Origin of the sequence: Rhizobium anhuiense bv. trifolii (genome assembly GCF_024346605.1) — a bacterium.
Lineage (GTDB): Bacteria > Pseudomonadota > Alphaproteobacteria > Rhizobiales > Rhizobiaceae > Rhizobium > Rhizobium anhuiense.
Genome location: NZ_CP098804.1, coordinates 632,158 through 689,828, shown reverse-complemented (window position 1 = coordinate 689,828; position 57,671 = coordinate 632,158). Strand labels below are relative to the sequence as shown.

Sequence of the window (57,671 nt, the reverse complement as noted above, 5' to 3'; positions counted from 1 at the left end):
CCAACCTCGATCAGTCCCGTGGCCGTTCCTCCCGCATTGCCGCCGTCACGCTCTTGAGTAGCGGGCTCGACATCAGATCCCCGAGCAAAAACGATAGCTTCGGCTTCCAGTTCGGATAGCTGTCACTGGTGCCGGGAACATTGGTCGGTCTCTTCTCGTCGGTAAGGTCGGCGAGACGGACCACGGCGAGAAGCGAGGGTGTCCTGGCGATGAAGCGATAGGCGCTCACGGTCAATTCTCTCAGCGTCCGCTCGCTTGCTTTCGCGCGCGCGAGGCGGGCCGGCAGATCGAGGCCGGCGAGCTTGAAGGCGGCCTTCAGGTTTCTCCGTTCTCGCTTGCGGTATTCGCGATGTTTTTCGGTGAGATCGGCCGGCACGATGCCGTGGTCGGAGCGGGCCTGAATGTCGGCGCCACGCCACCAGCCGGCAAGCGTCTGATGGTCGTGGGTCGAAATGCAGGCCAAAGCGAGGACGGGATAGACGTCCGCCGGCTTGAAACCCTGTTCGTCCTGTTCATAGGAAAGAATGCGATAGGAGAGAATGTGGGCCGCCGCCAGATCCTCCTGCAATCCCTTGGGGATCAGCCCCAAATCTTCTCCAATGACCAGGCAGCGATGTTCTGCGGATAGCTCGGCGAGGATCTGCAAAAGCCGATCCTCGGGATAGCGGACAAAGGCGCCTTTGTCCGGCCTGCTGCCTAATGGCACCAGGAAGAGGCGGCGAAGCGCTGCGGCGTGGTCGATGCGAATGGCGCCCGCATATCGCATGGCAGCGCTCACCATCCGCCGGTAAGGCGACATTTCTCCTGAAGCGATTGCCGAAGGCAGGTATCCGGCGAGGTGCCAGTCCTGCCCGTCCACGGCGAAGGGATCGGGCGGGCTGCCAATTGTGGCCTTCGAGACATAGATGTCAGGCTCGCTCCATGTCGCCGAACCGTCGACCGCCTCGCCGACGGCCAGATCGAGATAGAGCCCGATCCGCAGGCCGGCCTTCCCAGCCCGGTCCGCCGCCTGCGTTAGCTGCCGATGGGCGAGCCATTGCAGCCACATGTGGAAGCGGACATCGTCCGCATGCCCACGCTCGAATTCGGCGACAGCGGCGCTGTCGAAGTGCTGGAAGTCTGCCGGCCAGCTTTGCCAGCCGGCGCCCGAGCCGCGCTCGACCATGGAAAAGGAGAGGCATTCGAAAAGCGCGTGAAGGCGCAGGCTGTCGCCGCCTTGCGCAACAAAAGCGTCGAAATCGGCCGGGTCGTATGTTTTGTCACTGACGCGGCGCTGTCGCCAGGCCGGCCAGAGATTGCGAAGGGCCTCGAGCTTGATCTCTGCTACTCCGACGTAATCGACGAGATCGGTTTGGCGAAGGCTTGCCAATTGCCGTTCGAGTTCCGGACTACAGACAAAACCCGGCAATCGGTCGACCGCGATATAGAGCGGGTTGAGATGCTGGCGGCTCGAGGGCTCATAGGGGCTGCAACGCTCGGGATCCGCGAGAAACGGCGCGTGAAGCGGGGTGAGGCCGATGAAATCGGCGCCCAGCGATCCCATGAGATCCGCCATATCGGCCAGATCCTCGAAGTCTCCTATGCCCCAGTTGCGTGCCGAACGGAGCTCGTAAAGCTGCAGGCTCACACCCCAGACCCGCGTAGCGGAAAGGAAATCCGGCAGAAATGACGTGGGAATCTTCCTGCGTGCCGGCCTAGGCTCCCGCCGCGGCGCGCCGGCCTCGTGATCGACTGCTCCCGTCACGTCGATCTTCAATGCCGAGAGGATCTTCCGCTTGGTCTCGCCCGATACCGTCACCTCCCGGTTGTCCGGACTGGGCCTGGTCGGGCTGATGCCGTGCCGGCGAGCGAGCTTGTCGAGCTCAGCGGATTTCATCGTTCGATCGCCTTCCTGTCAGCCCGCCCTCACGCTTCGCTGATGCTCCACATCACCGTCCAAGGCGCGAGATTATCGCCGTCGCTGCCGCCGAGACGGAAGATCGTCTCAGCGTCGTCCTGCTGCAAGGAGAGCGGCACCGCCTCGTTGCCGAGATTGGCGCGCAGATGAAGACGCCGGTTTTGCGCCAGGGTCCAATCCACCGCGAGCGCGCTTCCGGCTGAGCGATAGACCGCCTTTCCGGCGCCGGCGCCTTTCAGCAAGGGCACGATCCTTCGGTGCCGGAGCCCGAGAAGCGTCCTGTAAAAATCAAGAACATCGGAGGAAGCGCATTTCGACCAATCCAGCTTGGCGGCGGCAAAGGTCGATGGCGCCGTCGGGTCGAGAAGATCGTCTGCGTCGAAGCCCGGCAGACGCGACAGCTCCTCGCGGCGGCCTCTTCTGACCTTCTCGTTCAGATGCTCGTCGAAATCGCAGAAGAAGGGGAAAGGCTCTCTGGCGCCCCATTCCTCGCCCATGAACAGCATCGGGATCTCGGGCGCCAGCAGGTAGATTGAAGTAACGGCCTTGACGGCATCCGCCGGGCTCGAAGCCAGAATCCGGTCCCCCAGCGCCCTGTTGCCGATCTGGTCGTGGTTCTGGATGAAGGAGATGAAAGCGGTGGGCGGCAGGTGACCGCTCGGCCTGCCGCGGCTTCCGCCGCGATAGGGCATATGCTCTCCCTGAAACACGAAGCCTTCCGCCAGCGCCCGGCCGAGCTTGCCGGGGTCTTCGGCATAATCGGCATAATAGCCGAAGGTTTCGCCCGTGGCGGTGATGTGCAGCACATGGTGCACGTCGTCGTTCCATTGTGCGGTGAAGAGGCTCGCCTCGCCGTTTTCGTCACGCGACAACAACTCGCTGTCGTTTTCCTCGTTTTCGACGATCAGGTGAATATGCCGACCGACCGCCGCCGCCCTGACGCGGCGGGCAAGCGCGTGAAGCAGATGCTCGGCGCTGTCGTCCTTGATGGCATGGACGGCATCGAAGCGGAAACCATCGAGCCTGAATTCGGTGATCCAGTAGAGGGCATTCTGAATGATGAATTCACGGATCATCGCCGATCCGTCGCCGTCGTAATTGACGCCGTGGCCCCAGGGCGTCTTGTGGTGGTCGGTAAAGAGCGGCGCGTAGGAAGGGATAAAATTGCCGTCCGGTCCGAAGTGATTGTAGACCACATCCAGGAAAACCGAGATGCCGCGCGCATGCGCTGCGTCCACCAGCGCCATGAAATCTTCCGGACGGCCATAACTGTTGTCCGGAGCGTAAGGAAGCACGCCGTCATAGCCCCAGCCGTAGCGGCCCGGGAATTCGCCGACCGGCATGATTTGCAACGCCGTGACGCCCAATTGTTGCAGATGGTCGAGACGCTCGATCGCCGTCCTGAAACTGCCCCCAGGCGTGAAGCAGCCTATATGCATCTCATAGATGACCATCTCCTCCCAGGGGCGGCCCGCCCAGGCATCCGTCTTCCAGCGATAGGTGGCAAGGTCGATCACTTCGCTCGGACCGTGCGCATCCTGCGGCTGAAACCGCGAGGCGGGGTCCGGAACTTCGGAGCCGTCCGGCAGGACAAAGCGATAAAGCGTACCGGCATGGGCTTGCGCGACGGTGCAGCGGTGCCAGCCATCCTCAGCTGCCTGCATTGGGCGCAGGCCAGCGCCTTCGAGTTTCAGCGACACGCTTTCATGCAAGGGAGCCCAGAGGCGAAACAGAATGCCCTCTTCGGTGAATGCGGGGCCGAACGTCATTTTGGTCAAGGGAAAGCCTTCGATGAAATTGGGATGGGATTTGGGTAACTTTTGCCGGAGCAAAAAGTTTCGTCCGCAAGCGGACGCACGAAAGCGGCCGCTGTCACCAGGATGGCCGGGCCGGTCGCCTTACGCTTGGATCGTCAGGCCGCCGCGACTTTGCCTGAGAGCGCCTGGTCCATGGCCGCCTGGAGTTGCTCCTGCGTGAATGGCTTCTTCATCCGCAGCATCCGGCCGAGGCCATGGTCTTCGGAAAACTCGGCATAGCCAGAGGCAAGGATGATCGGCAGGCCTGGAAAGGAAGAGCGAAGGTGACGCGCAAGCTCCGCGCCCGTCATACCCGGCATGGCATGATCGGTGATGACGAGATCGCAATCCTGTCCGCCGGCAAAGAATTCCAAAGCCTGGGACGCGGAAGACGCTTCCTGCGGCAGGTGCCCGAGATCCTCCAGCATCGCTACGGTTCCCGTCCTGACCAGCGCGTCGTCGTCGACGACGAGAATGGCAAGCGGCCGAGACGAGGGTTTCAACGGCTCCGTCGCCGGAGGCTCGACGGCAGGCAACACCTTGACGAAGGTTTCGGCGACGGGCAGCCACAGGCATATGGTCGTGCCCTTGCCCCTTACGCTCGATATCTGGATCGAGCCGCCGGATTGCGCCGCCAGGCCATGAACCATCGACAGGCCGAGACCAGTGCCCTTGCCGACTCCTTTGGTGGTGAAAAACGGTTCGGCAGCACGCGAGACCGTTGCCTCGTCCATTCCCTCGCCATCATCCGACACCGATATCCTGATGTAATTCCCGCCCGCGAGGCTGGCCGGCCGGCTCTCTTCGGCCGCCGCGGCAACCGTCACGGCGCCGCCACTTTCGAGTGCGTCCCGGGCATTGACGAACAGATTGAGCAGCGCCAGTTCCAGCTGGTTGCTGTCGACCAGCAGGGGCGCGAGATCCGCCGGGATGCTTTTGCGGATTTCGATGCGCGGCCCCACCGCCTTGGCGAGGAGATCCTCGACGTTTTCGAATAGCCTGAGGAAATCCACCGCCTGCGGCTTGAGCTCCTGGCGGCGCGCGAAGGCAAGCAGGCGCTGGGTCAGTGCCGTGCCGCGCTCGGCCGCCTGGATCGCGTTCGTCACCAAGCGTTCGCTGCGTTCATCCGGCGGAAGCCGTTTCTTCAGAAGATTGAGGCTGCCGAGAACCGCCATCAGGAGGTTGTTGAAGTCGTGGGCGACGCCACCCGTGAGGTGACCGATCGTGTCGAGCTTCTGCGCCTCGAACAGCTGTGCGAGCGCCTCCTCGCGCTCCCGTGTCCGTTGATCGATCCGATGTTCGAGCTCTTCGTTGAGTTCACGCAACTGCGCTGCCGAAGCCTCGAGCTCGGCGGTACGCTGATGAACGCGGGCCTCCAGCTCGGCGTTCAGGCGTTCGAGCTCCCGCGTCTTCCTGTAGAGATCGGCAAAGACCCGCACCTTGGCTCTCAGCACCTCCGGGACGATCGGGACGGAGACGTAGTCGACCGCGCCCACCGCATAGCCACGCAGCCGATCCGGTTCGGCGAGCATGACGGCGGAGACGAAGATGATCGGCGTGTTCTGATAGCGCGGATGCTGCCGGATCATGCTAACGAGCTCGAACCCGTCCTGTTCAGGCATGCAGACATCGACGAGGATCACCGCGATTTCGGTGCGCAACAGGTGCTCGAAGGCCTCGCGGGCGGATTGCGCCTTTATGAGGTTTTCTTCGAGTTCTTCGAGAATGACCTCGTAACTCAGGAGCTTGGCCGGCTGGTCGTCGACGAGGAGGATGTTGACGGGGTTCATGGCCAGATCCTCAACGATGCAGCCACATACGAAGAGCCGACAGAAGCTGTTCGGTATTGACCGGCTTCGCCAGGTAGTCCGAGGCGCCCGCTTCCAGGCATTTCTCGCGGTCGCCCTTCATCGCCTTGGCCGTCAGCGCCAGGATCGGCAGCCGCCGGAACCGGGGTTCCGAACGGATGACCTGCATCGTCTCATAGCCGTCCATTCCAGGCATCATGATGTCCATCAGCACGATCGCGACAGAGGGTTCGTTGTTGATGACGTCGATGGCTTCGCTGCCGGTCGTCGCGGTCAGCACCTTCATTCCCCGGCGTTCGAGGACACTGCTCAAGGCGAAGATGTTGCGGGCATCGTCATCGACGAGCAGGACGGTTTCACCGACCAGATCCTCATCCGAGCTGTGCAAATCCCGCAGAGTTGCCTGCTTTGCGGCCGGCAGGTCGGCGACGACCCGGTGCAGGAACAAGGCCGTCTCATCCAGAAGGCGCTCAGGCGACTCGACGCCCTTGACCACGACGCTGCGGGCCATGCTGTGCAGCGTCGCGTCTTCCTCGGCGGAAAGCTCCCGGCCGGTGAACACGACCACCGGCACCTCGCCGATCTCGGCGTCGTCGCGAATCTGCTCCAGCACGTCGAAGCCGGACATGTCGGGAAGGGAAAGGTCGAGCACCACGCAGTCGGCGGCATTATGCCGAAGGACGGCGAGAGCCTCCGATCCGGAGCCGACGCTGGTGATATCGATGTCGTCATGTCCGAGAAGGGCGGTGACGCTCAGACGCTCGGCCTCGTTGTCTTCCACGAGCAGCAGATGCTTGCGGCGCGGCTGCGCATAGGCCTTCAATCGCGACAGCGCCTTGCCAAGCCCTTCCGGCGTCGTCGGCTTGCTCATGAACGCGAAGGCGCCGCGGGTCAGACCATGCTGGCGATCCTCGTCGAGGCTGATGATCTGGACTGGAATATGCCGCGTCTGCGGATTCTGCTTGAGCTGGCTGAGTACGGTCCAGCCAAGCATGTCGGGCAGGAAGATGTCGAGCGAGATCGCCGCCGGCCTGTAGTCCTGGGCGAGTGCGAGCGCATCGCTGCCGCGCATCGCCACCAGAACCTTGAAGCCGTTGTCGCGGGCGAGATCCACCAGGACGCGAGCATAATGCGCATCGTCCTCGACGACGAGCAGCACCGAGTCGCCGGCTGCTATCTGGTGGCGATCGTCTTCGACATGTTCGGCAGGTTTTTCGGCCCGGCGGCTGGCGGCCGCTTCGGCGAATTCCACGACATTTGCCGGCGGAACGGACTTCGGCGCAACCGCGCCGGCGCCGACATAGGTGAGCGGCAAGTAAAGGACGAAGGTGCTGCCAACCCCGGGCGTGCTGCGCAGCTGGATCTCACCGCCGAGGAGGTTTGCCAGTTCGCGGCTGATCGCCAGGCCGAGGCCCGTGCCGCCATATTTGCGGCTCGTCGAAGCATCCGCCTGCTGGAAGGCCTCGAAAATGATGCGCTGCTTTTCAGGCGGTATGCCGATGCCGGTATCGACGACTTCGAAGGCGATCACCGAAGGCGCGTGCTTGAGCGAGGGATGATCGGACGACCAGCCGCTCGTTGCCGCAGCGACGCGAAGCGTCACGCCGCCCTGCGCGGTGAACTTGAAGGCATTCGACAGCAGGTTCTTGAGGATCTGCTGCAACCGCTTCGAATCCGTGATGAGGCTCTTTGCGACATCGGCGCCGACATCGACTGCGAAAGACAGGTTGCGGTTTTCGGCCTCGTGCCGGAATGGCCGCGCCATCATCTCGAGCAGATTGCTGACGAAGATCTCCTCGGCATCGACCGAGACCGTTCCGGACTCGATCTTCGACAGGTCGAGAATGTCGCTGATGAGGTTCAGCAGATCGGTGCCCGCGCCGTGGATCGTCTTGGCGAACTCGACCTGTTTTCCCGACAGGTTGCCATCCGGATTTTCTCCCAGCTGCTGGCCGAGGATGAGGATCGAATTCAAAGGTGTGCGCAGCTCATGCGACATGTTGGCGAGGAATTCGGATTTGTACTTCGACGTCAGTGCGAGCTCGGTTGCCTTTTCCTCCAGCGCGCGCCTGGCCTGCTCGATTTCCTGGTTCTTCGCCTCGACTTCGACGTTGCGTTCCTCCAGCTGCTGCGCCTTCTGCCCGAGTTGCTCGTTGGTCTGCTGCAACTCGCGCTGCTGCGTCTGAAGCTCGGCGGCAAGCTGCTGGGACTGCTTGAGCAGGCCTTCGGTCTGCATGGTCGCTTCGATGGAATTGAGGACGATGCCGATTGATGTCGTCAGCTGATCGAGGAAGGACAGCTGCAGCTCGGTGAATTCGCCGGCGGAGGCAAGCTCGATGACCGCCTTCACCTGGCCCTCGAAATGCACCGGCAGCACGATGGCGCTTCTCGGCAGGGTGGTGAACACCCCGGAACTGATTGGAACGACGTTATCGGGAAGGTCGGTGACCAGGATGCGGCGGGCGTCGCTGGCGCATTGCCCGACAAGTCCCTGGCCGAATTCGAGCCGGGCCGGATGCGCCGCCTCAACCCCTTGCGCATAGACGGAGAGCAGCGACAAGACCGGCTGCCGCTCGTCGGCATCCACCTGGTAGATGACCCCCTGATGGGCGCCGACCAGAGGTGCTAGCTCCGAAAGCAGCATCTTGCCGACCAGCGTCAGGTCGCGCTGGCCCTGCAGCATATTGGTGAAGCGCGCCAAATTGGTCTTCAGCCAGTCCTGCTCGGTGTTGCGCTCTGTGGTCAGGCGCAAATTGTCGATCATCGTGTTGATGTTGTCCTTGAGTTCGGCCACTTCGCCACGCGCGTCGACCTTGATCGAGCGCGTCAGGTCGCCCTTGGTGACGGCGGTCGCCACTTCGGCAATGGCGCGCACCTGCGTCGTCAGGTTGGCGGCCAGCAGGTTGACGTTGCCGGTCAAGTCCTTCCAGGTGCCTGCTGTGCCCGGAACATTCGCCTGACCGCCGAGGCGGCCTTCCACGCCGACCTCACGCGCCACCGTGGTCACCTGATCGGCAAAGGTCGCAAGCGTGTTGGTCATGTTGTTGATGGTTTCGGCAAGGGCGGCCACCTCGCCCTTGGATGCGACGGTGAGATTCTGCTTGAGGTCGCCGTTCGCCACCGCCGTCACCACCTTGACGATGCCGCGGACCTGCTCGGTCAGGTTGGCGGCCATGACGTTGACGGTGTCGGTCAGGTCCTTCCAGGTGCCGGCGACACCCGGCACCTGCGCCTGGCCGCCAAGCTTGCCTTCGGTGCCAACCTCGCGGGCAACACGCGTCACTTCGCCGGCGAAAGCATTGAGCTGGTCCACCATCGTATTGATGGTGTTCTTCAGTTCGAGAATTTCCCCCTTCACGTCGACGGTGATCTTGCGCGACAGGTCGCCGCGCGCCACGGCCGTCGTCACTTCGGCGATGTTTCGAACCTGGGTCGTCAGATTGGCGGCAAGCAGGTTGACGTTGTCGGTGAGGTCCTTCCAGGTGCCGGCGACGCCGGGAACGACGGCCTGGCCGCCGAGCCTGCCATCGGTACCGACTTCGCGGGCGACACGCGTCACTTCGCCGGCAAAGGAGCGAAGCTGATCGACCATGGTATTCAAAGTATCCTTCAGGAGCAGGATTTCGCCGCGCACGTCGACGGTGATCTTGCGCGACAGGTCGCCATTGGCGATCGCGGTCGCGACCTCGGCGATGTTGCGCACCTGCGCCGTCAGGTTGCCGGCCATCGAGTTGACGCTGTCGGTCAAGTCTTTCCAGGTGCCGGCGACACCGGAGACCTGCGCCTGGCCGCCAAGCTTGCCTTCGGTGCCGACTTCGCGCGCCACACGCGTCACTTCGCCGGCGAAGGCGTTCAGCTGATCGACCATCGTGTTGATGGTATTCTTCAGTTCGAGGATTTCCCCTTTCACGTCGACGGTGATCTTGCGCGACAGGTCGCCGCGCGCCACGGCGGTCGTGACTTCGGCGATGTTGCGCACCTGGCCGGTGAGGTTGGAGGCCATGGAATTGACGTTTTCGGTGAGGTCCTTCCAGGTGCCGGCGACGCCCGGCACCTGCGCCTGACCGCCGAGCTTGCCTTCGGTGCCGACCTCGCGCGCGACGCGCGTGACTTCGGAGGCAAACCGGTTCAGCTGATCGACCATGGTGTTCAGCGTTTCCTTGAGCTCGAGGATTTCCCCCGAGACCGACACCGTGATTTTCTTCGACAGGTCGCCATTGGCGATCGCGGTCGAGACTTCGGCAATGTTGCGCACCTGTGCCGTCAGATTGCCCGCCATGGAATTGACGCTGTCGGTCAGGTCTTTCCAGGTGCCGGCGACGCCAAGCACGTTCGCCTGGCCGCCAAGCCGCCCTTCCGTGCCGACTTCGCGCGCCACGCGCGTCACCTCGCCGGCAAAGCCGTTGAGCTGGTCGACCATGGTGTTGATGGTCTCCTTCAGTTCGAGGATTTCCCCCGACACGGTGACGGTGATCTTCTTGGAAAGGTCTCCCTGGGCGACGGCGGTCGCGACTTCGGCGATGTTGCGCACCTGTCCCGTCAGGTTGGAGGCCATGGAATTGACGCTGTCGGTCAGATCCTTCCAGGTGCCGGCGACGCCGCGCACATTGGCCTGGCCGCCAAGTCGCCCTTCCGTTCCCACTTCGCGGGCCACACGTGTCACTTCCGAAGCGAAGGCGTTCAGCTGGTCGACCATCGTATTGATGGTTTCCTTCAATTCGAGAATCTCGCCCTTCACGTCGACGGTGATCTTCTTCGACAGATCGCCATTGGCGATCGCGGTCGAGACCTCGGCGATGTTGCGGACCTGCGCCGTCAGGTTGCCGCCCATCGAGTTGACGTTTTCGGTCAGATCCTTCCAGGTGCCGGCGACGCCGCGCACATTGGCCTGGCCGCCGAGCCGGCCTTCCGTACCCACTTCGCGGGCCACGCGGGTCACTTCCGAAGCGAAGGCGTTCAGCTGATCGACCATCGTGTTGATGGTCTCCTTCAGCTCGAGAATTTCGCCTGACACCGTCACGGTGATCTTCTTCGACAGGTCGCCATTGGCGATCGCGGTCGAGACCTCAGCAATGTTGCGCACCTGTGCCGTCAGGTTCGAGGCCATGGAATTGACGTTGTCGGTCAAGTCCTTCCAGGTGCCGGCCACGCCCGGCACCTGCGCCTGGCCGCCGAGTCGCCCCTCGGTGCCGACTTCACGCGCCACACGCGTCACTTCGCCGGCAAAGCCGTTGAGCTGGTCGACCATCGTGTTGATGGTTTCCTTCAGTTCCAGGATTTCACCCGAGACGTCGACGGTGATCTTGCGCGACAGGTCGCCGCGCGCCACGGCAGTGGTCACCTGGGCGATGTTGCGCACCTGGGCCGTGAGGTTGCCGCACATGGCGTTGACGCTGTCGGTCAGATCCTTCCAGGTGCCGGCCACACCCGGCACCAGCGCCTGTCCGCCAAGCTTGCCTTCGGTGCCGACTTCGCGGGCGACGCGCGTCACCTCCGAGGCGAAGGACCTGAGCTGGTCGACCATCGTGTTGATCGCTTCTTTCAGTTGCAGGATTTCGCCGCGCACGTCGACGGTGATCTTCTTGGAGAGGTCGCCATTGGCAACGGCGATCGTCACCTCAGCGATGTTGCGCACCTGCGCCGTCAGGTTCGACGCCATCGAGTTCACGCTTTCGGTGAGGTCCTTCCAGACACCCGTCACTTCGGGCACCTGCGCCTGTCCGCCGAGCTTTCCGTCCGTGCCGACCTCACGGGCAACGCGCGTCACTTCCGATGTGAAGACGCTCAGCTGCTTGATCATCGTGTTGACGATATCGGCCGAGCGCAGGAATTCGCCTTTGAGCGCCCGCCCGTCGACATCAAGCGGCACGGTCTGCAACAGGTCGCCCTTGGCAACGGCCGTGATCGTCCGGGTCACGGCCGTCGTCGGCCACAGGAGATCGTCGATCAGGCCGTTGATCGATCCTTCCATCTCTGACCAGGAACCATCAGACAGGCCGAAGCGCACGCGCGTGCTCGTTCGCCCGTCCCGGCCGACGACCTGACCCACATGTTCGAGCTGCTGGGCCATGCGTTGATTGGCGGCAATGATGTCGTTGAGAGCGTCGGCGACCTTGCCGGTGACGCCTGTGAGATCCGACCGCATCCGCACGGAAAAATCGCCGCGCCTGACTGCGACAAGGACCTCCAGAAGCGCGCTGGCGTCGTCGAACGCCATCGTCTTGTGGTCGTGCCCATTGATGCTGTCCGGCGTGACGCTATCCCGCGAAAATTCACTGGCTTGATTACTCACGAAAATCCCCCCTGTTCGACTGGAGATAATTTAGTGCTCGAGTGGAAAAAGGGTATGGCCGGACCGCGCGGTTGTACAGACCGATATGTCCTGCCGTCAGCCGTAAACTTCGCCTGCGCGGGAACAGTTTCCCGCCGGCCGTCGTTTCCACCCCGAATGGAGAGCGACATGTCGAACGTCTCGAGAACAGGCAAGGAAGAGATCAACAACGCGACCAACCCGAACACGTTTGGAAAGTCGGTCGAGAGCCAGGCGCAAATCGAGGACGCGGCTGCGCAGGCGGCGTCCGGCGCTGGCGGCGAAATGCTCAACATCTACCGATTGGAGCCCATCGCGGCGCCTGACGATCCGCGATGGGACAATTCCCCGGGGCACGGTATTGTCATCGTCGCCGCCAGGACGGCGGGCGACGCCAGGATCGTCGCTGCGGCTCGTGAGCTCGACTTCATGGAAGTGGATGCGGCGCCCGCCGAGGATGTCACAACGGCCAATGCGAGCGCCTTTCGGGACGACAAGCTCTACACCGTCATCGAGATCGATCGGAACCGGCGCGATGTCACGCGCGGGATCGTCGACGGTGAAGTTACCGTCGACACGATCCGGCCGGTTCAACCGGACTGACGTAGCAATGTCCCGGCGCAATCGGCGATGCGCCGGAGCGTCATCAAGTGGCCCCTCGTTTCCTCGGAGCTCTTATGAACACGGCCAACCTTCAGCTCAAGGGCCTGATCATGGCAATGGCGTCGATATGCGACGCAATCGTCGAGAAGGACCTGCTCACCCGTCAGGAACTCAATGCCGCGCTCTCGAAAGCCAAGAAGGCCATCGAGGAGGACGACGACCATGAGCTCTCGGATGCCAACCGCGCCGCGATCCTGTTTCCCATACGAGTGCTGCTACTCGCCGAGGAGGCAAGCGGGAGAGGCGAACAGTTGACGTTTTCGGATTATGCCAAGCTCGTGGGAAAGATGAGCTGATGACCATGTTCGAGTCGCGGTCCCCGCTCCGCGCCTCAGTGGCAGGCTTAGATGGTCTGAAATCAGTCGAGCGGTTGCAACCGGCTCGGTCTGTTCCTCTGTAGATCCGCGATAGAAACCAACGCGTTGTTCGACGCGTGTCGGCGGGAACAATTCTCGTTCCGCACCTTTCTCGAAAATCCTTGTTGCAAATCAGTCGCAATTGCAGAATAGATAGGGGCAGACTTATCAGCAGCAATTGCCAATGCGTCGCATTTGCATCAGCGGACTGATTGCGGTCGACGCTGCGCCAAGGCGAGATCGGGAAACGATGGATGACGCAAAGAGAGAGGAAAGTTCATGCTTAGTCGAATGAGACGCCGGGTCGTAACCGGGCTGGCGGCCATCGCCGCACTCGGCGTGATGGCTGGCAGTGCCGCCGCGCAGGAGAAGTTCAAAGCTGTGACCACCTTCACCGTTATTGCCGACATGGCCAAGAACGTGGCCGGTGATGCGGCGATCGTGGAATCGATCACCAAGCCGGGCGCCGAGATCCATGAGTATCAGCCGACGCCCGGCGATATCCAGCGGGCGCAGGGCGCGCAGATCCTCCTGTCGAACGGGCTCAACCTCGAGCTATGGTTCCAGAAATTCTATCGGAATCTCAAGGATGTTCCCGACGTCGTGGTCTCGACCGGCGTCGAGCCGATGGGCATCAGCGAAGGTCCCTATAGCGGCAAACCCAATCCGCATGCCTGGATGTCGCCGAAGAATGCGATCATCTATGTCGACAACATCCGCGACGCCTTCGTCAAATACGACCCGAAGAACGCCGCGATCTACAAGGCCAATGCCGAGGCCTACAAGAAGGAGATCGAGGCGACCATCGCGCCGATCCGCGAGAAGCTCGATACCATTCCCGAGGACAAGCGCTGGCTGGTGTCGAGCGAAGGCGCATTCTCTTATCTCGCCCGCGACTTCGGCTTGAAGGAGCTCTATCTGTGGCCGATCAATGCCGATCAGCAGGGCACGCCACAACAGGTCCGCAAAGTCGTCGATGCCGTCAGGGCCAATAAGATCCCTGCCGTGTTCAGCGAGAGCACGGTGTCGGACAAGCCGGCCCGCCAGGTCGCCCGCGAGACCGGCGCCCGTTATGGCGGTGTTCTCTATGTCGACTCCTTAAGCGACGCTGACGGTCCCACGCCGACCTATATCGACCTGTTGCGCGTGACCTCCGACACTGTCGTCAAGGGCCTAGCCGAAGGCCTGTCGCAATGAATGCGATCGTCTCCCCGGTTTCCCCCGCATCTTCGGATGTGGGCGCCGGCATTTCCGTGAGGGATGCCACGGTCACCTATCGCAACGGCCACACGGCGCTGCGCGACGCCAGCTTCCAGACACCTACTGGCACCATCACCGCGCTCGTCGGTGTCAACGGTTCCGGCAAGTCGACCCTGTTCAAGGCGATCATGGGCTTCGTGCGTCTGGCCAGGGGGGAGATTTCGGTGCTCGGCATGCCGGTCGAACAAGCGCTGCGGAAAAATCTCGTCGCCTATGTACCGCAATCGGAAGAAGTCGACTGGAATTTTCCGGTGCTGGTCGAGGACGTCGTCATGATGGGGCGCTACGGCCACATGGGGATGATGCGAATACCGAAGGCGGCCGACCACGAAGCCGTGTCCAAGGCGCTCGCCCGCGTCAACATGAGCGAATACCGCAAGCGTCAGATCGGCGAGCTGTCCGGCGGCCAGAAGAAGCGCGTCTTCCTTGCTCGGGCGCTGGCGCAGGACGGTCGCGTCATCCTGCTCGACGAGCCTTTCACCGGTGTCGATGTCAAGACCGAAGAGGCCATCGTCAAGTTGCTCCGCTCGCTGCGCGATGAAGGCCGGGTGATGCTGGTCTCGACCCACAATCTCGGCAGCGTGCCGGAATTCTGCGACCGCACGGTGCTGATCAAAGGCACCGTATTGTCCTACGGACCGACAGACGAGACCTTTACGCAGGAAAATCTCGAAAGAACCTTCGGCGGCGTGCTTCGCCATCTCGTGTTGAATGGCTCCGGCGGCAAGCCATATCCCGTCGGCATCCTCACTGACGACGAGCGGCCGCTGGTCCTGCGGGAGGGCAAGCTGCTCGCGCCGGCCCCGGCGAACAAAAGCGATGGACAAGCCTGATGGCCGGCATTCTCGAACCCTTCACCTATGACTATATGCTGAACGCCATGTGGGTATCGGCTCTTGTCGGTGGTGTCTGCGCCTTCCTGTCCTGTTACCTGATGCTCAAGGGCTGGTCGCTGATCGGCGACGCACTTTCCCATTCCATCGTGCCGGGTGTCGCTGGCGCCTACATGATCGGACTTCCCTTCTCGATCGGCGCCTTCTTCTCCGGCGGCCTGGCTGCCGCAGCGATGCTCTTCCTCAACCAGCGCACCAAGCTGAAGGAGGACGCCATCATCGGCCTGATCTTCTCCTCATTCTTCGGGCTTGGCCTGTTCATGGTATCGCTCAGGCCGACTGCAGTGAACATCCAGACGATCGTGCTCGGCAATATCCTCGCGATCACGCCCGAAGACACGCTCCAGCTTGCCATCATCGGTTTCGTTTCGCTCGCCATCCTGCTGGTGAAATGGAAGGACCTGATGGTCGTTTTCTTCGACGAGACCCATGCCCGTTCAATCGGACTTAACCCGACGCGGCTCAAGATCATGTTCTTCACGCTGCTGTCGGCATCGACGGTCGCGGCACTCCAGACCGTCGGCGCCTTTCTCGTCATCTGCATGGTGGTGACGCCGGGCGCGACGGCTTACCTGCTGACGGATCGCTTCCCGCGGCTGCTCGTCATCGCCGTGGCGATCGGGGCAGCGACCAGCTTCATCGGCGCCTATGTGAGCTATTTCCTCGACGGCGCGACCGGCGGCATCATCATCGTCCTCCAGACGCTGATCTTCCTTGTCGCCTTCTTCCTGGCGCCCAAGCACGGAATGCTGGCAAGCCGGCGCAGAGCCGCACAAGCTCTGGAGGTATCCCCATGAATGGTCTCACCGCCCTGCTGGCGCCGTTCCAGTTCGATTTCATGATCAACGCCCTGATCATCTCGGTGCTGATCGCCATCCCGACCGCGCTGCTCTCCTGCTTCCTTGTGCTCAAGGGCTGGGCGCTCATGGGAGACGCCATGAGCCATGCCGTATTCCCAGGCGTGGTCATCGCCTATATCGCGGGCTTTCCCTTCGCCATCGGCGCCTTTGCAGCCGGGATGGTCTGTGCGCTTGCCACCGGTTTCCTCAAGGATAACAGCCGCATCAAGCAGGACACGGTGATGGGCATCGTGTTTTCGGGCATGTTCGGGTTCGGCCTGGTTCTCTATGTGAAGATCCAGTCCGAGGTGCATCTCGACCACATCCTCTTCGGGGACATGCTCGGCATCGGGTTTCCCGACATCGTGGAGACGGGAGCCGTTGCGATGCTGACGGCCACCATCATCGCCGTCAAGTGGCGTGACCTGCTGCTGCATGCGTTCGATCCGGCGCAGGCCAGAGCGGTCGGACTGAGGGTGAATCTCCTTCACTATGGCCTGCTCTGCCTGCTCTCCTTGACGATCGTGGCAGCACTCCGGTCGGTCGGGATTATTCTCGCCATTTCGCTGCTGATCGCACCAGGCTCCATCGCTTATCTGCTGACGCGCCGCTTCAGTGCGATGCTCGCTCTGTCGGTCGCAATCGCGGTGGTCATGGCCTTTGCCGGCGTCTATCTTTCCTTCTTCATCGATAGCGCACCCGCTCCGACCATCGTTCTTCTGTTCGCGATCGCCTTCGTTGGAGCCTTCCTCCACGCCACCCGCAAGACCGCGCGCATCGAAACGAGCGAGGCAACCTGAGGAGCCGGCGTTGCCCGGCGCATGTGCTCTGCTCTCGAATTTTGCGATAAGTTGATTTATTCTGTCTTGTTTTCTGGCTACTCCCAAGGCTATACCCCGGCCGCATACACTCACGCACCGGGGATTTCTTCGTGACCAGCCTCAAATCAATTCTGGCCGCCTGCGGCCTTGCCGCCCTGATCGGCTTTGCCGCAAATCCATCTTTGGCCGGTTCGACGACCTACCCGTTGACGCTGGACAACTGCGGTGCTGAGGTAACTTTCAAGAAGGCGCCCGAGCGGGCGATCGGCCTCGGCCAGAACAGCGCGGAAATCCTGCTGTTGCTCGGCCTCCAGGACAAGATGGTCGGCACCGCCTTCTGGCCGAGCAAGGTCCTGCCGCAGCTCGCCGAGGCCAATGCCAAGGTCAAGCTCCTGACCGTCGAAATGCCGACCTTCGAGTCGATCCTCGCCGAAAATCCCGACTTCGTGGCGGTGGCCTTGCCGAGCCTGGTCGGGCCGAACAGCAAGGTCGCCAAGCGCGACGATTTCGACAAGGTCGGTGTCGCCACCTATCTCTCGCCCAGCACCTGCCTCAGCACCAAGGACGTCAAGGACCAGTACGGCAGCCGCGGCGAGCTGTGGAACATGGATCTTCTCTACAAGGAGATCGACGAACTCTCTGAGATTTTCGACGTCGCCGACCGCGGCCAGGCGCTGATCGCCGACTTCAAGGCGCGTGAGGCCAAGCTTCGCTCCGGCGTTTCCAAGGACGGCGTGAACCTGTCCTATGTCTTCTGGTTCTCCAGTCCCAGCCCGTCGGCCGATGCCTATGTCGGCGGCAAGAACAGCGCCTCCGGCTTCATCGCCGACCTGCTCGGCGGGCATAATGCGATATCAGCGGAAGCCGAATGGCCGACGATCGGTTGGGAAGGCATCATCGCCGCCAATCCTGACGTGATCGTCGTGGCCAGCCTCGACCGTAACCGTTGGGAACTCGACAAGCCGGAGGCCAAGATCAAGTTCCTGAACACCGACCCGGCCGTCAGCCAGACCCCAGCCGTCAAGAACAAGGCGATCGTCGTCATGGACGGCCAGGCGATGAACCCGACCATCCGCACGATCTACGGCGCCGAGCAGGTGGCCGAGCAGCTGAAGGCTCTCGGTCTGCTGAAGTGACGGAAGCGGGCAGTCTCTTCCGGCAGCTGGGAGCGGCCACCGCACTGCTGCTCGCCTCCCTCTGCCTCATCGCTGTCGCCGTCGGCGTCAGCGTCGGCATCGGCGACCTGCCGATCCCGCTGGCGACCACTTTTTCGGCCGTCACCAACCGGCTCGGATGGACCGCGGTCGAACTGAACCGCATCCACGAGACCGTCATCTGGGATTATCGCCTGAGCCGCGCGCTCGTCGCCGCCTTCTGCGGCGCGGGCCTTGCGCTGTCGGGCGCGATCATGCAGTCGCTGCTGCGCAATCCGCTTGCCGAACCCTATGTGCTCGGCATCTCCGCCGGCGCCTCCACCGGCGCCGTCGCGATCGTCATCTTGGGCGTCGGCTCGGGCGCGGTATCGCTATCGGCCGGCGCCTTTGCAGGGGCCTTCGCGGCCTTCTTCTTCGTCGCACTGTTGTCGAACGGCACGCGCGGCGGCGCGGACCGCACCATTCTCGCTGGCGTGGCCGCATCGCAGCTCTTCAACGCCTCGACCTCCTATATCGTCACCACCTCGGCCAATGCGCAGCAGGCCCGCGACGTCATGTTTTGGCTGCTCGGCAGTTTTGGCGGCGTGCGCTGGCCGGAATTCGCGCTGGTTTCGATCGTCGTCGGGTTCGGCCTCGCCGCCTGTCTGTTCTATGCGCGCGTGCTCGACGCCTTCGCTTTCGGCGACGAGGCGGCATCCTCGCTCGGCGTCAATGTCGGCCGCGCCCGCATGGTGCTCTTCGCGCTGACCGCAATGATGACGGCGACGATCGTCAGTATGGTTGGCTCCATCGGCTTCGTCGGCCTCGTCGTGCCGCATGTCGCCCGCTTTGTCGTCGGACCGCTCCATATCCGGCTGCTGCCGGCCTGCGCCATAACAGGGGCGATTTTCATGGTGCTCGCCGACATCGCCGCGCGCGCCCTCATTCCCAACCAGATCCTGCCGATCGGCGTCGTCACGGCCCTGGTCGGCGTTCCCTTCTTCTCCCTCATCCTCTACCGGTTCCAGCGCGCGACATGAGCATCAAGGCCGACAACCTCACCTGGAAAATTGGCAGGAAGACCATTCTGGACGGCGTCTCCCTGGAGGCGCAGCCCGGCCGGATGCTCGGCCTGCTCGGGCCGAACGGCTCGGGCAAGACCTCGCTGCTCAGGCTTCTCGCCGGCCTGAAGCGGCCGCATGCCGGCCGCGTCACGCTCGACCGCAGCGATATCGGCACGATCAACCGCCGCTCGATCGCCCGGCGCATCGCCTTTGTCGAGCAGCATGCCACGACGAATGCCAATCTGAAGGTGGTCGACGTCGTCAAGCTCGGAAGGTTCCCGCACCGGTCGATGTTCTCGGGCTGGACCAAGGCCGACGAAGAGGCGGTCGAAAGTGCGCTCGCGCGCGCCGGCATGGCGGAGAAACGCGACGATCGCTGGCAGAATCTCTCGGGCGGCGAAAAGCAGCGCACCCATATCGCAAGGGCACTCGCTCAGTCGCCGCAGGAGCTGATCCTCGACGAGCCGACGAACCATCTCGACATCCAGCACCAGATCGGCCTGATGCGGCTCGTCTCCGGCCTGCCGATCACCAGCATCGTCGCTTTGCACGATCTCAACCATGCCGCCATGTTCTGCGACCAGCTGATCATCATGCAGCAGGGCAGGATCGTCGCCACCGGCGCACCGCAGGACGTATTGAGCGAGGCCCTTCTGCGCGACGTCTTCTCCGTCGAAGCCCGCATCGAAGCCTCACCCTATCACTCGCGCCCGCATATCCATTATCTCAGGTGAGAGCGTCTCAGGTCACGATCTGCAGCGGCAAAGCGGTCGTCTTTTTCAGTGTCTTGAGGACGATGCTTGACTTGACCGACGCCAGATTGTCGGTGACCCGGATCATTCTTTCGAGAAACTGGCTGAGATGTTCGAGGTCGCGCGTCATGACCTTCATCAGAAAGTCGGCGTCGCCGGTCTGCGAATAACACTCCAGGATCTCCGGCGCGGTCTCGATGAAGCGATGAAGCCGCTCGTTGCCGCCTTCCGTATGTGCTCTCAAGCTGACGAGCGTATGGGCAACGACGGTAAAACCCAGTTTCACGGGATTGAGGATGGCGACGACACTCTGGATATATTGCTCGTTGCGCAGCCTTTCCAAACGGCGAGCGCATTGGGTCGCAGAGAGATTGACCTTCTGAGACAGCTCGCTCTGCGTCACCTCGCTGTTTTGCTGGAGGGCGGCAAGCAATTTGATATCGAATGGGTCAAGCATGACCGCCCTCCTCGAACGGTGAATTTCTGCACATCATAGCCATATCGCGCCGATTGTCTGCATGATGGCGCGGTTTCAGGGAGATAATCGCAGAAATTCGTCGTGAAAGTTCAGCTAGTCTGCGAGCCAGAATTCAAGAAACGAGGTGGACTTGTGTTTGACGAACTGAACAGTCGGCCGGCCGACAGCCTGCTTGCACTCATCAAGGCCTTCCAGGCCGACGATCGCCCCGGAAAAATCGACCTTGGCGTCGGCGTCTATCGTGACGCCATGAGACGCACGCCGGTGATGCGTGCCGTCAAAGCGGCGGAACAGTTTCTCCTGGAGACCCAGGACAGCAAGAAATATCTCGGGCCGGAAGGCGACCTGCAATTCGTGCGCCTGCTGCAGCCCATCATCTTCGGAAAATCGCCAACGTTTACGCAACGCCTCGTCGGCATTCAGACACCCGGTGGAAGCGGCGCCTTGCGTCTCGGGGCCGAGCTTATCCAGGCGGCAAATCCATCGGCGAAGGTTCTGCTCGGGACGCCAAGCTGGCCAAATCATGCGCCGATCTTCAGCTCGGCGCGCTTGCCGGTAAAGGAGTACGCCTTCGTCGACCTGGCGTCGCAGCAGGTGATATTCGAAAGCGTGATCGACGCCTTGTCTTCCGCTCGGGAAGGCGACGTCGTTCTCCTTCACGGTTGCTGCCATAATCCGACCGGTATCGACTTCACCATGGAACAGTGGCTAGAGATTACCGAGCTCCTTGTCGCGCATCGGCTGGTGCCGTTCATCGATCTCGCCTATCAGGGGCTTGGCGACGGCCTCGAACAGGATGCTGCGCCAGCACGCATGGTCCTCGACGCAGTCGATGAGGCGCTGATCGCCTATTCCTGCGACAAGAATTTCGGTCTCTATCGCGAGCGTGTCGGCGCGCTCTATGTCATGGCCCGCAATGGAGATGACCTGAGGAAAGCCGAAAGCAACATGGCGGCACTTGCCCGTGTGAACTGGTCCATGCCGCCCGACCATGGCGCCGCCATCGTCAGGACCATTCTCGAGAGCGCCGAGATGACGGCCATGTGGTGCGCCGAGCTCGAAGAGATGTGCCAGCGTGTCAACGGCAACCGGGCAGCGCTCGCCGCCGCCTCCCCTGATCTGGCCTTCATCGCCCGGCAGCGCGGTCTGTTCTCCAATCTCGCCATGTCGAAGGATACGGCCGTAGCGCTCAGAGCGAGCCACGGTATCTACATGGCGGATTCCGGGCGCATGAACCTTGCCGGCATGCAGCCGGCCGACGCCGGCGCCATTGTCGCGGCGCTTCGAGCCGAAGGCTGCCTGAAATCATCGGCAGTCGCCTAGCCGAACGCCCGCATTGGAGTCTTCAGATGAGCAGGAAAGAAACGACCGGTCAGGCGATGACCCGTTCCCTCGTCGCCCATGGGATCGACACGGTCTTCGGCATCCCCGGCGCCCACATGTATGATTTCAACGATGCCCTTTACGGCGCCGGCGATAAGGTTCGGTTCATTCACACCCGGCACGAGCAGGGCGCCGGCTACATGGCTTACGGCTATGCCAAGTCCACCGGCCGGATCGGCGCCTATACCGTCGTGCCTGGGCCGGGCGTCCTCAATTCCGGCGCAGCTCTCTGCACCGCTTATGGCGCCAACGCGCCAGTGCTTTGCATTACCGGCAACATCATGTCCCATTTGATCGGTCAAGGCAGAGGGCAGTTGCACGAATTGCCGGATCAGCTCGCCACGATGCGCGGAATCACCAAGACGGCGGAACGCATCAATCACCTGTCCGAAACCGGTCCCGTCATGGCCGGGGTCGTCAGTAAAATGCTCTCGGGCCGCCAAGGTCCGGGAGCGGTCGAAGCGCCATGGGACGTGTTTGGACAATCCGGCCCTGAAATCGACCTTCCCGTCGGTTCGAGAGCGCTTTCTCCGGTCGTGAACCCCGATGCGATCGCCGCCGCAGCGGCACTGATTTCAGGTGCCAAGAACCCGATGATCATGGTCGGCGGCGGTGCGGCAGATGCCGGCGCCGAGATCGCAGCACTTGCAGAACTGCTGCAGGCCCCCGTCACCGCCCATCGCTCCGGCAAGGGCATCGTCGCTGACGACCATCCGAACTATCTGAATTTCGTCGCCGCCTATGAATACTGGAAGAAGGTGGACGTCCTGATCGGCATCGGCAGCCGGCTCGAATTGCAGTTCATGCGATGGAAGTGGCTGCCCAAAGGTCTCAAGGTCATCCGCATCGATATCGATCCGACCGAAATGGTCCGCCTCAAGCCCGATGTGGGCATCGTCTCCGATGCCAAGGCGGGAGCACAGGCTCTGCTCGATGCCGTGGCAGGTTCCAGCCGCGAGGATCGCACACGCGAATTTGCCGAACTCAACGCAGAGGCCAGGTCTCGCTTCTCGGCAGTGCAGCCGCAGCTCGCCTATCTCGATGCCATCCGCGAAGCTCTGCCAAGGGACGGCTTCTTCGTCGAGGAAATCTGCCAGATGGGCTTTACCGCCCGATTTGCATTCCCGGTCTATGGCCCTCGCCAATACGTCACATGCGGTTATCAGGACAATCTGGGTTTCGGCTTCAACACGGCCTTGGGCGTCAAGGTCGCTCATCCCGACAAAGCCGTTATTTCCATTTCCGGCGATGGCGGCTTCCTGTTCGGCGTTCAGGAACTTGCCACAGCCGTCCAGCACAAGATCAATGTCATCGCTGTCGTCTTCAACAATTCTGCCTTTGGCAACGTGCTGCGCGACCAGAAGCAGGCGTATAAGGGCCGCTATCTTGGCTCGGACCTCACCAATCCGGATTTCGTCGCCCTTGGCGAGAGCTTCGGCATTCGCGCGTTCAGGGTGACGAGCCCCGGCGCATTGAAAGACGCGCTCGAGAAAGCCCTATCACTCGACGAACCCGTTCTCATCGAGGTTCCGGTCGAGAAGGGATCCGAGGCGAGCCCCTGGCCTTTCATTCATGCGGCTCCACATGCCGAATGATGCCAAACGACCGCGAAGCCGCAAGGGACTGAGACCTCGTCAAGGCGACGGCCCCTGCAGAAACATCGTCGACAGCGGCGGCAGCGTCAGCGACAGGGAGACGGGCCTGCCGTGGGCCGCCACGGGTTCAGTCGACACCGCGCCATTGACCAGACCCGAGCCGCCATATTCCCGTGCATCGGTCGTTATCCGTTCGATCCACACACCGTCGCTCGGCACACCGATCCTGTAACCGTAGCGCGGCACCGGCGTGAAATTCGACACGACCAGGAACGACGAAGCACGGGCGGGCGCGTAACGGAGCATCCCGAGAACGGAATTGACGGCGTCGTCGGCTGCCGCCCATTCGAAGCCCTCCGGGTGAAAGTCGCCGAACTGCAATGCCGGCTCTTGCCCGTAAAGCCTGTTCAGATCCCGCACCAGCCGCTGGATCCCGACATGCTGGGGCCGGTCCAGCACATCCCAGGTCACCGAACCGTCATGGTTCCACTCGCCCGGCTGGGCGATTTCGCTGCCCATGAACAGAAGCTTTTTGCCGGGATGGCCCCACATGAAGGCAAGATAGCTGCGCAGATTGGCGAATTTCTGCCATTCGTCGCCCGGCATCTTGGTCAGCAGCGAGCCCTTTCCGTAGACGACCTCGTCATGGGAAATCGGCAGCATGAAGCGCTCGGAATAGGCATAGATCATCCCGAAAGTCATCGTACCGTGGTGATAGCTCCGGTAGACCGGATCCTTCTCGATGTAGCTCAGGCTGTCATGCATCCAGCCCATGTTCCATTTAATGTCGAATCCGAGTCCTCCCTGCTCCGGCGGTTTCGTCACTCCGGGCCAGGCCGTCGATTCCTCGGCGATCATCATCGCGTGCGGGCAGCGCTCGTGAATGATGCTATTCAGGTGCTTGAAGAATTCGACCGCTTCCAGGTTTTCGCGACCGCCATATTGGTTGGGAATCCACTCGCCCTCGTTGCGGCTGTAGTCGCGGTAAAGCATCGAGGCAACCGCATCGACCCGCAAACCGTCGATATGGTAACGCTCGAGCCATTCGAGCGCGCTGGCGATCAGGAACCCTTTCACCTCGTTGCGGCCGAGATTGTAGATCAGCGTGTTCCAGTCGCGGTGAAAGCCTTCGCGCGGATCTTCGTGCTCGTAGAGTGCGCTGCCGTCGAAGCGAGCAAGCCCCCAGACGTCTGTGGGAAAATGGGCCGGCACCCAGTCGAGGATGACGCCGAGCCCGGCGCCATGGCACCGGTCGACGAAATAGGCGAGATCCTCAGGCGTTCCGTATCGGCCGGTGGGCGCAAACAGGCCGAGCGGCTGATAACCCCAGGAGCCGCCGAAGGGATGCTCCATGATCGGGAGGAGCTCGATATGGGTAAAACCCATGTCGCGGGCATAGGGAACGAGCCGCTGGCTGAGCTCGACCCAGTCGAGTGACCTGTTGCCATCCTTTTGATCGCGAAGCCAGGAGCCGGCGTGCACCTCGTAGACGGAGAATGCGCCCTCCAGTCTGTCTTGCAGGGATCGGCCCTTCATCCAGCCGTCATCGCTCCATCGAAACGGCGTCGACGATGCGACGATGGATGCGGTCGACGGGGCGGCCTCGCTCGCCCTTGCCACCGGATCGGCCTTCTGCGGCAGGCAGGTCCCCTGCGCGTCGACGATCTCGAACTTGTATCTTTCGCCGGGGGCGAGGCGCGGAACGAACAGTTCCCAGACGCCCGCCGACGGTCTCAGCCGCATCGGGTTTCGCCGCCCGTCCCAGGCATTGAAGTCGCCGACGACCGAGACACGGCGCGCATTCGGAGCCCACACGGCAAAGCGGACCCCTGATATGCCGTCGATCGACATCGCCATAGCGCCGAGCGTCCGGCTCAGGCTGTAGTGGGTGCCTTCCGATATCAAATGGAGGTCGAGTTCTCCCAGCAGCAGGCCGAAACTGTAGGGATCCTCGGTGATCTGGACGGCATCCGGCCAGGTGATCCGCAGCCGATATCCCGTCCTCGACGCGGCCACTGCCGCAAACAGGCCGGACGGATGGCCGATGCTGAAAGGCGTCACCACCCGACCGCTCGCCGCCTCGATGAGATCGACCGCTTCGGCGCCGGGCAGGTAGACCCGCACGATCGTCATGCCACCGCTTTCGTGGGGACCGAGGATCGAAAACGGATCGCCATGATGTCCCTCGATCAGGGCCCATAACGCATCCTGTCCGATGCCTGATAGAAGTTCCGAACGTTCAACATTCATGCCTTCACCCCCGCCAGACGCGATACGATTTCGGTAAAGCCGGATAATGGGATCGGAAGCCATTTCGGCCTGTTGCGGGCTTCATAGGCGATCTCGTAGGCGGCCTTTTCGAGAAGAAAGGCATCGAGAACCCTCCGTCTTTGATTGGCTGGCATGTCAAGCTCCTTCGATACGGAGACCGCCTGCGAATAGGCATCGAGAAAGGCCTCCTCGGCATGGCGCCCGAAGCGGGCGATCGCCTCGCGCCGGACTTCGTTCTCGTGTTCGATGACTGCGTCGTTATCGAGTTGGGCGGTGGCCACGAGATAGCTCAGCGATCTCAAAAGCCCGGCGACATCGCGCAGCGGGTTGGTCTTGGCGCGGCGCTCGGTCAGGTTTTTCGCGGGTTCCCCCTCGAAGTCGATGATGACGGCATCGCCCTCGCTGACGAGGATCTGGCCAAGATGGAAATCGCCATGCGTGCGCGTCATCAGCGTATGCCGGGCGCTCGCCGCCAGCGTCGCGGCGAGCTCGGCGAGTTCGGAACGGCGCTTGAGAAGCGGTGCTGCGAGCAGGTCGATCGCCGGATCGGCGTTCTCCTCGCGTTCGGCAAGTTTCGACAGGGCATAGGCAACCTCGTCGGCAACGGCGTTCTTCATCGCCTCGACCTCGCTGTTGCCTGCGACCACCGGACTGAAGGCTTCGTCATCGGTCTCCCCGGCGAGTACGACATGCAGTTCGCCGAGCCGGAGGCCGACCATCGCGACGAAACTGATCAGCGACCGGAAGACGTCGTCGCCGGGCTGGACGGCCGGGTCGTTCAGCACGAGTTCGTCCGCCCCACGGCGCAGATTGTTCAACATCCAGTTCCAGGCGTCGCCTTGATTGCGGATCGCGCCCTGGACGATGATCAAGGTCGAACGGCGTCCGCTGGAATCGGTGTGCGCGACCTCGCCGAGCAGGGGCGCCGTGTGGTCATAGCCGGCGCGGGTGAGATAGCGCGTCATCTCGACCTCCGGATGGATACCCGGAAAGATGTGCCTGATCAGCTTGATCATCGCGAGGTCGCCGACGATCAGCGAACTGTTGGACTGCTCGGCCGAAAGCCAATGGACCGCAAGGTCGTCAGTGACTTCAAGGCGATCGAGCCGCTCCGTGCCGAGAAATTCGAGGGTGCCGGTGCGGCCGGTGATGCGGGAGCGGTCGCGAAGTCCGCGCAGGATGCCGCGCGCCATCGCCTCCACGGCAAATCCATCCGTGAGGAAGCCAACGCGCCTGCCCTGGCGAATCCGTCCGAGCGCCAGTTGCTGGGTCAGCGCGGAGGGTTGCGCATCGTCCCAGGCGACCGCCAGCGGCAGTTGATAGGATTCGCTATGGTTCGGCAGTACGGCTTCCAATTCACCGAGAACGATACCGTCGGCGAATGGGATCGGCGTCGCGGAGATCAGACGCGCTGCCTGAAGCGCCTGGTCCTTCGCCCCGAACCACCGCCGTTTCGCGAGATAGGCAGGCAGGATTTCAGTGCTGAGGGCGCGCGCAAGCTTGGGTTCATCGACAAGATCGAGCAGGCCGCGGCGGATGACCATCGTCACCAGATCTGGAAGCTGCTCCGGCGGCGCGGTGCGCCATGCCGGCGGGTCGGCATCGGCCTCCAATTGGAACCAGAAGAAGCCGTAGGGCGGCAGCGTCAGCAGATAGGTCAGTTGACCGATCGGCGGAAAGGGTGACATGCCGGTCAGTTCGATGGGCACGCGGCCCTCGAAGCTCGACAGGTCGAGTTCGACGGCCTGTGGCAGCCGCGAGAGGTTTGCGACGCAAAGCAGGGTCTCGTCTTCATATTCCCGGAGATAGGCAAGGATCTTGCGGTTCTCCGGTGAGAGGAACCGCAGCGAACCACGTCCGAAAGCCGGATGCCTGCCGCGCAGCGCCAGCATTTTGCGCGTCCAGTTCAGCAGCGAATGCGCGTCCGTGCTCTGCGCCTCGACGTTGACGGCCTCGAAACCGTAGAGCGGATCGGCGACCGGCGGCAGGACGAGACGCGCCGGGTCTACCCTGGAGAAGCCGCCATTGCGGTCCGGAGACCATTGCATCGGCGTCCTCACCCCATCCCGGTCGCCGAGATAGATATTGTCCCCCATGCCGATCTCGTCGCCATAATAGATCACCGGCGTTCCCGGCATCGACAGAAGCAACGCGTTCATCAGTTCGATCCGCCGGCGGTCGCGTTCCATCAGCGGCGCTAGGCGCCGCCTTATGCCGAGATTGATGCGGGCGCGCTTGTCGGATGCATAGGTCTCCCAAAGATAGTCCCGCTCGGCGTCGGTCACCATTTCGAGCGTCAACTCGTCGTGATTGCGAAGGAAGATCGCCCATTGGCAGTTGTCGGGAATCTCCGGCGTCTGACGCAGGATGTCGGTGATCGGGAACCGGTCCTCCTTGGCGATCGCCATATACATCCGTGGCATCAGCGGGAAGTGGAAGGCCATGTGGCATTCGTCGCCGTCCCCGAAATATTCGCGCGTGTCCTCCGGCCACTGATTGGCCTCGGCAAGCAGCATCACGCCGGGATGGGTGGCGTCGAGAGCGGCGCGAATGCGTCTGAGGATTGCATGGGTTTCCGGCAAGTTTTCGTTGATCGTTCCCTCGCGCTCGACGAGGTAGGGGATCGCGTCGAGACGAAATCCGTCTATGCCGGTTTCCAGCCAGAAGCGCATCACCCTCAGCAATTCCTCCATGACGAGGGGGCTGTCGAAATTCAGGTCGGGTTGATGGGAATAGAAGCGGTGCCAGTAATAGGCGCCGGCAACGGCGTCCCATGTCCAGTTGGATTTTTCCGTGTCGATGAAAATAATCCGCGTTTCCGGAAATTTCTGATCGGTATCCGACCAAACGTAGAAGTCGCGCTCCGGTGATCCCGCTGGCGCCTGGCGGGCGCGCTGGAACCAAGGATGCTGATCGGAGGTGTGGTTGATGACGAGCTCGATGATGACGCGGATATTGCGCTGGTGAGCAGCATCGACGAAGGCGCGGAAATCCTCCACCGTCCCGTAATCGGAGCTGACATTGCCATAATCGGCAATGTCATAGCCGTCGTCGCGGCGCGGAGAGGGAAAGAACGGCAGCAGCCAGATGGCGTTGACGCCGAGGGCCGCGATGTGATCGAGCTTCTGGTGCAGGCCGGCAAAATCGCCGACCCCGTCGCCATTGGCGTCGTAGAACGACTTGATGTGCAGCTGGTAGATGATCGCATCCTTGTACCACAGCGGCTGGTGTGAGCCATCGGCATTCATCGCGTCCATTCATGCCTCCCTTGAGCGAATACGCCAGATCGCATAGGGCAGGACCTCGGGGTTGAACCCGATGCTCTGCCATTTCCCGGTCCACTTGAAACGATGCCCGACGATCAGATCTTCGGCATCCAGCGTGCCGCCGTCTCCGAGCGACCAGTGCCAGAGCGGCAGTTCGACGTCGCTTTGCTGGAAATTGTAGGGGTCGAGGCTGATGGCGATCAGCAGGACATTGTCGCGGGCACGGCTTGCCTTCTCGAAAAACAGGATATTGTCATTTCGCGCATTCAGCAGCGTCAGCCCGAGATGCGAATGCAGCGCGGTGTTTTCGGTCCGGATGCGGTTGAGCGTCCTGATTTCGGCAATGATATTGCCCGGCCGGTCATAGTCCCAGGCACGGATCTCGTACTTCTCGCTGTCGGCATATTCCTTGCGTTTAGCGTCAGGACGCCCCTCGCAAAGTTCGAAACCGTTATAGACGCCCCACAAACCCGACAGGGTGGCGGCAAGGGCTGCGCGGATCAGGAAGGCCGGACGTGGCGCATTCTGCAGGAAATCCGGATTGATATCATGGGTGTTGACGAAGAAATGCGGGCGGAAGAACTCCTTCGCCGGCGTCTCGGTCAGCTCTCGCATATATTGCTCGAGCTCCCATTTGGCATTGCGCCAGGTGAAGTAGGTGTAGGACTGGGAGAAGCCGATCTTTGCCAGCCGGTACATGACCTTCGGCTTGGTGAAGGCCTCCGACAGGAAGACGACATCGGGGTGACGCGCCCTGATATCGCCGATCAGCCATTCCCAGAACGGAAAGGGTTTGGTGTGCGGATTGTCGACGCGAAACAGCTTGACGCCCTGATCCACCCAAAGCTGGACGACATCCCTGAGCTCCACCCATAACGAAGGCAGCGCGTCTTTCGTGTAGAAATCGACGTTGACGATATCCTCGTATTTCTTCGGCGGGTTTTCGGCATATTTGATCGTGCCGTCGGGACGCCAGTCGAACCAGCCGGGATGCTCCTTCAGCCAGGGGTGATCCGGCGACGCCTGGATCGCGAGGTCGAGAGCGATCTCGAGACCATGCCGGCTTGCCGCCTCGACCAGCCGGCGGAAATCCTCGAACTCGCCGAGCTCGGGATGGATGGCATCGTGGCCGCCGTCCTCCGAGCCGATGGCATAGGGGCTTCCGGGATCGCCCGGCGCGGCTTTCAAACTGTTGTTACGGCCTTTCCGGTTGGTCGAACCGATCGGATGAATCGGCGGGAAATAGAGCACGTCGAAGCCCATATCGCGGATGGCGGGCAATCTGGGGATGACGTCGTCGAAAGTGCCGTGCCGGTCCGGATCGCCGCTCTGCGAGCGCGGGAAGATCTGATACCAGCTGGCAAAGGCGGCCGCCTTCCGTTCGGCATCGACGGTGCTTGCCTCTGAGCGAAGCCGAAACGGCCGGCTGTCCGCCCTGTCCATCAATCCGGATGTCCCGGCATCGAGCAGGATCGCCGTGCGCTCGACATCGGACGCCCTTTCGAGACTGTCGGCGAGGGCCTTCAATTCGGTGCGGAGCGCAGCAGCCGCATGCGTCTCAGCCGAGCGGACGAGGTTCAGCCCCTCCTGCAGTTCGAGCTTCAGGTCCAGCCTGGCATCGTTCTTCTTCGTCAGTTCGTAACGAAAGATCGCAAACGGGTTTTTCCATGCCTCGATGGCAAATTCGTAGCGTCCGGTGCGCTCCAGCAGGAATTCGGCGCGCCAGCGGTCGTTTTCGACCAGTTGCATCTCCGTCTCGTTCCAGTCCGCAGCATCGACCGGCCGCCAGAGCAGGACTGCGACGAGCGGGTCGTGGCCGTCGGCAATTATATCCGCCTCGACGGCCACGATGTCGCCGACCACCCGCTTGACCGGAAAGCGTCCGTCGTCGACCCTCGGCATGATGTTTTCGATGGCGAGCCGCGCCGACGCGACCGCCTGCTCGATCTCGAGGATCGGCTGGGATGTGATCGGCGACGGCGCCTTACATTCAACCACCCGGGCCTCCCCTGCCCGCAGCCGCAGCGGCGCGCCGTCGGCCGCGACGGGAAGAAAACCGGAAGCCGCTTCGCGAAGGGCCGTCACCGGCGCGGGTGCGCTCTTCCGAAGATCCCTATTGAGCAGGATGAAGCGTACATTCTCGGCGCTGCGCAGGTCTTCCGCCTCGGACTGCAGAAGTGCCGAGACCGGGCCATTGGCGTTGCGGATCAGCCGCAGCGATGCGGCACGCGCATGAGGGTTCTTGCCGATCTCATTGTTTGCAAGGCGAATTTCGGAGGAAAGATCAAAAGCGAGGTCATGGCGCATCCCTCGCAAGCCGGCTCCATTCCCATGGGTCGGATCGAGTGGCGTGGTTGCACCATATTCGAAGCCCATCGGAACCATCAGGCCGCCGCCGAGCGAGGCAGCAAGACGCAGCGCCCTGACCGCGCGCCGTTCGAGGACTTCGCGGCTCTCGGTTCCGTGCGCGATCCGCCGGGCGAATGGCGGCTCCGGAAAAGCGATCTGCCAGCCGAGCGGTGCCTGGACGCGGTATTCTTCGATGAACCATCTCTCGTCGAGATCCCACCAGGCCATCGATGAAAAACATCCATCGAAGCCTGTATCCCTGACCGCGTCCCTCACGCCAAAATCAGTACCGGGCGTCCAGGCGAGAAATTGCGCGTCCGCCTTCTCCTGGACTGCCGAAATCAGCGATCTGAAAATCGCCGGCGCGACGCGATCAATCCCGAGCGTCCGGTAACCGGCGAGGCCGAGCTCGGTCAGCAACCGCAGCCGTTCAGTCCATTCCGCCAACAGCTGCGATTGGCGCTCTGCGCCCATCGCGGATATCGGGTCCTCGGGGTCTAACGGCGAGCGCCGGGGGTCGACGGGATGAAAGCCCGCTTGGGAAGCCCGGACTTTGCCGTCGAGCATCAAGTCCATCATCAAGGCGACACCGCTCTTGCGGGCAGCCTCCGCCAGAAGCCCCACTCCATCCTCGACCTCGCGTCCGAGCGACAGTTGAGGATCGAGGCAATCCAGATCTTGGGAGGCGAAGACGCTGCGCTTCCCGCCCCGGTCGAAGAGAGGTGCGGTCAGCACACGGTCGAAGCCCATCTCCGCCGCATGGTCGAAAACCTCGCGCCACGCATCGACACCCTGAAGAAGGAGTGGATTGACATAATAAATCCGGGGTGGGGTGCTCAACACACCCTGGTTCGCAGAGAATAACATCGTCCGCCGCCTCGAGTTGGTTTAGAGGCAAACTTTTTTTGGCGGCGGTTGTTCCACTAAAACTGGCAATTCGCGATGCGCCAGATACCGTCGGCCGCGTTGGCGCGGGATCGATGGGGCGCGTTCCAAGGCGCTCGCACTGCGGCGAAGCCTTGAAGGTTCGTGCCGTTTTTGGGTAGTCTTCTGCCTCCCGGGAGGATGACCCATTTGGCTGCTGACGACGTACCATTGCTTCGATCGATACAACTTGGCGCAGCCCTGTCGGCTTGCGCCTTGGGTCTGGCTTCCTGGAGCATCGAGACCGATCACTCCACGGAGCACACGCATGGCCTGTTCGAAATCCGCGAGGAGGCCAGGCGCTTCATTTCGCACGAGAACGCCAGGGGGGATCAGCAATGGGAAGTGCTGGAGCCCAATCTGAAGACGCTGGTTCCCCGATGTGCGGTCCCACTGGAAACACAGTGGACGCCGAAGAGTCTTGGCCGCTCGAAACCGAGCGTCATGGTGATATGCACGATCGCCGTGCCGAACTCTGTGATGAAACGCTGGGACGTACACGTCCCCGTGAAGCAGGAACCAAATCAGACGAAAGCCGCCACAGATCCCGCCTCCCCCTGAAAGAGCAGGCGTCCGAACGTGATTTGATATATCCGGATGAGATCACTGCGATTGCAACAGAGGCGACCAGACGTGAATGCATCGGTGGAATTGCGCTCCTACCCCGGACTCGACGATCGCATCGTGATCGTCCGGGTCGGCGACGAAGTGGATGCCGTGTTCGTCCGGACCGAGAGATTCAACGTCCTGATCGATACGCTCGGCACGCCCGAGCTGTGCCGGATGGCGCTGGATCTGCTCGAGGAAAGGGCCGAGGCTCGTCCGCTGGTCGTCGTCAATTCGCATATGGATTGGGATCATTTCTGGGGAAATGCCGCCATTGCCGGGCGCGCGCCGATTATCGCGCATGCCGCCGCGCTCGACCGTTTGCGCGACCCTTCCACACGAGAAGTCCTCAGCGACAAGGCGAGCCAGGAATCGCGATTTCGGAACGTCGACCTCATCGGTCCCGCTATTACCTTCTCAGGCTCGATGACCCTCAACGGCGGCGATCTGACGCTGGAGCTCATTCATACGCCAGGAAATACGCCCGACCATATCGTCATATGGATTCCCGAACTTCGCACCTGCCTGGCCGTCGACGCGGTGGAATACCCCATTCCCGAAGTCTGGAGCAGAACTGCTGGCGACCTTCGCCTGATCCGTTCCTCGCTCGAGCGCATACGCGACCTCAAAGCCAGACTGGTCATCCCTGCGCACGGCCACACGTACTCTCCTTCGGCAGTCGATGAGAACCTGGCCTATTTCCAGGCCCTGGCCGATCGTGTCGGCAGTTTGAGCGAAAGCCGGCTGGCGGATCAGCAACTCGGCAGCTCAAGCGGCCTGCGGCTGGAAGACTTCGTCCCCATCCCCGACGGAATGCCTTCCGACACGGTGACGTTCTACCGGAGCTGTCATGAGACAAACCTCGGCGCGACGGTCCAGGCCCATATCGAAAGACTGAAATCCGCGTAAAATATCTTTGGAGATCGCGAAGTGAAGCCATTGGAGGGCGGGCGAACCGCGCAGATCTGGCGTGACGGCGATACCGTCATCCGACCATCGGGCGCATGGACGCCGACGGTGCATCGGTTTTTACGCCATCTGAGGAGCAGAGGCTTTGCGGGAGCACCTGATCCCATTGAGATAACCGGCGAAAATCAGGAAGTCGTCAGCTATGTCGCCGGGCGTGTCTGCGAAGACTTGAACGATCCGTTTGTCGGATCGGAGCGCATGCTGGTTTCCGCAGCCCGGCTCCTGCGCGATTTTCATTCGGCATCTCAAGGGTTTCTGCAGAGGGATCGCGAGGTCCAGACATGGATGCTGCCGCCGCAAGAGCGGTGCGAGATCATATGCCACGGAGATTATGCGCCCTATAATGTCGCCACGGCAGAGCATGAGGCTGTCGGGATCATCGATTTCGACGCCGCCCATCCCGCGCCGCGCCTATGGGACCTGGCCTATTCGGTTTATCGCTGGGCGCCGCTCTCCGATCCCGCCAATCCGCATGTGCCATTCGACCTCGACGAACAACTGCGGCGGGCGGACATCTTCTGCATGGCCTATGGGGCGACGGCGGAGGAACGGCTCCAGCTCCCCGAAACGATCTGCCGGCGCCTTCAGGCGCTCGTCGATTTCATGCTGGCGAGCGCCTCAACCGGAGATGAGACATTCGTCGAGGACGTGAATGCAGGAGACGCCCGGCTTTATCTCAGCGATATCGACTATATCGGAAACCATCGGGATCGACTGCTGAAGGCGCTGTGCTGACGCGCCTCGCCAATGCAGACGTCCCGTCTGCCGCGTGTCCGCAGCGCCCACATATCTAGAGCCATTTCCTCCGACGGAAGAAAGTGAAGAGGAACAGACACAAGAAGGCGATGACGGCTAGCACGACGAAATAGCCATACTGGAATTTCAGTTCCGGCATATCGCTGAAATTCATCCCGTAGATGCCGGCGATTGCGGTGGGGACGGCGAGAATCGCCGCCCAGGCGGCGAGCTGGCGGGCAATCGCCGTCTGCTCCGTCTGGCCAATCATCACGCTGGCCTCGAAGGCGAAAGCGAGGACCTCGCGCAGCGCGTCGATATCCTCCTGGACCCGGCGCACGTGATCCGTTACATCGCGAAACAGCGACTGGAGCGTCGGATCCATGCCGGGAAGATCGATATGCTCGTAGCGCCGACAGACGTCTACCAGCGGGACCACGGCGTTGCGCAGCCGCAGCAGCTTACGCCGCAACAGGTAAAGCCGCTCGATGTCGGATTTTGCCAGCTGTTCGCGTAGCACCAGATCCTCGAGCTTCTCAACCTCCTCCTGCACGACCTCGATCACCGGCATGTAATTGTCGACGATGAAATCGAGGATGGAATAGAGAATGTAATTTTCGCCGTGGGCAAGCGCCGTGGGCGTGGCCTCGCATCGCTGCCGCACCGCAAGGTACGAGGACGAGTCTCCGTGGCGAACGGAGACGACATAGCCGCGACCGACGAACAGATGCGTTTCGCCGAAGACGATTTCGTCATCCTTCATATGCGCAGTCCGGGCGACGATGAACATCGCGTCCCCATAGATCTCCAGTTTCGGGCGCTGGTGGGGCTGTGCTGCGTCCTCGATCGCCAGCGGATGGAGATTGAACTCGGCCTGAACCTGGTGCAGCAGCACTTCATCCGGCTCGTGCAGGCCGATCCAGACGATGGCATTCTCCCGGCCTCGCCATTCGCCGGCCTCTTCGATCCTGATGTCCCGAATGCGTTGCCCATGCTGGTAAACGGCGGCAGCCACGACACCGGGCCGTTCAAACGGCGGCGATGCCGAACCGCTCCCTCCCCGCTTGGGAATACTGTCCAGATCCTTCAGCTGTTCCAATCCTGCCACCCTCCCATCCCTACGCATCACATATCCGCGGCCAACTCGTCCGCCGGCCGGGCGCGCAGCCGATCATAATGCTATTTGGCAAAACATGCATCATCTGCCTCGGTGGGGGCCTGACTTGGCGCTTTTCGTGACCGGACCCGGGCCGCGTCATGTGTCCGTGGATATATCGTCCCAGTCCTGATCCATGTAACCGGTCAGCCAGTTGAGGGCGTAATGCCGTTCGTAAACCACGCCCTTATCCAATCCGGCGGGTGGCTCTTCGCCCTTCAGCCGCGCGTTCACGGCGGCCCAATCGTAGCGGTAGACAAGGTCGGCGGCGTCGAGCAGCTCTTTCTGCGGGCGCAGCCTGGCACGCCGCATGAGCCCTTCCGTCCCCAGTTCGCGAAGCGTGTTCGCAATGAATGGCACATCGCAAATATGGTCGGGTCGCTCGAGGTCCGGCGAGATTCCGAGCGCCCACAGCATGACGTGGACACCCTCGTACCGCCAGGCGAAATTCGTCCGCTCCTGATCCGAAGGATCCGGATCGTCCATGAACGCCCGTTCCTTCGGGGTGAAAAAACTTGCGGCGTTAAACTGGCGGATGAGAGCCTGACCCATTGCGTGGTCGCCGGTCTCGCCTTTGACGGCAACGATTGCAAGGGCGATCGTGCGCTGAACGACAGCCTTGGTATTGCGGCGGGTGCTCTCGTTTTCGGGCTCGATGGTCGGCAGATGATCGATGGTCGGAACGCCTTCCGATCGAAGCTGGGCGATAGACCGGGCTTTACGCGCTCCCGCCTCGTCAGCGGGTTGCGAAACGGCTGCCTGCACCGGCAGGATCAGTGCGAGAAAGGCGGAAAAAATGCGCTTCATCATTATCTGGCTCCCAGCATCGCCGACGACGAATGGATAGCCATTTTCCAGTCTGAGCGGGATCCCGAGACCGAAGGCAGCGGCGATATTCCGGAAAACTGGTAAACGGCTTTTTTACATCCCGGAACAAATCGTTAAATTTTTTTCGATACAAAAGTTGTCAGCCAAACCGGTATGAGGCCGGACCTTCGATGGGGACTTTCAATGCGTCGTCCAAACATAAAATCGAGTTTGCTGTTGATTTTCAGCGGCATAGCTCTTCTTTTCGGCCTTGTCGCCTATCTCGCGGTCGACGGCCTTCGAAAGACGAACGGCTCCACTGAAGAAATTGCTGCCCATTGGCTGCCGAGCGTGCAGGCTTCGCAGGCGATCAATCTCGCCATGACCAATTTGCGCCTTGCCTATCGTGATCACATCATCGCGCAATCGGATGCGGAAAAGAAAACCCGCGAAGAGGCCATCAAAGTCGCCGAGGATACCGTCGGCAAATCGGTGGACGCCTATCTTTCGCTGGCTTCATCCGAGCACGAGCGCGACCTGATCAAGACGATCAAAGAGAGCGTTGGAGGCTACATCGCCAGCAGCTCGCAGTTGCTCGCCCTTTCCCGCGCCAACAAGACCGAAGAAGCCGGGCAATATCTGGGCGGGGAGATGCGCTCCTATTCGGACAAGCTCAAGGAAGCCACCACGACCCTGGTCGAATTGGACGTCAGCGGCAGCAACAAGGCTGCCGAACTCAGCGAGGAAACCTTCGACTCCATAGAATTCTACCTGCTTGCCACAATCGGCGTTGCAGGACTGCTCGTTCTCGGCGCCGTCGCCTTCGTGCTGACCGGCATCGCCAACCCGATTACCGGCATCACCGCCGCGATGCGGCGGCTGGCCGAGGGAGACACCGCTTCGAAGATTCCGTTTGCCGACCGCGCCGACGAAATCGGATCGATGGCGGGCGCGGTGGAGATCTTCCGCCAGGCCGCGATCACGAACAAGCGCATGGAAACGGAAGCCGAGGAAAGCCGCAACAGGGCGGAAGGCGATCGCATTGCCGCTCAGCAGCAGGCGGAAGCCGACGCCTCGGAGCGGCTGCGCATCGCCACCTCGGGTCTCGCCGCCGGTTTGAAGCGACTGGCCGCAGGCGACCTCGCCTTCCAGCTCAACGAGGCCTTCGCCCCCGACTTCGAGGCGCTGCGCCATGACTTCAACCAGTCCGTCAACCAGCTTGGCGCGACGCTGAGAGCAATTTCCGAAAGCATCGGCACGATCGACGAAGGCACGCGGGAAATCTCCTCAGGGGCGAGCGATCTTTCGAAGCGTACGGAACAGCAGGCGGCCTCGCTCGAAGAGACGGCGGCAGCGCTGGAAGAGATCACGGCAAACGTATCGAACTCCAGCAAGCGAACCGAGGAGACGCGTACGGTCGCCACGGAGGCAAATCGCAGTGCCGGGGTCTCCGCGGAAGTGGTCTCCCACGCCGAAGAGGCGATGGAGCGGATCGAGACCTCGTCGCAGCAGATTTCCAACATCATCAGCGTCATCGACGAAATCGCCTTCCAAACCAACCTTCTGGCGCTCAATGCCGGCGTCGAAGCGGCAAGAGCCGGCGAGGCCGGTAAGGGCTTTGCCGTGGTCGCCCAGGAAGTGCGCGAACTCGCACAGCGCTCGGCAAGCGCTGCCAAGGAAATCAAGGGCCTGATCCAGAACTCCTCGAAGGAAGTGGAAAGCGGCGTCAAGCTGGTGCGCGATACCGGCCAGGCCCTGAAGACCATTGGCGGCTTCATCACCCAGATCAATCACCATATGGATTCGATCGCCACCTCTGCGAAAGAGCAGTCCATCGGGCTGAGCGAAGTCAATGTTGCGGTCAACCGGATGGACCAGACGACGCAACAGAATGCGACCATGGTGCAACAGTCGACGGCGGCATCCGATTCGCTGGCGCAGCAAGCCCAGAAGCTTCGCGAACTTATCGCCCAGTTCAGGCTCGACGATGGGGCCTCCAGCCAGTCCGCAGCCCTTCGCTCGACGGCCAGAACGATGGGGCAGCCCTCTGCCCGTTCAACCATGCATGCGGTCGCCGCACGCCGCTAAAACACATGGCGGCAGGAAATCGGATATGAAAGGCGCCCGGCAATTGCCGGGCGCCTTTTCATTCGGTCATGACGCGAAGGCGGGATTGCGGCGCGCGCCCATTCTCAACACGAAATAGATCGCCCCGCCGATGGCGACGCCGAAGAACCAGCCGTAGGTGCCCCACCAGTCCGGAAGGATGGACGTGAAGGTCGGCAGGATCGAGGAGAACAGCGCCCCCACGGCAAATGCGACGAAGGCGCTGCCGTGCCATCCGCTCTGGAACCGGAACTCGCCATTCTCATGGTAGAGCGCCTCAACATTCAGCTGGCTTTTCCGGATAAGGTAATAGTCCACCATCATGATGCCGAAGATCGGCCCCATCGTCGATCCGATGAAATTGACGAAATGCGCCGCACCCGTCTCCCAGGGAGCAAACGGGTAAAGCACGAGAGCGATCAGGGCGGCGATATATCCCCCGCGTTTGAAGTTGATCTGCCGCGGGAAGACATTGGCGAAGTCGAAGGCCGGCGACACGAAGTTCGCGACGACGTTGATGCCGAGCGTTGCGATCGCAAATGTCAGCGCCGCAAGCAGCGCCAGGAACCAGCTGTCGAATTTCGCCGATATCATTTCGGGATGTAGCAAGACCTCGCCATAGACTGTGAAGGCGGCCGTGGTCGTAACACCCGCGACGAGGCAGAACGCCAGGAGATTGATCGGCAGCCCCCAGAGGTTGCCTTTCCGCAGCGCCTTTTCGCTCGTGGCATAGCGCGAGAAATCGCAGAAGTTCAGGTAGAGCGCCGCGAAATAGGTGATCCAGGTGGCCGCCACGGCGGCAAGCGCCGCGATCGAGCCGGGTTCACCCGGCACGCCGGCATCCTTGGTCTTCTCGATCAGCACTTCGCGCGGGATTTCGGAACCGAAAGAGAAGGTGCCGGATTTGACGACCAGATAGACTGCGAGGATCAGCATCATGATCCAGACGGCGGGACCGGCCCAATCCTGGAATTTGCGAACCGTTTCCATCCCCCGCTGGATGATCAGTAATTGCAAACCCCAGACGATGACGTAGCAGATGACTTCGAGGGTCGAGTGGCCGAGCAGGTGGCTGTTCTGATGGAAGGCGAGCAGGCTTTCGTTGCGGATCAGCAAGGCGACGATAGCGCCGGACGCGGCCGCGGTTTGCGCCCCATACCAGAAGCAGGCGACCACCGCGCGGACCAGTGCCGGAACATTCGCCCCGAATGTGCCGAAGGAGGCGCGCGCCAGAACCGGAAAGGGTACGCCGGTACGCACGCCGGCATTGCCGACCAGGCTCATCAGAAAGAAGATGACGAGGGATCCGATGCCGATGGCGATGACGAAATTGACGAAGCTGCCGCACAGCAGGAACAGGCTCGCCGCCAGATAATAGCCCCACAGGCTGTGGACATCAGATGTCCAGACATTGAAGATGCTGAATGCACCCCATTTGCGCTCCTCGGCGGGTGCAAGATCCTCGTTATACAACGAGGGAGACGGATTTCGTACGCTCATGAATGCCCTCCCATATCCTCGAGGTCAATTTGACCACAGGCGGAAGTCTGCTCTTCATTTGGGCATCTGACAATTTGATAGTCACATTGTACACATCTCTTGGCGATGCCTGAGGATTAGCCATCGCCGCCGGCTCTTGCTTCAGTCCATTCATTGCGCGCCGACGACACGTCCGGCCAGGCGAAACGGACTTGCCACCGCGGCGCCGGCGGCATCGAAGACATAGGCACCAACATCACCGGCGGTCGAACGCCGCCCGCTTTCGAAGGAGGCGAGCTGCGCGCCGAACTTGGCGAGCGATGCATAGCGATCATGCCCCAGCCCGTCGGAGGCCTGGATCGAAGTGATGTCGATGACCCGAAGCCTTTCCTTCAAGGCAGCCTCCTCGATGACGGGATCGTCGATATCGAGGCGCCCGACGCGCGGCCGCTCCCCCGCGATGAAACTCGAAGCCACGAGCGCCCGGTCGTCCTTCGATACGAGAAGGGATATCGGGAGCGGCATGCGCCCGATATCCTTCAGCTGGGATCGGAAGACATCGACGTCGATGTCAGGGGCGGCCAGGATTACCGCCAGCTTGGCGATGACGTCATCGCGATGTTCCAGCTTGAGCTGACGCACCGTTTCCATGACCAGGAACCCGCCCATGCTGTGGCCGAAAAGAATGATGCGTTTCACCTTCCCGGAAGCCGAAAGCGATCTGACGAGGGCGTCGAGGTCGCTGCGCGAGGAGAGCGCCGCATCCCGGTCGGCGACATAGCCGGCAACGGCCGCAGCCGAGGGCCAGGAAAACAGGATCGGTGCACCCGGAATGTTAGCGTCCGCGGCGATCTGGGCGGTGCGATAGAGCGCCTCCTGGTAGCTGTAGTTGTAGCCATGCACGAAGATGCCGACGGTGCCGTCGGGTTGCACGGAGGCGAGCGCCTGGTGCACGAAGGCGTCCTTCGGCAGCTGCTTGCGCTCGACGACCGCAAATTGGCGTTCGGGATCCGGTTTTGCGCTGGGGTAAGTGATGGCGGTATTCTTCCTGCCGGAAGGGACCGAAAATGCGTACTGCTCGTAGGTGAGATTGTCGGCCCATGCACTGCCGAAGCCGCCCCGCACACTGTCGGGGGTTCTGTTGGTCGCGGCAAGAACGCTCACGCGATCAGGGGCGACGTCATCCGCATGAGCGGCTTCATCGCGATGAACCGCCAGATGGACCGGGTTCAAGACCTCTGGCGAGGGCCTCGTGGCGCAACCGGCGAGCACTGCCAGACCGATCGTGGCCAGCATCGCCGGCGCGCCCTTCGGAAGCCATTTCAAACGCAGTTCCGTCATCGAGCCGTCCCCTCGGAGACCAGGAGATGCAGCGGCCGCCCTGGCGGCCGCATGCGATATTCGGGGACACGCGTGCTCATGCTTCTGCAACGGCGTCGGCCTGGACGTCTTCATCGCGCGGGATCCGGAACCAGGCGACATAGAGCGCAGGCAGGAACAGCAGGGTGAGCGCGGTGCCGACGACGATGCCGCCCATCATGGCGTAGGCCATCGGCCCCCAGAAGATTTCGCGCGAGATCGGGATCAGCGCGAGGGTGGCGGCGGCGGCCGTCAGCATGATCGGCCGCATGCGGTGTTCGGTGGCTTCGATGACCGCCTTCCATGGCGCCATTCCTTCGCTGCGCAGATGCTCGATCTGGACGACCAGGATAACCGAGTTGCGGATCAGGATGCCGATCAGCGCCAGCACGCCGAGGATCGCGACGAAGCCCATGGGGGCGTTGCTTAGCAAGAGTGCTGCGACCACGCCGATCAGGGCCGTCGGCGCGACGGCGAACACCAGGAAGAGACGGCTGAAGCTCTGCAGCTGGATCATCAGGATCGTCGCCATCGTAAAGAGCATCAGCGGAGCGACCGCAGCGATCGGCCCTTGGGCTTCCGCGCTGGATTCGACCGCGCCACCCACTTCCACCTTGTATCCCACCGGAAGGTTCTTCTGGAACTCCTCGACCTTCGGCTTCAGCTGGTCGACGATGGTGGCCGGCTGTGTCGAACCGATGACGGCAGCCTTGAGCGTGATGGTGGGTTGCCGGTCACGACGCCAGATCGTCGGCTGCTCGAGTTCGTAGCGGAAGTTCGCCACGGCCGAAAGAGGCACGACCTTGCCGTTGGAGGTGGAAAGCTGCAGGTTCTGCAGCGTCTGGATGGAGTCCCGTTCGGATGCCCTGGCTCGCCCGATGACGTTGACCAGATAGATATCGTCGCGGACCTGCGTTGCCGTCGAGCCTTCGACGATGCCGTTGAGGGCGGTGGCAATATCCTCCGAGGAAACGCCGAGCTGGCGCGCCTTGTCCTGCAGCACGTCGACCTTCACCACGCGGGACGGCTCGTTCCAGTCCAGGACCATGTTCGACAGCAGCGGATGCGAGCCGACGACGCCGGCAAATTGCTGCGAGATGTCGCGAACCTTTTGAATATCGGGGCCGCTGATCCGGTACTGAACCGGCTTGCCCACCGGCGGGCCGATGTCGAGAAGCTTCACGAAGGCGTCGGTGCCGGGGAAGGTTTTTGTCAGATAGTCCTGCAGCTCCGCCCGCACCTTGTCGCGCACGTCGAGCCCCTTCGTGACGATGATCGTCTGTCCGAAGGTGACATCGGGTGTCTGCACGTCGAAAGACAGGATGAAGCGGGGCGCACCCTGGCCGACATAGGTCGTCCAGTGATCGATATCCTTATTGTCGGCCAGCATCTCCTTTTCGAACTTGGCCATCTGCCTGTTGGTCTCGGCGATCGAGCTGTTGTGGGGAAGATTCCAGTCGATCACGAGCTCGGTTCTGTCCGAGTTCGGGAAGAACTGCTGCTGCACCAGCCCCATGCCGCCGACCGAAAGGCCGAAGACGCCGACCGTGAGGATGATGGTGACCCAGCGCCAGCGCATCGCCAGCCCCAGAAGCCAGGAGAAGATCGAGGCGAAGCGCCCCTTCTTCTCATGATGCGACTTCATGGTCTTCGGCAGGATCGTGACGCCGAGAAGCGGAGTAAACAACACCGCCACCACCCAGGAAACGATCAGCGACACCGCGATGACCACGAACAGCGTGAAGGTGAATTCGCCGGCGGCGCTGCTGTTGAGACCAACCGGAATGAAGCCCGCGACGGTGACGAGCGTTCCCGTCAGCATCGGAAAGGCGGTCGACGTGTAGACGTAGGTGGCGGCTTTCCTGAGATCGTCGCCCGCCTCCAGGCGGGCAACCATCATCTCGACGGCGATCATCGCGTCGTCAACGAGCAGTCCGAGCGCGATGATGAGCGCGCCGAGCGAGATACGCTGAAGCGAAATGCCGGAATATTCCATCACCACGAAGGTGATGGCGAGCACGAGAGGTATGGAGATCGCCACCACCATGCCGGCGCGAAGACCGAGACTGATGAAGCTGATGACGAGCACGATGACGATTGCTTCGAAGAGTGCGCGGGTAAAGCCGGACACCGCTTCGTCGACGACGGCAGGCTGGTCGGAAACGCGGTGGACGTCCACGCCGATCGGAAGATCGGCGACGACGCGCTTCATCTGTGCGTCCAGAGCCTCGCCGAACTCCAGGAGATTGGCGCCCTGCTTCATGCCGATGGCAAGCCCGATGGCGGGCTGGCTCTTGAACCGGAACAGCGACGAGGGCGGATCGACGTAGCCGCGTTTGATCGTGGCGACATCGGTCAACGGGAAGAAGCGGTCGTTGATCCTGAGGTTGATCGTCCGGAGGCTTTCCTCGGAGGTGAACTGCCCGCTCACCCGCAGGGCGATGCGCTCCGGCCCGGCATCGACGAAGCCGGACTGGGTGACGGCGTTCTGCGCCTGCAGGGTCTGGATGACTGACTGCTGGTCGATGCCGAGTGCTGCGATCTGGCGCGTGGAGAATTCCAGATAGATCGCCTCGTCTTGAGCGCCGATCACATCGACCTTGCCGACGTTGGGCACGGTCAGAACCTCGGAGCGGGCATTTTCGACGAGATCGCGAAGCTGCCGCTGGGTCAGTCCGTCGCTCGTGAAGGCATAGATGTTGCCGAACACGTCGCCGAAGCGATCGTTGAAGAAGGGACCGACGACCCCGCTCGGGAAATCGCCCTTGATGTCGGCGATCATGTTGCGGATGCGCAGCCAGGTCGGTGCGACATCCCTGGCCTTGGTCGTCGGCAGCAGTTCGACGAAGACGGTCGTCTGGCCGGCAACGGTCTCGCTCTTGGTGTAGTCGAGCGATTCCAGTTCCTGGAGCTTTTTCTCGATCCTGTCGGTCACCTGCCGCGTCACCTCTTCGGCGGACGCGCCGGGCCACTGGGCGGTGATCACCATCGTCTTGATCGTGAAGTTCGGGTCTTCCTCGCGGCCGAGGTTCAGATAAGAGAAGGTGCCTGCGAGAATGAAGACGATCATGAAGTACCAGACGAGCGAACGGTGTTCGAGCGCCCAGTCGGAAAGGTTGAAGGACTTCACTGGCTGATCTCCTGGTCGATCCTGATGGTCTGGCCATCTTCAAGTTTATGCACGCCTGCCACGACCACCCGTTCTCCAGCGGCGATCCCTTCGGTGACGCGGACGGTACCGCCGTCTTCGACGTCGCCGTCGATCGTCACGCGGCGCAGCGATACCTTTTTGGCCGGCGCGTCGACGATCCAGACGCTCGGGCCGTCGCTGCCGACAAGGATGGCAGAGGAAGGCAGAACGATCTGCGGATCGGCGGCAATGGTTGCCGAGGCCGAGATGACGGAGCCGAGCCTGAAAGTTTCAGGCGGATCGCTGAGCGCGATCTTGGTTCTGCTCGTGCGGGTGGCGGTCTCCGCCTCCGGCGCGATCTCGCGCACCACCCCGGATGTGCGGATGGTCGGATCGAGCTGCAGCGTCACTTCGAAAGGCGCGCCGATTTTCAGTTTCTGGGCGGCTGCCTGTGGCACATCGACCACGGCGTCGCGCCTGTCCGGCCGGGCGATGGTCACGACCGTCTGGCCGGCCGAGACGACCTGTCCGACCTCGGCCGAGGTCGCCGTCACCACGCCATCGAATTCCGCCTGAAGCTGCGCGTAGCCGAGCTGCTCCTTGGCCTTGTCGAGGTTGGCCTGCGCCTTGGCCACGGCGGCCGCGGCCGTCCGTCTCGCCTGCTCGGCCTCTTCGAGCGAGGCTTCCGTGCCGGAACGCGACTCCACCAGCGCCCGCTGGCGCTGCTCCGTGGTCACCGCGTTTCTGAGCTGGGCGTCGCTGTTCTCCACGTCCGACTGTGCGTTACGCACGGCAAGCTCCAGCGCCAGCGGATCGATGGCGGCGACGACGTCGCCCCGCTTGACGATATCCCCGACATTGACATTGCGGGCGATCATCCGCCCGAGAATCCGGAAGCCGAGTTCGGTCTCGATCGTCGGTTCGATCGTGCCGGTCAGGCTGAGGCTCGAAACGGACGTCTGTTTGACTGTCATCGACAGCACGGGACGGGGCGCATCCTCCTTGCTTTCCTCCTGCTTCGTGCAGGAGGAAATCAGGGCCGTACCCATCATCAGGGCGACTATCTTGGGACGAATACTCACTTGGAAGCTTCCTTGACATAAGACACGATTTCAGCCGGCCTGAGGAACTTGGTCCCGTCGGTCACCACGACGTCACCCGCCGACACGCCTGATTTGACGATGAAGCTGCCGGTCTCGTAGCCGGCGACATCCACAGCCCTTGCCGAAACCGCGGAGGATGCGGGATCGACGATCCAGACGGCCGGCTTGCCGTCCTTGGACGTCATGGCGGACCAGGGAAGCTGGATGACGTCCTGCGAGACGTAATTGAATCTCCCGACGACGGGAGCGCCGAGGGGAATGGGCGCGTCGCTCGATATCGCAACCTTGACCTTGATGGTTCCGGTGGAGGAATCGATGGTCGGCGAAATCTCGCGCACCTTCGCCGCGATCTTCTGTGAAGGGTCCGACAGAAGGGTCACAGTTCCGTCGCCGTCGATCGGGCGTAGGAACGCGCTTTCGACCACCTCGAAGACGGCATCCCGGTCGCCGTCATGGGCAAGGGTGAAGACGACCTGCGCGGCCTGCGCCACCTGCCCGACCTCGGCATTGCGGGCGGTGATCATCCCGTCGGCATCCGCCTTCAGCTCCGTGTAGGACAAAGTGTCCTGAGCCGTTTCCAACAGCGCCTGCGCCGACTTCGTCGATGCCTGCGCGGTCAGAAGCGCCTCCTGCGCCTGGTCGAGCGCCGCGCGCGTCGTCACCTGCGTTCGAAACAGGCTCTGCTGGCGGTCATAGGCGAGCTGTGCCTGGGTCTGCTGGGCTTCAGCCGACTGAAGATTGGCAGCCGCCACATCCAGTTCGGCCTTCTGCTCTTCCGGATCGATCCGCGCCAGCAGCTGCCCCGCCTTCACGGACTGTCCGACTTCCACCAGCCGTTCAATGATCTTGCCGCTGACGCGGAAGGACAGATCGGTCTGGACACGTGCGCGGACTTCTCCGGTGATCGCGCCGCCCTCAACCAGCGGCTCGGGTTTGGCGACGACGACGGTGACCTGCCGCGGGGTGGACTCAGTCGGCCCGCCCGCATCGCTGCATGATCCGAGACCGATGGCGCATACGATCGCTGTGGCGACCAGAATGGTTCTCATAGTTGACCTCTTGCTCTCAACGGCAGCTGCTATATAATTGACTGACGCATTAGTCAATGAAACTTTGTGCCGCAGGGGACGAGCCGCGCACGACACGGGAGGCAAGGAAAAAAATGACAACTCCGAAGAAACTCACACGCGCGGAACAGAAAGCGCTGCGGCCCATCCAGATCCTGGATGCGGCCTTCGAAGAATTCGTCAGAAGCGGTTTTTCGGGCACGCGTGTGGAAGACATCGCCGAAAGGGTCAACGTCACCAAAGGCACGGTCTATGTCTACTTCGAGACGAAGGAGAAGCTTTTCGAAGCGATGATCCACCATTTCTCCGTGCCGTTTCAGGAGTTGCTGGAGACGGCCGAGGGCCTCAGCGGCAGCGCTACCGACAGGCTGCTTTCCATTCTCGGCCTGCTTTACGAGCAAATTGCCGAGGATCGCACGACCCGCGAATTGACGCGGCTCGTCATATCCGAAGGGCAGCGGTTTCCCGACCTGATCGACCGCCACCATGATGAGTTCATTGCGCCGATCATCGCCAAGGTCGACGGCCTCATTCTGGAGGGCGTGGCGTCGGGGGAATTTCGGGCAATTCCGGTGGAATTCTCCGACATCGTGGTCGCACCCATCCTGACGACGACGGTTCTCAGGCTTATATTCGACGACCGCCGCGAGCCGCCCCCCAACAAGGAGGCCTTCCTGCGGGCCTATTTCGACCTGCTGCTGCACGGCCTGCTGGCCAAGCCTCACTGATCACAGAATGACGAAAATACCGCGCAAAGCGCATAGCTTTTCTCAAGTTTTTATGTGAAAACATCGAGTTAGCGATGCCTTCGAAGGCATAGCCTCAATTCGTGACGGAAAAAGTGGAACGCAAAGTCAATCTCAAGGATGTCGCGCGCGATGCCGACGTGTCGCTGAGCACGGCCTCGCACGCGCTGAACGGAACCGCGCCGCTGACGATCGAGGTGCGCGCGAGGGTTCTCGACTCGGCCAAACGCCTGGGTTACCTCGACCGCCGGAGGAAGAAGGCGACGATCGCGGCCTTGCGCGTTCTGCTGCTTGCCATTCCCGACGACGCCGCGCCGCAGAGCGATCTCAACCTGGTGAGCTGGACGATCCTCAACGGCCTTCGACGGGAGTGCGAGCGCCGCGGCATCAGGATCGTGCCTTTCGTCAGCACCGGCCGACGCATCGACGGCGCTCAGGTCAGGCAGATCGCGCTCACGGAGCGCGCCGACGGCATCGTGATCCTGAACGACGATCAGCCGGAACTGATCCGAAGCCTCGCCTTCCCCGACATGCCCGTCGTCCTCGTTAACGGCGAGGATCCAGCCATGCTGGTCGATACGGTCACGCCCGAAAACCGTTTCGGCGCGCGGCTCGGCATCGAGCACCTGCTGGGGCTCGGGCATCGCCGCATCCTGCACCTGACCTGGAAGGGCCGCACCACGATCCAGCGCCGGTATGACGGCTTTTCCGATGCCTATCTCGCCGCTCAGCTTCCCGTGCCGGAGGATATGATCGTCGAGGCCGAAGGATATGAGCCGAGGCATGGCGAGGCTGCCATCAACGCGCTGCTCGACCGCGATCCCACGATGAAAGGAGCGACGGCCGTCTTCTGCGCCGCCGACAATCTGGCGCTCGGCTGTTTGAAGGCCTTGGCCGATCGCGACATCCGTGTGCCCGAAGCGATTTCCGTCCTCGGCTTCGACGACATCGTCCCCGGCGAATTCAGCCGTCCGCCGCTTTCGACGATCAGCGTTCCCACCGACAGGCTCGGCGCCGCCGCTTTGGCGCTCATCGAGCAGCGGCTGATCGCCAACGACCCGCAGCGGCCGGCCCATCGCCTGGAACTCGGATGCCATCTCGTCTTGAGGGGTAGCGTCGCGCCGCCGCGCTAATGTCTAGTTCCGGGCACTAGGCTGAATTCCCGGCATTTTCGTAAAACGGAATTGGAGAGATCCAGGCGATCACGTGCGAACCTCTGTGCCTAGGCGACGGTGCGTGTCGCTCGAAAAATGGCCGGCCGCCTTGGGGGCCTCGCACAACAAAGACCGAAGCGCGCCGCATGAAACAAGTTCAATGCGACGCGCTTCAGTCGGGAGGAAGACGCAGTATGGGTTCTCCGACGGGGCGAGGAGATCTTTCTCCCCGCCTTGCCGTTCACTTCATCCCTGTTCCGGCAATGCCTGTGGTGATGTACTTCTGCAGGAACAGGAAGACGACCGTGACAGGCAGCAGGCTGAGGAACGTCATTGCCAGGATATAATGCCACTGCACAGAGAACTCGCCCTGGAACGCGTTCAGACCGACCTGCAGCGTGAAATTCTCGCGGCTGTTGAGGACGATGAGCGGCCAGAGGAAATCGTTCCAGCGCCAGAGCACGGAAAAGATCGCCAGCACCGCCAGTGCCGGCGCCGTCAGCGGCAGGATGATACGCCAGAAGATGCAGAATTCGCTCGCCGCATCGACGCGCGCCGCCTCTATCAGCTCATCGGGTATGGTCAGCATATATTGCCGCAGCAGGAAGACGGCGGTCGGAGAGGCGACCGTCGGCAGGATGACGCCCCAGAGATTATCGGCGAGCCCGACCCCGACGATAACGAGATAGGCCGGCACCATGACGACGGCGAGCGGGATCATCAGGGTTGAAATGATGATGACGAAGACCGCGGTGTCGCCTGCAAATTTGTATTTCGACAGGGCAAAGGCCGCCATGGCGTTGACGATCAGCGTCAGCAGCGTTGCGACGAAGGTGACGAAGACCGAATTCTTGAGGAAGGTCAGGAAGTTGAAGCGCGTCAGCGGATCGGTGTAATTTTCCGTGGCGACCGTCAGCTTCTGCACCGGCGTCAGCCCCTTCACGTCGACGCTGACGGGCTGTCCCGGATTTGCGGGGTCGACCATCTGGGCCTTGAGGCCGATGCGCCGGACCATGGCCATTTCGCGCTGTTGGCCGTCAACGGTGACCTGCCAGAGGCTGAGCGGCTTGTCGAAGCCGGGTACGGTCTGCTCCACGGCGGCCCGGGGAAGCAGGGTCGGTGGAAACCGGGTAATTTCGGCCGCCGGCTTCAGCGAGGAGAGGCCCGCCCAGAGGACGGGAACCAGCACCACGAAGGTTCCGCCGATCAGCCAGACCCATGACAATATGTCGGTTATATCGATGCGTCCGGCCCGGCGGGTGCGCGTGAGAAAACTGATCGGATTCATACGGCTGTTCATCTCAGGACTCCATTCGCTTGCCGATGCGCAGCTGTATGAGGGTGAGGACCAGAAGCACCAGCCCCATCAGAACCGATGCGGCGGATGCGAGACCGAAGAGACGGAGATCGCTGCCGAATGCCATCTGGTAGATATATTGCACGATGAAGCTGTTGGCCGTGCCGGGACCGCCGCCATTGGTCAAAACCCAGGCCTCGTCGAAGATCTGGACCGATTTGATCATCAAAAGAATGAACACGACCAAGAGATTCGGGGCCAGCAGGGGAAGCGTGATCCTGAAAAGCGTGCGGCGCGGTGAAGCAGCATCGATGGAGGCAGCCTCGTAAAGCTCCTTCGGAATAGCCTGAAGGCCGGCGAGCAGGATGAGGGTATAAAAACCCATGTGAAACCAGACCGAGACCACGACGACGAAGAAGCGTGACCAGCCGACGTCGAGCAGGAAGATCTCAGGGGGAACGCCGATCATCTGGAAGAAGGCGTTCAGGAGCCCGTTGCGATCGAGGAACCATTTCCAGATGAGGCCGATGACGACGGGAGACAGCAGAACGGGATAGAAAAACATCGCCCGGAAGAAGCCGCGCGCGACAATCGCCCGATTGAGGATCAGTGCCGTGATCAGCGCCACCAGCAAGGTGGCGACGACATTGAGGGCCACGAACCAGAGCGTGTTCCACACAGCCGTCCAGAACAGCGATTCCTGGCAGGTTCCCGGCTGCAGATAATTGCCGCAGGAAAGCAGTGTGCGGAAATTATCCAGGCCGACGAAGGGCCGCTCCGAGACGAAAAGGTTCGTGCCGCCGGTGAAGGCGTAACCGATCGCGATCGCGATGGGAAGGAACGTGAAAATGGCGAACAGAACGAGGTTCGGCGCCAGGAACAGCCATGGCATGCGTTTGCGGCCGAAGATGCGCTCGACCACATTCATCGGGGCTTCGACCACCCGCATCGCCGTTTCGCCTGCCTGGGACAGCAATGCACCTGCCTTGAGCGCCGCCATGTTCAGCGCCTCCCCTGTCCGGGCCGCCGGGCAAAAGCCAGGCCACTTTCGGGATCGAACAGGTGAACCCGTCCCGGGGCGGCGTCGATCAGGATGTGATCACCGGGCGCCGGCGCGAAATGGCCGGCCTCATGAATGATGATTTGCTCATCCTGGCCTGCAAGGTTGCCGTAGACATAGGTTTCTGTGCCGAGGCCCTCGTGATACTGGACGATGAACGGCAGACCTTGCTCGCCGGAGCGTGAAAAATGCGCGGGCCGGATGCCGGCGAGAACGGCCTGCCCGACCGCAATCCCCGCAGGATCGACATCGCTGACGATTTTGCCGCCGTTGCCGACATCGATCGCGACGCCGTTTTCGCCGATGCCTGATACCTTGCCCTTGATGATGTTCATGCGCGGCGAACCGAGGAAGCCGGCGACGAACAGATTGCGTGGGCTATCGAACAGGTCCAGCGGCGCGCCGACCTGCTCGACCCGCCCGGCGCGCAGCACGACGATCTTGTCGGCCATCGTCATCGCCTCGACCTGGTCATGGGTGACATAGATCATCGTCGTCTTGATGTCGCGGTGGAGCTTGGTGATCTCGGCGCGGGTCTGGACGCGCAAGGCGGCGTCGAGATTCGACAAAGGCTCGTCGAAGAGGAAAATGTCCGGTTCGCGCACGATGGCCCTGCCGATCGCCACGCGCTGACGCTGGCCGCCCGAAAGCTGCTTCGGACGCCGGTCCAGATAGGGTTCGATCGCCAGCATCCTGGCGGCTTCGGCAATCCGCGCCTCGATCTCGGCGCGCTTGAACTTCAGGTTCTCCAGGCCGAAAGCGAGGTTCTTGCGAACGCTCATATGCGGATAGAGCGCATAGGACTGGAAGACCATCGCGATCTTGCGCTCGGCCGGCGAGAGCGCGCTGACGTCGCGGCTCCCGATCGCGATTGCGCCCGTCGTGACCTCTTCGAGACCGGCGATGACGCGCAGCAGGGTCGACTTGCCGCATCCCGACGGACCGACGAAGACGACGAACTCGCCGTCCTTGATATCGAGCTCGACGTCATGCAGGACTTTGACAGAGCCATACGACTTGTTGACGTTGGAAAGTTTCAGTTCTGCCATGCCCCACTCCCATCAGGTGCCACCGTTTCGAAGACGGCGTCGTTTTTGTTCCAGCCTTGCGGCAGCGGTGTCGGTCTTGTGATCCGCACCTCGTTCATCAAGATCCCGGTGACATCAGCCACGTAGACGGCCGGCATTCCTCCCGGATAATTCTCAAGGCCGATCACCCGCCCGTCCGACCCGCGGGTCCAGGCATTGGCGCGGCCGCCGCCATCGGCTTTCGGGGAAAGGTCGGCGTTCGTCGGGCGCAGGTCGTAGGACCGCGCCGTGCCGAGTTGCCCGGGCTGCTGGTCGATGGCGATACGCGCCAGTGATGCGTTCCGGATGCCGGCCGACGAGGTCGAAATGACCGTGATCGCCCCCTCCATCCGGCCGGTGATATCCTCGACGATGAGATTTTCGATGGCGCCCGCCGTGCGCTCCGCGATGCGGTCGACCACATTGACGGTCAGCGCCTCGCCTGAGCCCCAGAAACCATCGGGGGTCTCGCGGCATTCCACCGCAATTCGCGAAAACCTCACATTCGATATCCGGCCGCCATCGCGGGAAAATATGCCGAGCGCCCTGTTGGAGGATGCGACGTTGCAATCCTCGAACACGACGTTGGTGACGTCGCCATGGGTTTCCGTGCCTATCTTCAGCGCACAGCTGAGGCTCTGAACGGAGCAGCGGCGGACAAGAATGTTTTCGCATCGTCCGATGGCGACACGATCGGGGCCGATGCTCGTCTTCAGGCATACGCCGTCGTCGGCCGTCGATATCCGGCAGTCCTCGATCACGGCGCCGCGGCAGGCATCCAGCACGATACCATCCGTGTTGGGAAGGCGACGGTCGTTGTCGATGGTTACGTTGCTGACGACCACATCGGTGCAGTTGACGAAATGCAGCGTCCACATCGGCGAGCGGCTAATATGGACAGAGCTGATCTCGACCTCGTCGCAGCCCTCGAATACTACGACGCGCGGACGAAACTCGGCCGGAATGAAGGTTCCGACTGTCTCGTCGTCTCCCACAATGAAGCTGTCGCAACCGGCTTCGATGCGCCCCGCCCCCGTCAGGCTGATCCGCCGTGCATCCCTAGCGACGATCATGCCGCGGTCCGACTTTTCGGCGATCACCGAAACACTCGTATGCGCATAGGCCTCGTAATCCGCAACGGGACGCAGGATCGCGCCGGCGGCCAGATGAAGGTCGACATCGGATCTGAGCTGGAGCCCCCGGCAGACATGGATGCCGGCCATGAGCTCCACGCGTCCGCCGCCCGAAGCCGACAGGCCGTCGATGGCCGCCTGCAGGCGGACCGTATCGTCGTCCTCCGCCGGCTCGATCGCGACAAGAGACACGGGGCTCATTGGCGATCGCCGTTCTCGAGGACGACTTCCGTCAGCAACAGCATGGTCAGCGCCTGGCCGTAAGGCGTCGGCACGTTCGGGATGCGCCTGTAGAAATCGAGGTCATGCCCCATCGGCGTGCCGTCCGAGACGCCGTGGACCACACCTTCCTCGTCTATCTGCGCCAGCACTGCCGCAAGCGCCCGCTCCGCGTAGGCCTTGTCGCTATCGTCGAGAATGCCGGCATCGACGGCGCGCAATATGCCATAGGCAATGCCTGCCGTGGCCGAGGTTTCCAGCGGCGAGGACGGGTCGTCCAGAAGCGTCGTGAACATCCCGTCCGGCCGCTGGCATTCCTTCAGCGAGCGCACCTGGCTGACGAGGACGTTCGACAGAAAACGCCGGTCCTTCTCGCCGAGCGTCGGAACGAGATCGAAGAGCTCGGGGATGGCAACGGTGATCCAGGCATTGCCGCGCGCCCAGAAGGCATTGGCGAAATTGTGCCGCCCGTTGAAGGTCCAGCCGTGATACCAGAGGCCGCTGACCGGATCGGAGAGGTAGCGGGTGTGGATCACGAACTGATAGACGGCCTCGTCGATCCAGTCGCTGCGTTCGCAGAGCACGCCGGCCCGGGCGAGAAACAGGCAGGCCATGAAAAGCGTGTCGTCCCACAATTCGCCGTCGTTGAGGCGCTCCTTGACGACGTGCTGAAAACCGCCGTCTTCGGTCTTCGGCAATTCCTTGACGAGCCATTCGGCCCAGTCCTCGACAAGAGCGCGAAAATCGGGACGGTCGACATGCTGGACGAGGATCGCAAGCGGCAGCATCGGCGCCGTGCTGTTGATCTGGCGCGGCGGCAGGCCGCGTTCGATCTGGCCGGCATACCAGGCAACAAGCTCCTGCAGCGCTTTCTGGTCATCGGTGGCAATGGCGCGCCGCAGGAAACCGTAAAGACCGACGCCGACTTCCCAGTCCCATTCGTCGAACTGGATTCCCGAGGCGGAATTTCCGGTCACGAGACCTTCCTTGATGCCCTTGAGCCGGCTGAAAGCCGTTGCAACGCGATCGATCGTCGTCAGGAGAGCGGCGTTATCGACAGATGTTGTGTTCATGCTTGGAGACCTATGTTTCAGGAGTAGAACGGCCCGTCAGTGCCGGCCCCGGAGGCTGCACTGTCGTGGGTGAGGATCGGGTGTGGCTGATCGTACGTGAACGGCCTCGCCTTGCCGGCGATCGAAAGACCGTCGGCATAGGACAGGCAGAGCGCCGGGCCGCCCGGCGGCGTCAACGCGAGCCGCCGAAGCCCGGGATCGAAGGAAACCGTCGTCTGGCACAGGCGTTCGATGAACGCCTTGAAGGCATCGCCGCTGCCGCATCCGACGACGGCCGCCCAGCCGCAAAGCGGCCCGTAGGAGCGCGCCTCGCGGCCGGCGGTCGGGCCGTCGGTGATCAGCTCCAGGCCGTTCGACGCCCAGAGGGCGGCAAATCCCCTGCCCGATCGCGCAATCAGCCACTTGTCTTCGGTGATGAGATCGTCCAGGCCGTCGCGACCGATATAGGCATGCGTCCATCCGTGCCGCGCATCGCTTGTGTCCTCGATCAGCAGGGCGACGTCACGATGCTGGGCAACGCGCGGCAGAATGCCGTTGCCGGCCCAATAGGACGGCCTCTGATTGCCCCAGGGATCGTCCTCGCCGGGATGGTTGACCCAGAGCCTCGCCATGGGGTGGCCGGCGAGCCGGATGTCGAGCACATGCTGCTGATGGCCCTTCTGGCCGGTCTTGTGATCGACGACGGTCGAAAGCTGCGCCGCCTCGTTTTTGAACAGCACGAGTTTTCCGCTCTCGAGCCCCTGGCTGTAACGCGCCTCGACGCTTCTGGTCCTGGCAAGCGACGCAAGCTCGGCGAGATCGGCCGGCGGCTCGTAGCCGCCGGCGCAGAACATGGTCAATGCCGCCACGCCATTGTTCAGCCAGCCGGTTCCGAAGGCGACCTGGGCGAAAGGTGCAAGCTCTGTCAGCGGGCCGGCGCGCAGTTCCTTGTCGTAGGCGCGGCCCTGCGATCCGGCCGGAACGCCTGCGAGCGTGTGAAGGGCGATCATGCGGAAGATGAGATCGATCTGGCCGCGGGCGCGCTCCGAAATCGCCGTCTCGGCCCAGCGCTCCAGCGCCAGCAGGCCGATGAAGTCGATCGGGTAATAGGCCGCCGAGTTCCACTCCGCCAATCCGTGGGCTTCGACGCTGTCGAACCAGCGCGCGAGGCGCGCGCGGCCAAGTTCCGCCTGCTGCCGGCCCGTCCTGCCCGAGGCTGAAAACACCTCGTCGGGCAGAAGAAGTCCGGCCAGCAGCTGGCTCGTGTGAAAGCAGAGCACATGGTTCTCGCTCCAGAACCACATCGCATCGTTGCCCGGCTCGTCGACCCAGTAACGATAAGAGAGAACGGAATGCCGGATGCGATCGACCACCGCCGCCGGCATCCGGTCGGCATAGGCGCCGAGCAGCCACAACAGTGGCACCATGATGAAATCCGAGCAATCCTCCCGCGCATCGATGGAGACGAGCGTTGCGTCGATGATGCGGTCGAAGCTTTCCTGGTCGTGGTGACCGGTTTCCATCATCGCAATGAGACGCCCGACGCGGTTGGCGCCGAAGCGGGCGCTGTATTCCAGCGCCTGCCGCTTGCGGGCAGAAAGCGATGCCTCGGCCGGCAACGGCGAAATGCAGCTCATGAAGGCGGCATCGATGACGCGGGTGACCGAGCCCGTACCGGAACCGATCGTCATGTGGATGCCGTGATAACCATCTGCGATGCCAGAGACATTCTCGGCGACCAGACGGTTCTGATGAGCATGCAGGGTCAGTTTCGAATGCGCGAGAACGGGCCGCTCGTGACCATGGCCGATGACCTTGAGCTCTACAGGCAGGTCGCGCTCCGGCGCCGTGTCGAAGATGATCTCCAGCGGCTGGTTGACGAAGACGTCGCGGGCCGGGCGAACGCCGCGCACAAGGGCTTCCAGCTCGCGAACCTCATCCTGGTCCAGCGATACCGGCAACAGCACGCAGAGCGGCTCCTCATCCAGCAGCTCTAGCTCGAAAAACCACGTCGTGTCGCGCTCGGCCAGGTCTTCGGTGTGAACGAGAATGTGGTTGTCGCCGGCTTCGAGCGTCAGCCTGATGTCGGTTGCGCTCTCGACATTGCGCTTGAAGGGTTCGAAGCGCACCGCCTCCTGTCCGTTGACCCATATGCGAACGCCGCCGCAGGTCTTCAGTCTGAGATTGAGCGTTCGCGCCGTCTCGGTCCTGAACGTGCCCTTCAGCCATCGCCTGAGATGCGTCGGCACATGCCAGAAGCCGGTGAACTCGACGCGGCGGTTCGAGCCGGGAAGATAGAGGCTCTCGGTCGGCCAGGACGTGTCGGGCGAGAGCGGCCGCCCCACCATGGTGGACCAGAAGGCTTTGCGGCAAGGCAGGTCGCCGACATCGACGAAACCGTTGATGAAACGATAGTTTACGCGATCTTCGGCCGGCGCCGGCTCGCCCGGAAAATAGCTGGCGATGAGGCCGGATACCGCCCATGCCGTGACCGTCTGGCCCGCGGCCACGCCATATGCTGGCGCCATATCGTCCGGCCGCTTGATGCATTCCGTTTTCACAGACCGCCTCCTCCGCAATCCTATGAAAATATTTTCATTAGGTCATTTGGGCGCGTCGTTTTTGAAAAATGCTCAAAAACATCGCTATTGCCTCAGAAAATAGCTTGACGGGACGAATGTCAAGTATATGAAATTCATTTATCGATGGCTGACGCCGCGATTGATGAAAATGTTTTCATGGGAGGATGAAAATGAAAACCTATCTCTCAGGAGCCCTCGCACTGGCGCTGGCTACCGTTTCTTTCGCATGGGCCGGCGCGGCCATGGCGGAAACCAAGACGATCACCTTTCTGTTTACCGACGACGACCAGGCTTACGTCGAGCGGATGGAAGCGCTGAGCAAGGAATTCGAGACGGCGCATCCCGACGTCAAGGTCAACTTCGTCTCGTCGGGCTATGATGCGGTCGCCAAGCAGCTGCCGGTGCAGCTCGCCGTCGGCGAAGGTCCTGACATCGCCAAGATCACCGACTGGCAGCTTGCGCCCTACTACCTCGACATGCGTCCCTACATGAAAGACCCGGACGGCTTTGCCAAGCTGCACGGCGACAGCCTGAACACGCTTCGCTTCCCCGGCGTCAACGATCCGAAGTCGATCAACGGCTATATCGCCTCGCAGACCTTCAACCTGCCCTTCGTCAACAAGACGCTCTTCGAACAGGCCGGCGAACCGCTTCCGAAGCCCACCGCCACGCTGAAGGACATCGTCGAAGCCTCGGCGCGCGTCGCCAAGGCGACCGGCGCCCAGATCCCCTTCACGATGGATCGCTCGGGCCATCGCTTTTCCGGCGCGGCATTCTCCTACGGCTCGAACTACGTCAAGGACGGCAAGTTCTTCTTCCCCGACGATGCCGCCAAGCGTTATGTCACGGATCTCTACGGCTGGACGAAGGACGGCTCCTTCCCCAAGGAAATGTGGGGCGCTGCCGGCGGAACCCAGTACAAGAACATGGGCGACGAATTCGTCAACGGCAACGTCGTGACTTATCTCGCCGGCAACTGGATGGTC

At 62.1% G+C, this 57,671-nt stretch carries 39 protein-coding genes (1 of these 39 running past the window's edge); 18 read left to right on the top strand and 21 right to left on the bottom strand.

The window, feature by feature from the left end; translation table 11 throughout:
* Positions 1-10: 10 nt before the first annotated feature.
* The 4 genes from malQ to NE851_RS34830 all read right to left on the bottom strand — a co-directional run bounded on the left by malQ (position 11) and on the right by NE851_RS34830 (position 11,793).
* On the bottom strand, positions 11-1,876 hold the full coding sequence (gene malQ / locus NE851_RS34845) for a 4-alpha-glucanotransferase (protein ID WP_097543751.1): 1,866 nt from the start codon (positions 1,874-1,876) through the stop codon (positions 11-13).
* Between the two features lie 29 nt (positions 1,877-1,905).
* On the bottom strand, positions 1,906-3,675 hold the full coding sequence (treZ, locus tag NE851_RS34840; protein WP_097543808.1) for a malto-oligosyltrehalose trehalohydrolase: 1,770 nt from the start codon (positions 3,673-3,675) through the stop codon (positions 1,906-1,908).
* A 134-nt stretch (positions 3,676-3,809) separates the two neighbouring features.
* Positions 3,810-5,483 carry a response regulator gene (locus NE851_RS34835; protein ID WP_047618922.1) on the bottom strand — a complete coding sequence of 558 codons (1,674 nt, stop codon included), beginning with the start codon at positions 5,481-5,483 and terminating at the stop codon, positions 3,810-3,812.
* A gap of 10 nt (positions 5,484-5,493) precedes the next feature.
* Positions 5,494-11,793: a HAMP domain-containing protein gene (locus NE851_RS34830; protein WP_097543750.1), complete on the bottom strand. Its 6,300-nt coding sequence runs from the start codon at positions 11,791-11,793 to the stop codon at positions 5,494-5,496.
* Between the two features lie 156 nt (positions 11,794-11,949).
* Between NE851_RS34830 and NE851_RS34825 the strand changes: the two genes are divergently transcribed.
* The 9 genes from NE851_RS34825 (at position 11,950) to NE851_RS34785 (ending at position 19,574) form a co-directional block, all read left to right on the top strand.
* The gene (locus NE851_RS34825; RefSeq protein WP_080759940.1) at positions 11,950-12,414 is read left to right on the top strand and encodes a hypothetical protein; all 465 of its coding nucleotides are present in this window, start codon (positions 11,950-11,952) and stop codon (positions 12,412-12,414) included.
* A gap of 74 nt (positions 12,415-12,488) precedes the next feature.
* The gene (locus NE851_RS34820; protein ID WP_048338452.1) at positions 12,489-12,770 is read left to right on the top strand and encodes a hypothetical protein; all 282 of its coding nucleotides are present in this window, start codon (positions 12,489-12,491) and stop codon (positions 12,768-12,770) included.
* Between the two features lie 339 nt (positions 12,771-13,109).
* Entirely contained in the window at positions 13,110-14,027 is a 918-nt protein-coding gene (locus NE851_RS34815) for a metal ABC transporter substrate-binding protein (RefSeq protein WP_127431086.1), read from the top strand.
* Complete coding sequence (locus NE851_RS34810; RefSeq protein WP_048338450.1) at positions 14,024-14,923, top strand: manganese/iron ABC transporter ATP-binding protein; 900 nt, start codon at positions 14,024-14,026, stop codon at positions 14,921-14,923. Before NE851_RS34815 ends, NE851_RS34810 begins: the two co-directional genes overlap by 4 nt.
* The gene (sitC, locus tag NE851_RS34805) at positions 14,923-15,780 is read left to right on the top strand and encodes an iron/manganese ABC transporter permease subunit SitC (RefSeq protein ID WP_132574993.1); all 858 of its coding nucleotides are present in this window, start codon (positions 14,923-14,925) and stop codon (positions 15,778-15,780) included. Before NE851_RS34810 ends, sitC begins: the two co-directional genes overlap by 1 nt.
* Positions 15,777-16,622, top strand: coding sequence for a metal ABC transporter permease (locus NE851_RS34800; RefSeq protein ID WP_127431085.1), 846 nt, complete (start codon positions 15,777-15,779; stop codon positions 16,620-16,622). Before sitC ends, NE851_RS34800 begins: the two co-directional genes overlap by 4 nt.
* 131 nt (positions 16,623-16,753) lie before the next feature.
* On the top strand, positions 16,754-17,779 hold the full coding sequence (locus NE851_RS34795) for an ABC transporter substrate-binding protein (protein WP_127431084.1): 1,026 nt from the start codon (positions 16,754-16,756) through the stop codon (positions 17,777-17,779).
* On the top strand, positions 17,776-18,816 hold the full coding sequence (locus NE851_RS34790) for a FecCD family ABC transporter permease (RefSeq protein WP_048338447.1): 1,041 nt from the start codon (positions 17,776-17,778) through the stop codon (positions 18,814-18,816). Before NE851_RS34795 ends, NE851_RS34790 begins: the two co-directional genes overlap by 4 nt.
* Positions 18,813-19,574, top strand: a complete 762-nt coding sequence (locus NE851_RS34785) for an ABC transporter ATP-binding protein (protein WP_047618897.1) — start codon at positions 18,813-18,815, stop codon at positions 19,572-19,574. Before NE851_RS34790 ends, NE851_RS34785 begins: the two co-directional genes overlap by 4 nt.
* Before the next feature lie 7 nt (positions 19,575-19,581).
* On the opposite strand, the gene NE851_RS34780 is transcribed toward NE851_RS34785, so the two are convergent.
* Positions 19,582-20,049, bottom strand: a complete 468-nt coding sequence (locus NE851_RS34780) for an Lrp/AsnC family transcriptional regulator (protein ID WP_048338445.1) — start codon at positions 20,047-20,049, stop codon at positions 19,582-19,584.
* A gap of 153 nt (positions 20,050-20,202) precedes the next feature.
* On the opposite strand from NE851_RS34780, the gene NE851_RS34775 reads away from it, so the two are divergent.
* On the top strand, positions 20,203-21,393 hold the full coding sequence (locus NE851_RS34775) for an amino acid aminotransferase (RefSeq protein ID WP_127431083.1): 1,191 nt from the start codon (positions 20,203-20,205) through the stop codon (positions 21,391-21,393).
* A gap of 26 nt (positions 21,394-21,419) precedes the next feature.
* A complete protein-coding gene (locus NE851_RS34770) occupies positions 21,420-23,048 on the top strand; it encodes a thiamine pyrophosphate-dependent enzyme (protein ID WP_127431082.1) in 1,629 nt (542 codons plus the stop codon).
* Between the two features lie 39 nt (positions 23,049-23,087).
* Here NE851_RS34770 and glgB read toward each other — a convergent pair whose 3' ends face one another.
* Genes glgB through NE851_RS34755 form a run of 3 tightly spaced genes read right to left on the bottom strand, consistent with a single transcriptional unit; the run spans position 23,088 to position 31,801 of the window.
* The gene (glgB, locus tag NE851_RS34765) at positions 23,088-25,298 is read right to left on the bottom strand and encodes a 1,4-alpha-glucan branching protein GlgB (RefSeq protein ID WP_127431081.1); all 2,211 of its coding nucleotides are present in this window, start codon (positions 25,296-25,298) and stop codon (positions 23,088-23,090) included.
* Positions 25,295-28,576 (bottom strand): maltose alpha-D-glucosyltransferase, encoded by a 3,282-nt coding sequence (treS, locus tag NE851_RS34760; RefSeq protein WP_127431080.1) that lies wholly within the window; start codon positions 28,574-28,576, stop codon positions 25,295-25,297. The genes glgB and treS overlap by 4 nt, the downstream gene beginning before the upstream one ends.
* A complete protein-coding gene (locus tag NE851_RS34755; RefSeq protein WP_254962535.1) occupies positions 28,577-31,801 on the bottom strand; it encodes an alpha-1,4-glucan--maltose-1-phosphate maltosyltransferase in 3,225 nt (1,074 codons plus the stop codon). It lies immediately after the preceding gene.
* A 228-nt stretch (positions 31,802-32,029) separates the two neighbouring features.
* Between NE851_RS34755 and NE851_RS34750 the strand changes: the two genes are divergently transcribed.
* From NE851_RS34750 to NE851_RS34740, 3 genes are all read left to right on the top strand, one after another.
* Positions 32,030-32,419, top strand: coding sequence for a hypothetical protein (locus NE851_RS34750; RefSeq protein ID WP_254962694.1), 390 nt, complete (start codon positions 32,030-32,032; stop codon positions 32,417-32,419).
* A gap of 72 nt (positions 32,420-32,491) precedes the next feature.
* On the top strand, positions 32,492-33,373 hold the full coding sequence (locus NE851_RS34745) for an MBL fold metallo-hydrolase (RefSeq protein ID WP_254962534.1): 882 nt from the start codon (positions 32,492-32,494) through the stop codon (positions 33,371-33,373).
* Positions 33,374-33,394: 21 nt separating this feature from the next.
* Positions 33,395-34,168 carry a phosphotransferase gene (locus NE851_RS34740; RefSeq protein ID WP_097543739.1) on the top strand — a complete coding sequence of 258 codons (774 nt, stop codon included), beginning with the start codon at positions 33,395-33,397 and terminating at the stop codon, positions 34,166-34,168.
* Positions 34,169-34,223: 55 nt separating this feature from the next.
* On the opposite strand, the gene NE851_RS34735 is transcribed toward NE851_RS34740, so the two are convergent.
* Positions 34,224-35,267 carry a magnesium and cobalt transport protein CorA gene (locus NE851_RS34735; protein WP_047618872.1) on the bottom strand — a complete coding sequence of 348 codons (1,044 nt, stop codon included), beginning with the start codon at positions 35,265-35,267 and terminating at the stop codon, positions 34,224-34,226.
* Positions 35,268-35,423: 156 nt separating this feature from the next.
* Positions 35,424-36,134 (bottom strand): DUF4272 domain-containing protein, encoded by a 711-nt coding sequence (locus NE851_RS34730; RefSeq protein ID WP_097543738.1) that lies wholly within the window; start codon positions 36,132-36,134, stop codon positions 35,424-35,426.
* 201 nt (positions 36,135-36,335) lie between these two features.
* Between NE851_RS34730 and NE851_RS34725 the strand changes: the two genes are divergently transcribed.
* Complete coding sequence (locus NE851_RS34725) at positions 36,336-38,219, top strand: HAMP domain-containing methyl-accepting chemotaxis protein (protein WP_254962533.1); 1,884 nt, start codon at positions 36,336-36,338, stop codon at positions 38,217-38,219.
* A gap of 66 nt (positions 38,220-38,285) precedes the next feature.
* Here NE851_RS34725 and NE851_RS34720 read toward each other — a convergent pair whose 3' ends face one another.
* From NE851_RS34720 to NE851_RS34700, 5 genes are all read right to left on the bottom strand, one after another.
* Positions 38,286-39,737 (bottom strand): NCS1 family nucleobase:cation symporter-1, encoded by a 1,452-nt coding sequence (locus tag NE851_RS34720; RefSeq protein WP_183845424.1) that lies wholly within the window; start codon positions 39,735-39,737, stop codon positions 38,286-38,288.
* Positions 39,738-39,887: 150 nt separating this feature from the next.
* Positions 39,888-41,057, bottom strand: coding sequence for an alpha/beta hydrolase (locus tag NE851_RS34715; RefSeq protein ID WP_047618867.1), 1,170 nt, complete (start codon positions 41,055-41,057; stop codon positions 39,888-39,890).
* Positions 41,058-41,133: 76 nt separating this feature from the next.
* Entirely contained in the window at positions 41,134-44,205 is a 3,072-nt protein-coding gene (locus tag NE851_RS34710) for an efflux RND transporter permease subunit (protein WP_254962532.1), read from the bottom strand.
* Positions 44,202-45,287, bottom strand: a complete 1,086-nt coding sequence (locus NE851_RS34705; RefSeq protein WP_029868245.1) for an efflux RND transporter periplasmic adaptor subunit — start codon at positions 45,285-45,287, stop codon at positions 44,202-44,204. The genes NE851_RS34710 and NE851_RS34705 overlap by 4 nt, the downstream gene beginning before the upstream one ends.
* Complete coding sequence (locus tag NE851_RS34700) at positions 45,284-46,357, bottom strand: efflux RND transporter periplasmic adaptor subunit (RefSeq protein WP_047618862.1); 1,074 nt, start codon at positions 46,355-46,357, stop codon at positions 45,284-45,286. Before NE851_RS34700 ends, NE851_RS34705 begins: the two co-directional genes overlap by 4 nt.
* A 113-nt stretch (positions 46,358-46,470) precedes the next feature.
* Here NE851_RS34700 and NE851_RS34695 point away from each other — a divergent pair, with 113 nt between their 5' ends.
* Entirely contained in the window at positions 46,471-47,103 is a 633-nt protein-coding gene (locus NE851_RS34695) for a TetR/AcrR family transcriptional regulator (protein ID WP_047618973.1), read from the top strand.
* 101 nt (positions 47,104-47,204) lie between these two features.
* The gene (locus NE851_RS34690; RefSeq protein ID WP_254962530.1) at positions 47,205-48,254 is read left to right on the top strand and encodes a LacI family DNA-binding transcriptional regulator; all 1,050 of its coding nucleotides are present in this window, start codon (positions 47,205-47,207) and stop codon (positions 48,252-48,254) included.
* Between the two features lie 262 nt (positions 48,255-48,516).
* On the opposite strand, the gene NE851_RS34685 is transcribed toward NE851_RS34690, so the two are convergent.
* Genes NE851_RS34685 through NE851_RS34660 form a run of 6 tightly spaced genes read right to left on the bottom strand, consistent with a single transcriptional unit; the run spans position 48,517 to position 56,664 of the window.
* On the bottom strand, positions 48,517-49,563 hold the full coding sequence (locus tag NE851_RS34685) for a carbohydrate ABC transporter permease (RefSeq protein ID WP_174824483.1): 1,047 nt from the start codon (positions 49,561-49,563) through the stop codon (positions 48,517-48,519).
* Positions 49,564-49,576: 13 nt separating this feature from the next.
* Positions 49,577-50,572 (bottom strand): carbohydrate ABC transporter permease, encoded by a 996-nt coding sequence (locus NE851_RS34680; protein ID WP_063473552.1) that lies wholly within the window; start codon positions 50,570-50,572, stop codon positions 49,577-49,579.
* Between the two features lie 2 nt (positions 50,573-50,574).
* A complete protein-coding gene (locus NE851_RS34675; RefSeq protein ID WP_047618858.1) occupies positions 50,575-51,681 on the bottom strand; it encodes an ABC transporter ATP-binding protein in 1,107 nt (368 codons plus the stop codon).
* Positions 51,669-53,033: a polygalacturonase PglB gene (gene pglB, locus NE851_RS34670; RefSeq protein WP_097543734.1), complete on the bottom strand. Its 1,365-nt coding sequence runs from the start codon at positions 53,031-53,033 to the stop codon at positions 51,669-51,671. The genes NE851_RS34675 and pglB overlap by 13 nt, the downstream gene beginning before the upstream one ends.
* The gene (gene bglB / locus NE851_RS34665) at positions 53,030-54,124 is read right to left on the bottom strand and encodes a beta-galactosidase BglB (protein WP_029867880.1); all 1,095 of its coding nucleotides are present in this window, start codon (positions 54,122-54,124) and stop codon (positions 53,030-53,032) included. Before bglB ends, pglB begins: the two co-directional genes overlap by 4 nt.
* A gap of 17 nt (positions 54,125-54,141) precedes the next feature.
* Positions 54,142-56,664 (bottom strand): hypothetical protein, encoded by a 2,523-nt coding sequence (locus tag NE851_RS34660; protein WP_097543733.1) that lies wholly within the window; start codon positions 56,662-56,664, stop codon positions 54,142-54,144.
* 191 nt (positions 56,665-56,855) lie between these two features.
* Here NE851_RS34660 and NE851_RS34655 point away from each other — a divergent pair, with 191 nt between their 5' ends.
* Positions 56,856-57,671, top strand: partial view of an ABC transporter substrate-binding protein gene (locus tag NE851_RS34655; RefSeq protein ID WP_029867882.1) — the 5' portion only. It continues 468 nt past the right edge of the window; 816 of the gene's 1,284 nt are visible here — the first part of the coding sequence; the start codon lies at positions 56,856-56,858; the stop codon falls past the right edge of the window.

Coding starts and splice junctions, on each gene's coding strand:
- NE851_RS34725 (WP_254962533.1), top strand. CDS start 36,336: ATGCGTCGTCCAAACATAAAATCGAGTTTGCTGTTGATTTTCAGCGGC.
- sitC (WP_132574993.1), top strand. CDS start 14,923: ATGGCCGGCATTCTCGAACCCTTCACCTATGACTATATGCTGAACGCC.
- NE851_RS34820 (WP_048338452.1), top strand. CDS start 12,489: ATGAACACGGCCAACCTTCAGCTCAAGGGCCTGATCATGGCAATGGCG.
- NE851_RS34675 (WP_047618858.1), bottom strand. CDS start 51,681: ATGGCAGAACTGAAACTTTCCAACGTCAACAAGTCGTATGGCTCTGTC.
- NE851_RS34835 (WP_047618922.1), bottom strand. CDS start 5,483: ATGAACCCCGTCAACATCCTCCTCGTCGACGACCAGCCGGCCAAGCTC.
- NE851_RS34780 (WP_048338445.1), bottom strand. CDS start 20,049: ATGCTTGACCCATTCGATATCAAATTGCTTGCCGCCCTCCAGCAAAAC.
- NE851_RS34755 (WP_254962535.1), bottom strand. CDS start 31,801: ATGTTATTCTCTGCGAACCAGGGTGTGTTGAGCACCCCACCCCGGATT.
- NE851_RS34815 (WP_127431086.1), top strand. CDS start 13,110: ATGCTTAGTCGAATGAGACGCCGGGTCGTAACCGGGCTGGCGGCCATC.
- NE851_RS34680 (WP_063473552.1), bottom strand. CDS start 50,572: ATGGCGGCGCTCAAGGCAGGTGCATTGCTGTCCCAGGCAGGCGAAACG.
- NE851_RS34715 (WP_047618867.1), bottom strand. CDS start 41,057: ATGACGGAACTGCGTTTGAAATGGCTTCCGAAGGGCGCGCCGGCGATG.
- treS (WP_127431080.1), bottom strand. CDS start 28,576: ATGGACGCGATGAATGCCGATGGCTCACACCAGCCGCTGTGGTACAAG.
- NE851_RS34700 (WP_047618862.1), bottom strand. CDS start 46,357: ATGAGAACCATTCTGGTCGCCACAGCGATCGTATGCGCCATCGGTCTC.
- glgB (WP_127431081.1), bottom strand. CDS start 25,298: ATGAATGTTGAACGTTCGGAACTTCTATCAGGCATCGGACAGGATGCG.
- NE851_RS34800 (WP_127431085.1), top strand. CDS start 15,777: ATGAATGGTCTCACCGCCCTGCTGGCGCCGTTCCAGTTCGATTTCATG.
- NE851_RS34785 (WP_047618897.1), top strand. CDS start 18,813: ATGAGCATCAAGGCCGACAACCTCACCTGGAAAATTGGCAGGAAGACC.
- NE851_RS34730 (WP_097543738.1), bottom strand. CDS start 36,134: ATGATGAAGCGCATTTTTTCCGCCTTTCTCGCACTGATCCTGCCGGTG.
- NE851_RS34695 (WP_047618973.1), top strand. CDS start 46,471: ATGACAACTCCGAAGAAACTCACACGCGCGGAACAGAAAGCGCTGCGG.
- NE851_RS34825 (WP_080759940.1), top strand. CDS start 11,950: ATGGAGAGCGACATGTCGAACGTCTCGAGAACAGGCAAGGAAGAGATC.
- pglB (WP_097543734.1), bottom strand. CDS start 53,033: ATGAGCCCCGTGTCTCTTGTCGCGATCGAGCCGGCGGAGGACGACGAT.
- NE851_RS34810 (WP_048338450.1), top strand. CDS start 14,024: ATGAATGCGATCGTCTCCCCGGTTTCCCCCGCATCTTCGGATGTGGGC.
- NE851_RS34720 (WP_183845424.1), bottom strand. CDS start 39,737: ATGAGCGTACGAAATCCGTCTCCCTCGTTGTATAACGAGGATCTTGCA.
- NE851_RS34770 (WP_127431082.1), top strand. CDS start 21,420: ATGAGCAGGAAAGAAACGACCGGTCAGGCGATGACCCGTTCCCTCGTC.
- malQ (WP_097543751.1), bottom strand. CDS start 1,876: ATGAAATCCGCTGAGCTCGACAAGCTCGCTCGCCGGCACGGCATCAGC.
- NE851_RS34685 (WP_174824483.1), bottom strand. CDS start 49,563: ATGAATCCGATCAGTTTTCTCACGCGCACCCGCCGGGCCGGACGCATC.
- bglB (WP_029867880.1), bottom strand. CDS start 54,124: ATGAACACAACATCTGTCGATAACGCCGCTCTCCTGACGACGATCGAT.